The sequence below is a fragment of the Catellatospora sp. NPDC049609 genome (genome assembly GCF_040675365.1).
Lineage (GTDB): Bacteria > Actinomycetota > Actinomycetes > Mycobacteriales > Micromonosporaceae > Catellatospora.
This window is the reverse complement of the sequence record NZ_JBFAOU010000005.1, coordinates 55587-111648: the sequence shown is the minus strand read 5'-3', so window position 1 is coordinate 111648 and position 56062 is coordinate 55587. Positions and strand designations below refer to the sequence as shown.

General features: G+C 73.7%; 54 protein-coding genes and 1 pseudogene (2 of these 55 only partly in view). 36 read left to right on the top strand and 19 right to left on the bottom strand.

The window, feature by feature from the left end; genetic code table 11:
* Positions 1-85 carry the start of a hypothetical protein gene (locus AB0J67_RS02815; protein ID WP_363475547.1) on the bottom strand. Its footprint begins 137 nt before the window's first position, so the window shows 85 of its 222 coding nt (coding positions 1-85); its start codon is at positions 83-85; the stop codon falls past the left edge of the window.
* A 150-nt stretch (positions 86-235) separates the two neighbouring features.
* Here AB0J67_RS02815 and AB0J67_RS02810 point away from each other — a divergent pair, with 150 nt between their 5' ends.
* From AB0J67_RS02810 to AB0J67_RS02800, 3 genes are all read left to right on the top strand, one after another.
* The gene (locus AB0J67_RS02810) at positions 236-1018 is read left to right on the top strand and encodes a glycerophosphodiester phosphodiesterase (protein ID WP_363475545.1); all 783 of its coding nucleotides are present in this window, start codon (positions 236-238) and stop codon (positions 1016-1018) included.
* Positions 1015-2373, top strand: coding sequence for an MFS transporter (locus AB0J67_RS02805; protein WP_363475544.1), 1359 nt, complete (start codon positions 1015-1017; stop codon positions 2371-2373). Before AB0J67_RS02810 ends, AB0J67_RS02805 begins: the two co-directional genes overlap by 4 nt.
* A gap of 95 nt (positions 2374-2468) precedes the next feature.
* On the top strand, positions 2469-3122 hold the full coding sequence (locus AB0J67_RS02800) for a thymidine kinase (protein ID WP_363475550.1): 654 nt from the start codon (positions 2469-2471) through the stop codon (positions 3120-3122).
* A 46-nt stretch (positions 3123-3168) separates the two neighbouring features.
* Here AB0J67_RS02800 and AB0J67_RS02795 read toward each other — a convergent pair whose 3' ends face one another.
* Positions 3169-3990, bottom strand: a complete 822-nt coding sequence (locus AB0J67_RS02795) for a hypothetical protein (RefSeq protein ID WP_363475542.1) — start codon at positions 3988-3990, stop codon at positions 3169-3171.
* Positions 3991-4255: 265 nt separating this feature from the next.
* Between AB0J67_RS02795 and AB0J67_RS02790 the strand changes: the two genes are divergently transcribed.
* The 6 genes from AB0J67_RS02790 to AB0J67_RS02765 all read left to right on the top strand — a co-directional run bounded on the left by AB0J67_RS02790 (position 4256) and on the right by AB0J67_RS02765 (position 10378).
* Positions 4256-5128: a hemerythrin domain-containing protein gene (locus AB0J67_RS02790; protein ID WP_363475540.1), complete on the top strand. Its 873-nt coding sequence runs from the start codon at positions 4256-4258 to the stop codon at positions 5126-5128.
* 232 nt (positions 5129-5360) lie between these two features.
* Positions 5361-6875 carry a ricin-type beta-trefoil lectin domain protein gene (locus AB0J67_RS02785; protein ID WP_363475538.1) on the top strand — a complete coding sequence of 505 codons (1515 nt, stop codon included), beginning with the start codon at positions 5361-5363 and terminating at the stop codon, positions 6873-6875.
* A gap of 313 nt (positions 6876-7188) precedes the next feature.
* Positions 7189-7764 (top strand): DinB family protein, encoded by a 576-nt coding sequence (locus tag AB0J67_RS02780; protein WP_363475536.1) that lies wholly within the window; start codon positions 7189-7191, stop codon positions 7762-7764.
* A gap of 167 nt (positions 7765-7931) precedes the next feature.
* Positions 7932-8435 carry a sigma-70 family RNA polymerase sigma factor gene (locus AB0J67_RS02775; RefSeq protein WP_363475534.1) on the top strand — a complete coding sequence of 168 codons (504 nt, stop codon included), beginning with the start codon at positions 7932-7934 and terminating at the stop codon, positions 8433-8435.
* A complete protein-coding gene (locus AB0J67_RS02770) occupies positions 8432-9196 on the top strand; it encodes a hypothetical protein (protein WP_363475532.1) in 765 nt (254 codons plus the stop codon). Before AB0J67_RS02775 ends, AB0J67_RS02770 begins: the two co-directional genes overlap by 4 nt.
* A gap of 201 nt (positions 9197-9397) precedes the next feature.
* Entirely contained in the window at positions 9398-10378 is a 981-nt protein-coding gene (locus tag AB0J67_RS02765; RefSeq protein WP_363475530.1) for a pentapeptide repeat-containing protein, read from the top strand.
* Between the two features lie 41 nt (positions 10379-10419).
* Here the strand turns inward: AB0J67_RS02765 and AB0J67_RS02760 are convergent, their stop codons facing one another.
* Positions 10420-11454 carry a PHB depolymerase family esterase gene (locus AB0J67_RS02760; RefSeq protein ID WP_363475528.1) on the bottom strand — a complete coding sequence of 345 codons (1035 nt, stop codon included), beginning with the start codon at positions 11452-11454 and terminating at the stop codon, positions 10420-10422.
* A gap of 171 nt (positions 11455-11625) precedes the next feature.
* Here AB0J67_RS02760 and AB0J67_RS02755 point away from each other — a divergent pair, with 171 nt between their 5' ends.
* The gene (locus AB0J67_RS02755; RefSeq protein ID WP_363475526.1) at positions 11626-12300 is read left to right on the top strand and encodes an alpha/beta hydrolase; all 675 of its coding nucleotides are present in this window, start codon (positions 11626-11628) and stop codon (positions 12298-12300) included.
* On the opposite strand, the gene AB0J67_RS02750 is transcribed toward AB0J67_RS02755, so the two are convergent.
* Complete coding sequence (locus AB0J67_RS02750) at positions 12291-13937, bottom strand: hypothetical protein (protein ID WP_363475524.1); 1647 nt, start codon at positions 13935-13937, stop codon at positions 12291-12293. The two genes, AB0J67_RS02755 and AB0J67_RS02750, sit on opposite strands and share 10 nt — an antisense overlap.
* 110 nt (positions 13938-14047) lie before the next feature.
* On the opposite strand from AB0J67_RS02750, the gene AB0J67_RS02745 reads away from it, so the two are divergent.
* From AB0J67_RS02745 to AB0J67_RS02735, 3 genes are read left to right on the top strand one after another with little or no spacing between them, the layout of a single operon-like run.
* Complete coding sequence (locus tag AB0J67_RS02745) at positions 14048-15199, top strand: ATP-binding protein (RefSeq protein ID WP_363475522.1); 1152 nt, start codon at positions 14048-14050, stop codon at positions 15197-15199.
* On the top strand, positions 15196-15870 hold the full coding sequence (locus AB0J67_RS02740; RefSeq protein ID WP_363475520.1) for a response regulator transcription factor: 675 nt from the start codon (positions 15196-15198) through the stop codon (positions 15868-15870). The genes AB0J67_RS02745 and AB0J67_RS02740 overlap by 4 nt, the downstream gene beginning before the upstream one ends.
* A gap of 41 nt (positions 15871-15911) precedes the next feature.
* A complete protein-coding gene (locus AB0J67_RS02735) occupies positions 15912-16265 on the top strand; it encodes a hypothetical protein (RefSeq protein ID WP_363475519.1) in 354 nt (117 codons plus the stop codon).
* Between the two features lie 28 nt (positions 16266-16293).
* On the opposite strand, the gene thpR is transcribed toward AB0J67_RS02735, so the two are convergent.
* Positions 16294-16875, bottom strand: coding sequence for an RNA 2',3'-cyclic phosphodiesterase (gene thpR / locus AB0J67_RS02730; RefSeq protein ID WP_363475517.1), 582 nt, complete (start codon positions 16873-16875; stop codon positions 16294-16296).
* Between the two features lie 55 nt (positions 16876-16930).
* On the opposite strand from thpR, the gene AB0J67_RS02725 reads away from it, so the two are divergent.
* Entirely contained in the window at positions 16931-17425 is a 495-nt protein-coding gene (locus AB0J67_RS02725) for a hypothetical protein (RefSeq protein WP_363475515.1), read from the top strand.
* A gap of 4 nt (positions 17426-17429) precedes the next feature.
* Here AB0J67_RS02725 and AB0J67_RS02720 read toward each other — a convergent pair whose 3' ends face one another.
* Positions 17430-17948: a pyridoxamine 5'-phosphate oxidase family protein gene (locus AB0J67_RS02720; RefSeq protein WP_363475513.1), complete on the bottom strand. Its 519-nt coding sequence runs from the start codon at positions 17946-17948 to the stop codon at positions 17430-17432.
* A 107-nt stretch (positions 17949-18055) separates the two neighbouring features.
* Between AB0J67_RS02720 and AB0J67_RS02715 the strand changes: the two genes are divergently transcribed.
* Positions 18056-18514, top strand: a complete 459-nt coding sequence (locus AB0J67_RS02715) for a GNAT family N-acetyltransferase (protein ID WP_363475511.1) — start codon at positions 18056-18058, stop codon at positions 18512-18514.
* Positions 18515-18517: 3 nt separating this feature from the next.
* Here AB0J67_RS02715 and AB0J67_RS02710 read toward each other — a convergent pair whose 3' ends face one another.
* The 4 genes from AB0J67_RS02710 to AB0J67_RS02695 form a co-directional block, all read right to left on the bottom strand.
* Positions 18518-19303, bottom strand: coding sequence for a sterol desaturase family protein (locus tag AB0J67_RS02710; protein WP_363475509.1), 786 nt, complete (start codon positions 19301-19303; stop codon positions 18518-18520).
* A 75-nt stretch (positions 19304-19378) separates the two neighbouring features.
* The gene (locus AB0J67_RS02705; RefSeq protein ID WP_363475507.1) at positions 19379-19903 is read right to left on the bottom strand and encodes a hypothetical protein; all 525 of its coding nucleotides are present in this window, start codon (positions 19901-19903) and stop codon (positions 19379-19381) included.
* Positions 19904-20072: 169 nt separating this feature from the next.
* Positions 20073-20888, bottom strand: coding sequence for an SDR family NAD(P)-dependent oxidoreductase (locus AB0J67_RS02700; RefSeq protein ID WP_363475506.1), 816 nt, complete (start codon positions 20886-20888; stop codon positions 20073-20075).
* Between the two features lie 121 nt (positions 20889-21009).
* A complete protein-coding gene (locus AB0J67_RS02695) occupies positions 21010-22350 on the bottom strand; it encodes an NAD(P)-binding domain-containing protein (protein ID WP_363475504.1) in 1341 nt (446 codons plus the stop codon).
* Between the two features lie 117 nt (positions 22351-22467).
* On the opposite strand from AB0J67_RS02695, the gene AB0J67_RS02690 reads away from it, so the two are divergent.
* Positions 22468-23574, top strand: coding sequence for a crosslink repair DNA glycosylase YcaQ family protein (locus AB0J67_RS02690; RefSeq protein WP_363475502.1), 1107 nt, complete (start codon positions 22468-22470; stop codon positions 23572-23574).
* 26 nt (positions 23575-23600) lie between these two features.
* On the opposite strand, the gene AB0J67_RS02685 is transcribed toward AB0J67_RS02690, so the two are convergent.
* Entirely contained in the window at positions 23601-24242 is a 642-nt protein-coding gene (locus AB0J67_RS02685) for a TetR/AcrR family transcriptional regulator (RefSeq protein WP_363475500.1), read from the bottom strand.
* 66 nt (positions 24243-24308) lie between these two features.
* Between AB0J67_RS02685 and AB0J67_RS02680 the strand changes: the two genes are divergently transcribed.
* Positions 24309-25637: an MFS transporter gene (locus AB0J67_RS02680; protein WP_363475498.1), complete on the top strand. Its 1329-nt coding sequence runs from the start codon at positions 24309-24311 to the stop codon at positions 25635-25637.
* Positions 25638-25841: 204 nt separating this feature from the next.
* On the top strand, positions 25842-26927 hold the full coding sequence (locus tag AB0J67_RS02675; protein WP_363475496.1) for an epoxide hydrolase family protein: 1086 nt from the start codon (positions 25842-25844) through the stop codon (positions 26925-26927).
* A 71-nt stretch (positions 26928-26998) separates the two neighbouring features.
* On the opposite strand, the gene AB0J67_RS02670 is transcribed toward AB0J67_RS02675, so the two are convergent.
* Positions 26999-28123, bottom strand: coding sequence for a hypothetical protein (locus AB0J67_RS02670; protein WP_363475494.1), 1125 nt, complete (start codon positions 28121-28123; stop codon positions 26999-27001).
* A 7-nt stretch (positions 28124-28130) separates the two neighbouring features.
* On the opposite strand from AB0J67_RS02670, the gene AB0J67_RS02665 reads away from it, so the two are divergent.
* The 7 genes from AB0J67_RS02665 to AB0J67_RS02635 all read left to right on the top strand — a co-directional run bounded on the left by AB0J67_RS02665 (position 28131) and on the right by AB0J67_RS02635 (position 36556).
* Complete coding sequence (locus AB0J67_RS02665) at positions 28131-28778, top strand: hypothetical protein (RefSeq protein ID WP_363475492.1); 648 nt, start codon at positions 28131-28133, stop codon at positions 28776-28778.
* Between the two features lie 105 nt (positions 28779-28883).
* Positions 28884-29723, top strand: coding sequence for an oxidoreductase (locus AB0J67_RS02660; RefSeq protein WP_363475490.1), 840 nt, complete (start codon positions 28884-28886; stop codon positions 29721-29723).
* Between the two features lie 81 nt (positions 29724-29804).
* A complete protein-coding gene (locus tag AB0J67_RS02655; RefSeq protein ID WP_363475488.1) occupies positions 29805-30905 on the top strand; it encodes a glycosyltransferase in 1101 nt (366 codons plus the stop codon).
* A gap of 100 nt (positions 30906-31005) precedes the next feature.
* On the top strand, positions 31006-31968 hold the full coding sequence (locus AB0J67_RS02650; RefSeq protein WP_363475486.1) for an SDR family oxidoreductase: 963 nt from the start codon (positions 31006-31008) through the stop codon (positions 31966-31968).
* Between the two features lie 148 nt (positions 31969-32116).
* Entirely contained in the window at positions 32117-33718 is a 1602-nt protein-coding gene (locus AB0J67_RS02645; RefSeq protein WP_363475484.1) for an NAD(P)/FAD-dependent oxidoreductase, read from the top strand.
* A 107-nt stretch (positions 33719-33825) separates the two neighbouring features.
* Positions 33826-35007, top strand: coding sequence for a zinc-dependent alcohol dehydrogenase (locus AB0J67_RS02640; RefSeq protein ID WP_363475482.1), 1182 nt, complete (start codon positions 33826-33828; stop codon positions 35005-35007).
* 46 nt (positions 35008-35053) lie between these two features.
* On the top strand, positions 35054-36556 hold the full coding sequence (locus AB0J67_RS02635) for a serine/threonine-protein kinase (protein WP_363475480.1): 1503 nt from the start codon (positions 35054-35056) through the stop codon (positions 36554-36556).
* Between the two features lie 27 nt (positions 36557-36583).
* On the opposite strand, the gene AB0J67_RS02630 is transcribed toward AB0J67_RS02635, so the two are convergent.
* Both AB0J67_RS02630 and AB0J67_RS02625 read right to left on the bottom strand, forming a co-directional pair.
* Positions 36584-38338 (bottom strand): protein kinase, encoded by a 1755-nt coding sequence (locus AB0J67_RS02630; RefSeq protein WP_363475478.1) that lies wholly within the window; start codon positions 38336-38338, stop codon positions 36584-36586.
* A 149-nt stretch (positions 38339-38487) separates the two neighbouring features.
* Positions 38488-39471, bottom strand: a complete 984-nt coding sequence (locus AB0J67_RS02625) for a hypothetical protein (protein ID WP_363475476.1) — start codon at positions 39469-39471, stop codon at positions 38488-38490.
* A 232-nt stretch (positions 39472-39703) separates the two neighbouring features.
* On the opposite strand from AB0J67_RS02625, the gene AB0J67_RS02620 reads away from it, so the two are divergent.
* The 7 genes and pseudogenes from AB0J67_RS02620 to AB0J67_RS02590 all read left to right on the top strand — a co-directional run bounded on the left by AB0J67_RS02620 (position 39704) and on the right by AB0J67_RS02590 (position 45798).
* Complete coding sequence (locus AB0J67_RS02620; protein WP_363475474.1) at positions 39704-40702, top strand: LacI family DNA-binding transcriptional regulator; 999 nt, start codon at positions 39704-39706, stop codon at positions 40700-40702.
* A gap of 2 nt (positions 40703-40704) precedes the next feature.
* Positions 40705-42279: an FAD-dependent oxidoreductase gene (locus AB0J67_RS02615; RefSeq protein WP_363475472.1), complete on the top strand. Its 1575-nt coding sequence runs from the start codon at positions 40705-40707 to the stop codon at positions 42277-42279.
* A gap of 26 nt (positions 42280-42305) precedes the next feature.
* A complete protein-coding gene (locus tag AB0J67_RS02610) occupies positions 42306-43583 on the top strand; it encodes a sugar ABC transporter substrate-binding protein (protein WP_363475470.1) in 1278 nt (425 codons plus the stop codon).
* Positions 43580-44473 carry a sugar ABC transporter permease gene (locus AB0J67_RS02605; protein ID WP_363475468.1) on the top strand — a complete coding sequence of 298 codons (894 nt, stop codon included), beginning with the start codon at positions 43580-43582 and terminating at the stop codon, positions 44471-44473. The genes AB0J67_RS02610 and AB0J67_RS02605 overlap by 4 nt, the downstream gene beginning before the upstream one ends.
* On the top strand, positions 44463-45293 hold the full coding sequence (locus tag AB0J67_RS02600; RefSeq protein WP_363475466.1) for a carbohydrate ABC transporter permease: 831 nt from the start codon (positions 44463-44465) through the stop codon (positions 45291-45293). The genes AB0J67_RS02605 and AB0J67_RS02600 overlap by 11 nt, the downstream gene beginning before the upstream one ends.
* Positions 45179-45430 (top strand): annotated as a pseudogene (locus AB0J67_RS02595) (acetylxylan esterase); the annotation flags it as partial. The gene AB0J67_RS02600 and the pseudogene AB0J67_RS02595, both read left to right, overlap by 115 nt.
* A 122-nt stretch (positions 45431-45552) precedes the next feature.
* The gene (locus AB0J67_RS02590; RefSeq protein WP_363475464.1) at positions 45553-45798 is read left to right on the top strand and encodes a hypothetical protein; all 246 of its coding nucleotides are present in this window, start codon (positions 45553-45555) and stop codon (positions 45796-45798) included.
* Positions 45799-45844: 46 nt separating this feature from the next.
* Here AB0J67_RS02590 and AB0J67_RS02585 read toward each other — a convergent pair whose 3' ends face one another.
* From AB0J67_RS02585 to AB0J67_RS02570, 4 genes are all read right to left on the bottom strand, one after another.
* On the bottom strand, positions 45845-46510 hold the full coding sequence (locus tag AB0J67_RS02585) for a hypothetical protein (protein ID WP_363475462.1): 666 nt from the start codon (positions 46508-46510) through the stop codon (positions 45845-45847).
* 131 nt (positions 46511-46641) lie between these two features.
* Entirely contained in the window at positions 46642-47268 is a 627-nt protein-coding gene (locus AB0J67_RS02580; RefSeq protein ID WP_363475460.1) for an isochorismatase family cysteine hydrolase, read from the bottom strand.
* Positions 47269-47281: 13 nt separating this feature from the next.
* Positions 47282-48055: an SDR family oxidoreductase gene (locus tag AB0J67_RS02575; RefSeq protein ID WP_363475458.1), complete on the bottom strand. Its 774-nt coding sequence runs from the start codon at positions 48053-48055 to the stop codon at positions 47282-47284.
* Positions 48056-48093: 38 nt separating this feature from the next.
* Positions 48094-49620 carry a bifunctional diguanylate cyclase/phosphodiesterase gene (locus AB0J67_RS02570; protein ID WP_363475456.1) on the bottom strand — a complete coding sequence of 509 codons (1527 nt, stop codon included), beginning with the start codon at positions 49618-49620 and terminating at the stop codon, positions 48094-48096.
* A 303-nt stretch (positions 49621-49923) separates the two neighbouring features.
* Between AB0J67_RS02570 and AB0J67_RS02565 the strand changes: the two genes are divergently transcribed.
* From AB0J67_RS02565 to AB0J67_RS02555, 3 genes are all read left to right on the top strand, one after another.
* A complete protein-coding gene (locus tag AB0J67_RS02565; protein WP_363475454.1) occupies positions 49924-52713 on the top strand; it encodes an AAA family ATPase in 2790 nt (929 codons plus the stop codon).
* Positions 52714-52926: 213 nt separating this feature from the next.
* Positions 52927-53685 carry an SDR family oxidoreductase gene (locus AB0J67_RS02560; protein WP_363475452.1) on the top strand — a complete coding sequence of 253 codons (759 nt, stop codon included), beginning with the start codon at positions 52927-52929 and terminating at the stop codon, positions 53683-53685.
* An 80-nt stretch (positions 53686-53765) separates the two neighbouring features.
* Complete coding sequence (locus tag AB0J67_RS02555) at positions 53766-54533, top strand: SDR family oxidoreductase (protein ID WP_363475450.1); 768 nt, start codon at positions 53766-53768, stop codon at positions 54531-54533.
* 173 nt (positions 54534-54706) lie between these two features.
* Here AB0J67_RS02555 and AB0J67_RS02550 read toward each other — a convergent pair whose 3' ends face one another.
* Positions 54707-55546, bottom strand: a complete 840-nt coding sequence (locus tag AB0J67_RS02550) for a helix-turn-helix transcriptional regulator (protein ID WP_363475448.1) — start codon at positions 55544-55546, stop codon at positions 54707-54709.
* Positions 55547-55707: 161 nt separating this feature from the next.
* Between AB0J67_RS02550 and AB0J67_RS02545 the strand changes: the two genes are divergently transcribed.
* On the top strand, positions 55708-56062 hold the start of the coding sequence (locus tag AB0J67_RS02545) for an aldehyde dehydrogenase family protein (RefSeq protein ID WP_363475446.1). 1070 nt of this gene lie beyond the right edge of the window; only the first 355 of its 1425 coding nucleotides appear in the window; the start codon lies at positions 55708-55710; its stop codon lies beyond the right edge, outside the window.

Sequence of the window (56062 nt, the reverse complement as noted above, 5' to 3'; positions counted from 1 at the left end):
TCGCGCCGTCGGCCAGCCGGTCCAGCAGCGCACGCTGCACCGGAGACAGCCGGCGGAGCCAGTCCACAGGGTCGTCCTCGGCCACCTGAGCACCCCTTCACGAACATCATGTTTCGGGAAAGATCGATTCGTTTCGACGCGGTGGTGCGGACATTCTCACCGATGTCGCCCGTTGTTGGCGAGCGGTCAGTACGCGGGCCACGCGAGCGCACCCGCGGGTGGCAAGCTTTCGCAGATGGAGACGCCGCAGGGTCCTTCCCATCCGTATCTCGCCGCGCCGCCGCTCGCCTTCGCCCACAGGGGTGGCGCCGCGGCCGGGGACGAGAACACCGCCGACGCCTTCGACCGGGCGGTCAAGGCGGGCTACCGGTACGTCGAGACCGACGTGCACGCCACCCGCGACGGGGTCGCCGTGGTGCTGCACGACGCCACGCTGGGCCGGGTCGCCGGGGATCCGCAGGCGGTCGCCACGATGACCTGGGCGGACCTGCGCACGGTGCGCGTCGGCGGGGCGGCCGCCGTGCCGCGGCTGGACGAGGTGCTGGACGCCTGGCCGGAGGTCCGCTTCAACATCGACATCAAGTCCGACGCGGCCGTCGAGCCGACCGTGGCCGCCGTGCACGACCGGGCCACGCCCGCGCAGGTGCTGCTGGCCTCCTTCTCCGACGCCCGGCTGCACCGGGTGCGCGCGCTGGCGGGTCCGGCGTACGCGACGTCGCTGGCGCAGCGGGAGACGGCCCGGCTGTGGCTGGCCTCGCGCGTGCGCCGGCGGCTCGTGCTGCCCCCGTCGGTGGTGGCGGCGCAGGTCCCGATCAGGTTCGGCAGGCTGCGCGTGGTGGACCGGCGCTTCGTCGCCCACGCGCACGCGCTGGGGCTGCAGGTCCACGTGTGGACGGTCGACGATCCTGCCGTGATGGAGGGCTTACTTGATCTCGGTGTGGATGGCATCATGACCGATCGCATCGACGTGTTACGGGAAGTTTTCACGCACCGGGGCCTCTGGAAGGACCTTGCATGACCGCTGACATCAGCGCACCCCCCACCCCTGCCGAGGGTTACGGCGAGAGCACCAAACGCGAGCGTGTCGGCTGGTACTTCTACGACTGGGCCAACTCCGCCTTCTCCACCACGGTCGTCACGGCCTTCCTCGGGCCGTACCTGACCGCGATCGCCGAGAACGGGGCCGACGCCGCGGGCGACGTGCACCTGCTCGGGCTGTCCTTCAAGGCCGGCGCGCTGTTCGCGTACACCACCTCGCTGTCGGTGGCGCTGCAGGTGCTGCTGCTGCCGGTGGTCGGCGCGATCGCCGACCGGGCCCCGCGCAAGAAGTTCTGGCTCGCCCTGTTCGCCTACCTCGGCGCCGCCGCCACCTGCGGCCTGGTCTTCCTCACCGGCGACCGGTACGAGCTCGGGGCGGCGCTGTTCCTCGTGGCGAACCTGTCGTTCGGCGCGAGCGTCGTGGTCTACAACTCGTTCCTGCCGCAGATAGCCAACGAGAACGAGCGCGACGGGGTGTCCAGCCGCGGCTGGGCCTTCGGCTACCTCGGCGGCGGTCTGCTGCTGCTGTTCAACGTGATCGTGGTGCTGATCGGCGGCGAGGAGAACCAGGGCGACATCGCCCGCTGGTCGCTGGTGTCGGCGGGCGTGTGGTGGGCGCTGTTCACCACGTTCCCGCTGCTGTGGCTGCGCGACCGGCCGCCTATCGAGGGGCCCGCGCGCGGCTCGGTGCTGCTCGACGGGTTCCGTCAGCTCAAGCACACGCTCAAGGGGCTGAAGGCGTACCCGCTGACCCTGTCGTTCCTGATCGCGTTCCTGATCTACAACGACGGCATCCAGACCGTCATCGCGATGGCCGGTACGTACGGCTCGGAGCAGCTCGGCTTCGACAACACCGTGCTGATGCCGACCATCCTGATGGTGCAGTTCCTGGCGTTCGCGGGCGCGATGCTGCTGGGCCGGCTCGCCAAGAGGTTCGGCGCCTGGCGCACCGTGCTCGGCACCCTGGTCGGCTGGACGTTCATCCTGGTCGCGGCCTACTTCCTGCCGTACGGCAACGCGGTGCCGTTCGTGGTCCTCGGCGGCGCGATCGGCATCGTGCTCGGCGGCAGCCAGGCGCTGAGCCGGTCGATGTTCAGCCAGCTCATCCCGAAGGGCAAGGAGGGCGAGTACTTCGGCCTCTACGAGATCTCCGACAAGGGCACCAGCTGGTTCGGCCCGCTGCTGTTCGGCCTGGCCTACGACCTGACCGGCAGCTACCGGGTGGCGATCATCTCGCTGATCGTGTTCTTCGGGCTCGGGTTCGTGCTGCTGCTGCGGGTGCCCATGCGACGGGCGATCACCGAGGCGGGCAACACGCCGCCGGAGCGCCTCTGACACGCCGTACCAACGGCAATCGCGGTCATGGATTCCCGCTGACGGAGGGGTAGCCAGTAGGCTGCCCCTCCGTGACGGCTGCTGAGGAACCCACGATCGCCCCCGCGCACTGCGTCTCGGCCGGGGACGGCAGGCTGCGCCACGGCGCCGCGCTCAAGTTCTTCTGGGGCCCGATGGACTGCGGCAAGTCCACCCTCGCCCTGCAGATGGATCACAACCACGGCCGCCAGGGCCGCCGCGGGCTGGTGCTGACCCGCAACGACCGGTCGATGGGCCCGCAGGTCACCACCCGGATCGGCCTCGCGCACACCGCCGTCGAGGTGACCGACGACCTCGACCTGATCGCGCTGGTGCGCAAGGAGTGGTCCGAGGGCGCCCGGATCGACTACCTGATCTGCGACGAGGCCTGCTTCTACACCGTCGAGCAGATCGAGCAGCTCGCCGACCTGGTCGACGGGTACGACGTCGACGTGTACGCGTTCGGGCTGGCCTCCGACTTCCGCTCGCGGCTGTTCCCGGCGGCGCAGCGGCTGTTCGAGCTCGCCGACGAGGTGCACCGGCTGCAGGTCGAGGTGCTCTGCTGGTGCGGCCGGGAGGGCCTGCTCAACGCGCGGATCGTGGGCGGGACCGTGGCCCGCGAGGGCGAGCAGGTCGTCATCGGCGACACCGCCGCCGACGACCCGGCCGAGGTCCGCTACCAGGTCCTGTGCCGCCGCCACTACCGCACCGGCGACCTGGGCCGCGAGTAGTCCTTTCTCATGGTCGAAGCCGCGCTGCCCCGGCGGGCGGCACGCGTCACGTGAGGGGTGCGGTCGAGGCTTCGGCCGGGCCGGTCGGCCGGACGCGGCGCACCGCCAGCGCCGCGGTGGCGGCGGCGACCAGCGCCACGGCCGGCAGCAGCGTCATGTAGGGCTGCCAGCCGAGGCCGTAGCCGAGTTCCCAGGCGGCGTTCCAGCCGGTGACGGCGAGCGGGCCGACGGTGGCCATGGCGCCCGCGGTGATCGCCGCGTCGCGGCGCAGCAGGCCGGTCGCGGCGACGGCGGCACCCCACGGCAGGCCGAACAGCAGCCCGTACGTGCCGAGCAGGGTGATCGGTGTCAGGCCGCCGAGCAGCAGGATGGGCAGCCCGACGCTGAGCAGCGCCCCGATCGCGACCGGGGCCAATCGGCGCGGGCCGCTCGCCGCGGGGTCCCATGCCCCGGCGGCGCGTAGCGCCAGCACGCACGCCGCGGCCGCGGTGGCACCGGCGACGGCGAGCCCGACCGCGAGCGGGCGCAGGATGCCGAGGATGCTCTCGCCCGCGCCGCCCATGCCGGTGAACGGCTCCCAGTGCCGGACCGCCCAGACGCCGGTGGCGGCCAGCTGCCCGGCGGCCAGGGCGCCCGCGGTGGCGGCGACGCCCGCGACGGCGGGCCGGGCGATCCGCAGGGCGAGGCCGCTGCCGGCCAGGACGGCGCACAGCGCCCAGTGGCCGGGGCCGTACAGCGACGCCCAATGATCGTGGAAGACGGCCACGTGACCGGGCACCACCAGCACGATCAAGCTGAACGAGGCGGCGCACAGCGCGATCGTTCCGGCCTGGCGGGTGGGCAGGCGTCGCGGTGGTGATGTGTCCATGGTGGCCCCCGTCGATGTGGTGTGCGCTCATGCTGTCCGAATGCGACGGTGGGAGCAAGGTCCGGGCGGCGGAGGGTGGACCGCCCGCTTCGCCACGCCGTCGGGCAGACGGCTGCGGCTGGTGCGCGACCCGGCCGGTTCTCGCCGGTGAGGCAGTGGACGAGGTCTGGTGATCTCGCGGGTGGTTGTGCCCGGTTTCGGCCCGGCCAGGGTGGCGTTTCCGTCAGGATGGTGACGAAACGGACTTATGTGAGGTGAGCGCGGGATGGCGCAGCGCGATGCGGCCGACGACAAGCCCGAACCCGGCACGGCCCGGCCGGGCAGCGCGGCGGCGCAGGGGCGCAGCGAGGCCGACGTGTACCGGCTGAAGGTCAAGGAGCTGCGGGCGCTGCTGCGCGAGGCCGGGGTGACCGGCACCTCGGCCATGCGCAAGGACGAGCTGGTCCGGGAGCTGTTCAAGACGATGCACTCCGACCAGCGGGCCCGCTCGATGGCGAAGGTGGCGACCGGCAAGAAGAGCGTGGTGCCCCCGGACGACCACGCACCCTCGTCGCGGACGCCGCAGCCGGCGCGCCCCGCCAAGCGGGTGCCGTCGGCGGCGGGCGTACCGCTGCCGGACCTGGACCGCGAGGAGGACGTGATCGACCTGCTGCTGGCGCAGCACGAGCAGATCGCCGACCTGTTCGTCGAGCTGGGGCGCTCGCGCGGAGCGCAGCGTCGTGGACTGTTCGCCCGGCTGGTGGGCCTGCTCGCGGTGCACGAGAGCATCGAGCAGGTGCTGGTGCATCCGCTGGCGCGGGCGCGGCTGGCCGACGGCGACGCCGTGGTCGACGCGCGCGCCGAGGAGGAGGAGCAGGCCGAGCAGGATCTGGCGGAGCTGCACGCGCTGGGCCTGGAGCACGACGACTTCGTGACGAAGCTGGCGAACCTGCGGGACGCGGTCGTCGAGCACGCCGAGCTGGAAGAGGAAGAGGAGTTCGACTACCTGCGCGACAACGTGCCCGCCGCGGAGCTGCGCAGGCTCGCCGACGTCGCGGTGAGCGCGACCCTGACCGCCCTGGCCGGTGACGAGGACGGGCCGGACGAGGCGCCCCCGGCCGTCTTCGCCCGCGCCCGCGAGGCCCTCCACGGGGCCTGACTCCTGCCGAGCCCTGCCCACTGGCTGGATTGACGGTCCGATCACCCGTCCTTTGCCGCGGCGGGACGCGTGCTACCGCCCTCCCCGGTGACCGTGCTGACGACGCATACCGCGCCGGATGCGCACGGAGAGTAATTGACTGACATCTATTGACTTCGCGGAGGGTGACAGTAAAGTCTCTTTCTTGAGAGCGCTCTCACGCCCTGATCCGTCCCACCCCCGGAGGACCGACGTGAGACCCTTTGCGCTGACCGGCGCGGCGGTGCTCGCCGTGGCGCTGGCCGCCCCCATCCCCGCATCCGCCGCCCCCACCCCCGACACCGGTTCCGCCGCCGCCGTCTCCATGCAGCAGGCACTGCAACGCGACCTCGGCCTCAGCGCCGACCAGGCCCGCATCCGCCAGGCGCACGAGGCCGGCGCACCCGTGGTCGAACGCGCCGTCCGCGCGCGCCTCGGCGACAGGTTCGGTGGGGCATGGTTCTCGCCCGGCGACGGCAGGCTCAAGGTCGGCGTGCTCGACGAGGCCGGCGCCGCCCAGGCCCGTGCCGCGGGCGCCGTGCCGACCCTCGTCGGCCGCAGCCTCAAGCAGCTCGACGGCGTCAAGTCCAAGCTGGACCGGCGCGCCGCGGCGGCCGGCAACCAGATCCACGGCTGGTACGTCGACGTCGCCGCGAACACCGTCACCGTGGCCGCCACCGACGCCGCCGCGGCCCGCCGCTTCGCGAAGGCGAGCGGAGTCGACGCCGCCGCGCTGCGGATCACCACCGGCGAGGCGCCCCGGCCGCTGTACGACATCCGCGGCGGCGACCAGTACGTCATCAACGGCAACACGCTGTGCTCGGTCGGCTTCGCGGTCAACAACGGCGGCTTCGTCACCGCCGGGCACTGCGGCGGCGTCAACAGCCCCACCCTCGGCTACAACAACGTGGCCCAGGGCACCTTCGCCGGATCGTCGTTCCCGAACAACGACTACGCGTGGGTGCGTACCAACGCGAACTGGACGCCCCGGCCGTGGGTGAACAACTACGCGGGCGGCAACGCGGCCGTCGCCGGCTCGCAGGAGGCCGCGATCGGTGCGTCGATCTGCCGGTCCGGGCGCACCACCGGCTGGCGCTGCGGCGTGATCCAGGCCAAGAACGTCACCGTCAACTACTCCGGCGGCCGCACCGTGTACGGCCTCACCCAGACCACCGCGTGCGCCGAGGGCGGCGACTCCGGCGGGGCGTGGCTGAGCGGCAACCAGGCGCAGGGCGTGACCTCCGGCGGCTCGGGCAACTGCTCGACCGGCGGCACCACGTTCTACCAGCCGGTCAACGAGATCCTCGGCGCGTACGGCCTCACCCTCACCACCACCGGTGGCGGGGGCGGCGCCAGCCGCATCATCGGCTGGCAGAACAAGTGCATCGACGTGCCGAACTCGAACTTCGTCGAAGGCCAGCGGCTGCAGCTGTGGGACTGCAACGGGACCAACGCGCAGAACTGGACGTTCCCCGGCGACGGCACGATCCGCACCGTCAACGGCCTGTGCATGGACGTGGCCTGGGGCTCCACCGCCCCCGGCGCGGCGATCCAGATCGTGGGGTGCAGTGGCAACCCGGCCCAGCAGTTCGTGCTGACCGGCGCGGGTGACCTGGTCAACCCGCAGGCCAACAAGTGTGTGGACGTCACCGCCTGGGGTGGCACCGGCACGCCGTTGCAGACCTGGGACTGCACCGGCGGCGCCAACCAGAAGTGGTGGCGCGGCTGAGCCGGTGATCGTGGGGGACGCCGGCCGCGACCGGCGTCCCCCACGTGTGCCTGCCTGTTTCGGCGGTGGCCGAATGTCTCGACGGCGGCGGCGCGGTTTAGCAGGATCTTCCGAGGGGGTCGGCGTACGCCGTCCCCCTCGTTGCGCGCGGCGCGACCGGCGCGGGTTGGCCGCCACGGGGGAGGCCAATCCCGCGCGCCGGCCGCACCAGATCTGCCCCGGCCTGGCCGTTGATGAGCATCCGGACTGTTTCGCGCGTCGACTGTGGATCTAGGGGCAGCGGGGGGCACCGCCCGGCTGCCATAGTGGCGCGATGAAGGCGGATCTGCACGGTTATCTGAAGGACGGCCGCGAGACGCTGCTGTGGAAACTCGACGGGCTAGGGGAGTACGACATCCGGCGCCCGCTGACCCGGACCGCGACCAACCTGCTGGGGCTGGTCAAACACGCGGCCGTCGGGGAGATCCTCTACTTCGGCGTCGTGTTCGGGCGGCCGTTCGAACACGAGCTGCCGTATGTCGGCGAGGGGGCCGAGCCCAATGCCGACATGTGGGCGACCGCGGACGAGACCCGCGAGGAGATCGTCGACCGGTACCGTCGCGCGATCGCCCACGCCGACGCCACCATCGACGCCCTCGGGCTGGACGCCGTCGGCCGCGTGCCGTGGTGGCGCGAGCAGGAGGTCACCCTGCACCACGTCCTGGTCCACGTGACCGCGGAGACGCAACGGCACGTCGGCCACGCCGACATCGTGCGGGAGCTCATCGACGGCGGGGTCGGGCTGCTGCCCGGACACGGCAACCTGCCGCCCGTCGACGAGGCGTGGTGGCGCGACCACCACCGGCGGGTGGAGCAGGCCGCCCTCGACGCCGCCGCGCGCGGCGAGTAGGCGCGACCAGGCCGGACGCTACGCCGGCGGATCGCCCGCGGCCGGAGCCCGGCCGCTCGGCGCGCTCGGAGAGCGCCGCGGGCCGGACGTGGCACCCGGCCGGTAAAGGCGCGGCGGGCGCCGGGCGTATTACCTACGACAGCAGGTTCCCGTCTCAGGTGGTGTCGATGGACGACTTCGGCGAGTTCTACGCGGCGCGCAAGGATGCCGTCTACCGGGCGGTGCTGGTGGCCACCCGCGGGCAACCGGGCGCCGAGGACGCCGTCGCGGAGGCGTTCACCCGGGCGTACGCCCGCTGGGAGGCGGTCCGGGCGCACCCCGATCCGACCGCGTGGGTGCTGCGCACCGCGCTGAACGAGCAGCGCTCGTGGTGGCGGCGGCTGCGTCGCGAGCGGCTCGCCGACCCGCCCGACGTGGGCCGGGGCGACCCCGATCCGGGCGGGCTGGACGCGCGGCTGCGCGCGCTGGTGATGGCCCTGCCCCGGCGGCAGCGCGAGGTGGTCGCGCTGCGGCTGCTGGCCGACCTGTCGGCCGAGGAGACCGGCCGGTCGCTGCGCATCGGCGCGGCGACCGTGCACGTGCACCTGCACCGCGCGCTGGCGACGCTGCGCGCCCAGCTCGCGGTCGCCGTCGGCGACGGCACCCGCCTGGCCTGGGAGGAGCGGCGATGACCGAGTACGACGACGCGCGCCTGGCCGAACTGGTCCGCCGGGCGCACCGCGACACCCATCTGGCCGTGCCACTGTCGCGCATCACCGCCGCGCGCCCGCGCCCGCGCGTCGGCCTGAGCCTGGCGGTGGTCGCCGTGACCGCCGCGCTGGTCTGCTTCGCGCTGCTCGGCACGGCGTGGCTCCTGCTGGGCGGCCGACCGCTCGGCCTGGACCCGGAACCGGCGGTGCCGTCGGCGTCCGCGCCGCCCGGCAAGCCGCCGCGGCCGTCCAGCAGCGCCACCACCACGCAGGGCCGGTGCGCCGACCTCGCCCGGCCGGAGCTGGTCGCGGCAGGGATGGCCGGGCTGCCTCCGCTGCGCTTCGAGCGGGGGCTGGTCCCGGGCAGGCTGCGCCTGCTGGTGTACGCCGACGACGACCGCAACGTGGCGTGCTGGCTCGGCGACGAGCAGCACGCGGTGGACGTGGACCAGTCGAACCTGACCACAGACATGGATCCGGCGCACCCGCCGGGCCGGTTGAGCAACGTGTCCGCGGCGTGGGGGCAGGACCCGCCGGCGGCGTACGCCTTCGGCCGGGTCCCCGACGGCACGACCAGGGTCGAGGTGCACTTCCCGGGCGGCGTGGTCCGCGAGGCGGAGCTCGGCGACGGGTGGTACCTGCTCGCCGACACCGGTGAGGCGTCGCACGCCTACTCGGAGATCACGAAGATCGTCGCGGTCACGCCGGCGGGCAGGCAGGAGCTGCCGGTGCGGCACGGCTGAGCCGGGCCGGGCGTCGCGCCGTACGCCGGCGGGACGCCCGGCCTGGTCAAGGTTCGGTAACGCATCCCGACAACTCCGGCATGCCGGACAGCGACCTGTTGAGTTGCCGGGCGGGTCCCCCTACTTTTGATCGCCAACAGGCCGTTGAGCTGCGGCACCACGTGGCTCACCCTGCGGTCGCGTCGATGCGAGGGGTTCGCGATGCTGAACGATGAAGCGCTCGTCGAGCGCTGGCTCGTGGCCGGCGGCCCGGAGCTGCAGACCGAGGTGCTCCGGCGGCTGCGCTCGGGTGAGCGCCTCGACGGGCTGCCGCTGGACCGGATCGACGGCCGCTGGGACCTGCGCGGCCTGGGCGCCCCCGAGCCGCGGGCGGTCGAGCCGGACGCCGCGACCCGCCAGGCGGGCGGGATGACGTTCACGTTCGAGTTCGCCTCCGTCGCGGCGACGCTGGAGTTCCAGCGGGCCCGGCTGTGCGACCTCGACCTGCGCGGCGCGCACCTGCCCCGGCTGCGCCTGTTCGGGTGCGTCGTCGACAACAGCCTGTTCGACGGGGCGTACTGCGTGGGCCTGCGGATGTGGGCGACCGACGTGTCGGACAGCTCGTTCCTCGCGGCCGAGCTGGGCCGCTCGTCGGTCGGCGGCTGGTACGCCAACCGCGCCAACCGGCTGCGCAACGTCGACTTCCGGCACGCCGACCTGTCCCGGCTGGGCTGCGGCGTGGCGAGCTTCACCGACGTCGACTTCTCCCACGCCCAGCTGGAGTGCACCAACTTCTGGCAGGCCAGCCTGATCCGCTGCCGGTTCGCCGGGGTGCTGCGCGAGGTCGTGTTCGACGGCCGGGTGCTGGAGCCCGAGCGGGAGGTCGGCCCCAACCCGATGCTCGACGTGGACATGGCGGGGGTGACCGCGTTCGACGACGTGGACTTCCGCGGCGTCAACTTCGACCGGGTCACCCTGCCGGACCACCCGGCCCTGGTGGTCGTGCGCGGCGTGCACCGGGTCGAGGCCGGCCTGGCCCGGCTCGACGGCCGCGACGACCACGCGGCGCAGGAGGCGCGCGGCCGGATGCAGCACCTGCGCAAGTTCATGGGCGTCTCGGGCGGCGCCGACCAGGCGCTGGTCGACCTGCGTACGCTCATCGACCCGGAAGCGGCGATGCTGCTGCGCATGCTGCTGGTGTGAGCGGGGTGCCCTGCCCGCGGGCGGACAGGGCCCGATGAGCGTCAGCCGTCGAGGCGGCGCACCATGTTCATGATGGTTTCGAGCTGCAGGCCGCCCTTGATCGGGTAGTTGGTGTAGCCGAGGTAGCCCCACCAGTCCCAGCAGCCGTACGGGTTCACGCCGCTGGCCGTGGCCTGCGGGTAGAGCACGACCGTGCGGTTGGTGTCGGCGTACTGGTTGAGGTTGGCGCGGTCGACGAACGCCGTGCCGACCGCGTCGTAGCCCTGCGCGCAGCCGTGCAGCGCGACCAGCAGCCGGCAGCTCTGCCCCGACGCGCAGCCGCTCGGCACGTACGCGAACCCGCTGCCGCCCATGCTCAGCCCGGCGGCGAAACCGTTGACGGCGAACGTGTTCTGGTCGAACCTGACCAGCGTGCCGGTCAGCGGGCCGGTGTTGCGCGGGCTCACCGAGCCGTAGAGCTTGGCGAACATCGCCTGCTGCGGGTCGGTGCCGCAGTCGTTGACGAACGGCGACCCGGTGGCGGTGCAGGCGCCGGTGCCGTACGGGCTGACCCAGGCGTGCCCGGCCGACGAGCCCGCGTGGTACTGCACGCTCGCGCCGAAGTGCTGGTAGTACCGGACCAGGTCGTCGGTGACCGACTTCTTCACGGTGGTGTCGTTGCTGCCGTGGAAGACGTAGACGGGGTCGCCGGACAGCTGCGACGGCGGGTCGATCCAGCCGTAGCCGGACCACAGCGAGGTGTACGACTGCAGGCTGGACAGCTGCGTCGACCAGAGGTTGTCGCCGCACGCCGACAGCGCCCGGCTCGCGTTGTACTGCGCGCAGTAGTAGGGGCCGGCCGCGAACACCGCCGCGCCCTTGATCCGGCCCGAGTAGGCCACGTGCAGCTGGGTGGCCATGTAGCCGCCGGAGGAGACGCCGGCGACGTACACGGCGGAGATGTTGTAGGTCTTCAGGGTGCCGGGCGTCGGCGGCACCGTGTACGGCGTCGCCGCGGCGGCGGGGGCGGCGGGCACGAGGACGGCGAGCAGCGTGGCGAGGACCGCGAGGCCGGTGCGGACACGTGATGGTGACATGACCGACTCCTTCCGGTGACAGGGGTGGCGCCACCGTAGGCCCGCGCGACGCGCGCTCCCATCCGTTCCAGCCACATCTTTCGATGCCTCGCCATGGCGCGTGCCGCCACCCGGGGCGGGGTAGGGAGGGAGGGTGCCCGTGCCGGCCCGGCACGGCGGAAGGAGCGGACAGTGGCCACGTTCGTGTTGATCCACGGTGCCGGGGACGTCGGCTGGTACTGGCATCTGGTCGAGGCCGAGCTGCGCGGCCGGGGCCACCACACCCTGGCCCCGGACCTGCCGTGCGACGACGACTCCGCCGGTCTGGCCGAGTACGCGCAGACCGTGCTCGACGCCGTCGGGGACCGGACCGACCTGGTCGTGGTGGGCCAGTCGCTGGGCGGGTTCACCGCACCGCTGGTCTGCGCGCGGGTGCCGGCGAAGCTGCTCGTGCTCGTCGCGCCGATGATCCCCGCGCCGGGCGAGGCGCCCGCCGACTTCTGCGCGCACACCGGCTACGACCAGGAGGAGCGCGAGTCGTACGACGATCCGGTCGACCTGTTCTACCAGGACGTCCCGCCGGAGCTGGCCGCCGAGGCGCTGCGGCGCGGGCGGGAGCAGTCCGAGGCGCGCCTGGGGGAGCCCTCGCCGCTCGCCGCCTGGCCGGATGTCCCCACCCGCGTGCTCATCTGCCGCGACGACCGGATCTTCCCCGCCCCCTACCTGCGCCGGGTCGCCCGACAGCGGCTGGGGGTCGCGCCGGACGAGATCGACGGCGGCCACACCCCTGCCCTGAGCCGTCCGCGCGAGCTGGCGGATCGTCTTCACGCGTACGCCGCAGAGCAGGGGCCGGCCGGCTACCGGTAGTCGGCCTCCGCGGGTGCGGTGCCGCCGGCGCGGCGCGACCGGACGGCGAGCAGGAGCGCCAGCGCGACGTACCCGCCCAGGACCGCCAGGCCCGCCCACCCCGGCAGCGGGTAGTACCCGGCGTACGGCACGTAGTGGGCGATCACCTGCGGATACTCCTGGGCGGTCTGCAGCATCGCGTACCCGGCGGCAGGGGTGAGGCTCAGCTGCCAGCGGACCACCGCGTCCGGCAGCAGCGGGACGGCCCCCAGCAGGTACGGCAGGACGGCCAGCACCAGCCCGGCGGTGACCGCGGCCCAGGTCCGCCGCAGCAGCGCGCCGAGCGCCACGGCCAGCATCGCGGCCCCGGCGAGCAGCGCGGCGGCCCCGGCCGCGACCCGCAGCCCGGTGAGCGGCGCGAACGGCACTACCGCCTGGCCGCCGTGCCGCAGCAGCATCGTCCCGGCGGTCAGGGTGACCGCGGCGGTCACCAGCCCGCCGGCGAACACCACGCCACCGAGGACCAGGGCCTTCGCGACCAGCGACCGCCCAGCGCCCGCGACGTCCGGAGCGTCCGTGGCGTCCGCGGCCGTGCCGTTCCCCGCGCCCCTGGTGTCCGCCGCGCCCCTGGTGTCCGCCACGCCCGCGGCGTCCGCTGCGCCCCTGGTGTCCGCCGCGGCGCCGGGGCGGACGGCGAAGCGCGCGCCCACCACGATGACCACGATCAGGGCCACGACCAGGCCGAGCAGCACGGTCTCGGGGTTGGTGCCGCCCTCGGTGCTGATCGGGCCGATGTCGCCGGAGCCGGTGACGGCGAGGGTGCCGTCCCGCTCGACCAGCCCGGCCGGCCGGTGGTACTTCTCCCAGTCGGTGTGCCCCAGCTCGCCGATGGTGTCGGCCTGCCACGGACCGGCGGCGGCGCCCTCGACGGTGACGTGGTCGAAGTAGCCGACGGCCTGGGTGAAACGCGCCTGGCCGATACGGCCGCCGAGGCCGACCTCGACCAGGGTCAGGTCGCTGGGCGAGGTGGCGAACAGGCCGACCTGCGCGGTGGCGGGCAGGCCGGGCAGCCGGGCGGTGCCGACCCGCGTCCAGGTCGTGCCGTCGGCGGACTCCTCCCCGGTGACCGTGTCTCCGTCGCGGGTCAGCCGCAGCCAGCGCGGCTCCTGCGGGGACACCCGGCCCGGCCGGCCGGCCACGTCGTGGCGGAAGCCGTGCTGCATGCGTACGCCATGGTCGCCGGTCATCAGAAGGGCGGCGTAGTCGGCGCCCTGCCGCGTGCCGTCCTTGATCATGATCCCGGCCTTGGCCCACGGCACCAGGCCCGGCACGATCTCGTCGTGGTCCGGCGGCGGGTAGGTGATGGTCCCGGTCATGTCGGTCATCCGCACGGTGATCACCCCGCGCTCGCCGAGCGGTCGGTGCGCGAAGAAGGCGACGTCGCTCACGGGCGCGCCGTCAGGCCCGGCCGGGGCGGTGGGGCAGGGCACCTCGACGGTGCCCGCGCTGCAGGAGCTGCGGTTGGTCACGGCGGGCAGCAGGCCGAGCAGCAGCACCGCGAGCGCGGCGGCGGCCAGGGCGATGATCCGGCCGCGTCCGGCGCGCAGCGCGGCCCACTGCGCCCGCAGGGCGGTGGGGAGTTCTCCGGGGGTAGGCATGGCGTCGGTTCTACGCCAGACGCACCTAACGCCGGCCGAACCGCCGCTGTCATGCCGCTGTTAGGTCCGGCGCGGCATGCTGGACGTTCGCGCACGAGGGGGAGGGTCCGATGGGCAGGACGGTGGGGTGGCGGTTCACGCTGCTGTATGCCGCGCTGTTCCTGGTGTCCGGCTTCGGGCTGCTCGCCCTGACCAACCTGCTGGCCTTCCAGGACACCACCGTCGCCGCCCCGGGCCAGGCGCCGCAGGCCGACCTCGCGCAGGCGCGGGCGCACATCCACCTGCTGCAGGAACGGCTGAACGAGGTGGAGGCCCTGCAGTCGCGGCGGCTGCTGCTCGGCTCGCTGGTCGCGCTGCTGGTGATGGCGATCGTGTCGGTGGTGCTCGGCCGGGTGGTCTCCCGGCGGGTGCTGCGCCCGCTGCGCACGGTCACCGCCGCGACCCGCCGCATCACCGCCGACAACCTGCACGAGCGGCTCGCCGTCGCCGGACCAGCCGACGAGGTCAAGGCCCTCGCCGACACCATCGACGATCTGCTCGAACGACTGGAGGCGTCGTTCGCCGCGCAGCGCCGGTTCGTCGCCGACGCCTCGCACGAGCTGCGTACGCCGCTGGCGACGATGCGCGCGTCGGTGGACGTGGCCATGGCCAAGCCGGAGCCGGTGCCCGCGCAGACGGTCGCGCTGGCGGGCCGGGTCCGCACCGAGCTCGACCGGGTCGACCGGCTGCTCGACGGCTTCCTCATGCTGGCCCGCGCCCAGCACGGCGCGCTGGCCGACCGCGCGGCGGTGTCGCTGCGGGCGCTGGCCGAGCAGGCGCTGGCCGAACGCGGCCGCGACATCGGCGCGCGCCGCCTGGCCGTGCACGCCGACGGGCGGGCCGACCCGGCGTGGACCACCGGCAGCGCGACGCTGCTGGCCCGGCTCGTGCAGAACCTCGTCGACAACGCGGTGCTGCACAACCGCGACGGAGGCCGGGTACGCGTGGCGACGGCGGAGCGGGACGGCATCGCCGAGCTGCTCGTCGAGAACGGCGGGCCCGTGCTCGATCCCGCCCGGGTGGCCTTGCTGACCGAGCCGTTCCAGCGGCTCGGCGCCGACCGGACCGGCTCCGACGACGGCTCCGGCCTGGGGCTGGCCATCGTCGCGGCGGTGACCGCCGCCCACGGCGGCGAGGTGGACCTGCACGCGCCGGCGGAGGGCGGGCTGCGGGTGACCGTGCGGCTGCCGTCGACCGCCGGGATGCGGGAGGACGCCCGATGAGGGTACTCGTGGTCGAGGACGCGCGGGCGCTGGCCGAGGTCGTCGCCGAGGGCCTGCGCGATCAGGGCATGGCCGTCGACGTCGCGCACGACGGCCTGGCCGCCGCGGTGAAGCTCGACGTCAACGCGTACGAGGTGGTCGTGCTGGACCGGGACCTGCCCGGCATCCACGGCGACACGCTCTGCCAGATGGTCACCGAGCGGGACGTCCGGCCGATGGTGCTGATGCTGACCGCGGCCGGCGCGCCGGGCGACCGGGTCAGCGGGCTCACCCTCGGCGCCGACGACTACCTCGCCAAACCGTTCCACTTCCCGGAGCTGGTGCTGCGCATCCGCGCGCTGGCCCGGCGGCGGCCGGCCGCCCGCGCCCGCACGCTGCGCGCCGCCGGTCTCGAACTCGACCCGGTGCGCCGCACCGCCACCCGCGACGGCCGGCCCCTGGACCTGTCGGTGAAGGAGTTCGCGCTGCTGGAAGCGCTGCTGCGGGCCGCACCGGGGTATCTGTCCACGGAGGACCTGCTGGAGCAGGTGTGGGACGAGCACGCCGACCCGTTCACCAACACGGTCACCGTGACGGTGGGGCGGCTGCGCCGCAAGCTCGGCGACCCGGCGGTCATCACCACCACGCCCGGCGTCGGCTACCGCGTCGCCGGGGGCGCTGACGGCGGCTAAATGGGTGGTCGCGCCGGGCGCGGGCGGGCATCCTGACGGCCATGGGAGCGCTTGACGCCGTCGCGGCGCGCGTCGCCGCCGGGGCCACGGTGCGGTTCCGGCCGACCGGCAACTCGATGGTGCCGCTGATCCGCAGCCGCGAGCAGGTGACCGTCGCACCCGTCGACCCGGCCGCGGTGCAGGTCGGCGACATCGTGCTGGCCCGCGTCGCGGGCACCGTCTACCTGCACCTCGTCTCCGCGGTCGACGCGGCGAACGGGCGCGTGCAGATCAGCAACAACCGGGGCCGGGTCAACGGCTGGACCGGCCACGCCCGGGTGTACGGCATCTGCGTCGACGTCGAGGGCGCGCCGCGGCCGCGTACCGACGGGAAGGTCAGGGCCTGCGGGCCGTGACCGGGTGGGCGCTGTCGCCTTCGGAAGGTCAGCCGCGGGGGAGCGGCGCGGCGAAGATCTCGGTGTAGTGGTTGCTCACCGGGTGGTCGCTGCGCATGAGCGACAGGGCGGCGGCGGGCCAGGCCGGTCCGGCGTACGCGTCGAGCCGGTCCAGGACCTCGCGCCACTCCTGCTCGTCGAGCCGGTCACCGGGGCGGGCCAGCGTCAGGTGCGGCTGGTACGGGCGCGCGTCGAACGGAACACCAGCCCCGGTGAGCGCGGTGCGCACCCTGGTGGCGAGGTCGTGCAGGCCGTCCAGGTCGCCGTCGAGGCCGGTCCAGGCGGCGGCGGCCCGGCCGTTGTCGAAGCGCCCGCCGCCGGTCAGCCGCAGCCGCGGGGCACGCGCGGTGCCGGCGGCGGCCGTGGTCATCGCCGCCTGCGCGGCGGCGGTCTGCGCGTCGTCGAGGGTGCCGAGGAACGCCACGGTGACGTGCCACTGCTCCGGTGGCACCGGGCGCAGCGACAGGCCGTCGGCGTGCGGGCGGCTGAACGGCAGCTGCGAGGCGACAGCGGCCAGGTCGACGATCGCCGCGGCGGGCGGGTAGATCGCGATGAACAGGCGCTGGGTCACGGCCGATCACCTTAGCGCGGTCGGCCGGTGGCGCGGACGGCCTACCCTGCCGCGTGTGATGGACGTGGTGGGTCCCGCCGTCTGTGCGGCTCTCGCGCTCGGGTTGCCGCCGTATCTGGTCTGGCTGTGGCGCGCCCTGCCGCCGGTCTGGCGCGGTGAGCGCCGCCGCCCGCCGCTCGAGGGCTTCCGCATCTTCGCGATCTCCGCGCGCAGTTACCTGAGCGGGCTGCTGGCGGTCACCGCCTGGTGCGGCGGCTTCGCGGCCACCGGTGCGGCGGTGCTCGCGTACGAGATGCTCGGCGTCGACGAGGGGACTCCCCTCGACGTCGCGCTGACGGTGGTGCTGTCGGTCACCGGCCTGCTCGCGGCGGTGCTGCTGGCGGCCGCCGTGCCGCTGACGGTGCTGCAGTGGGTGGTGAACGCGTACAACCGGCCGCACCGGCTCGTGCCGCCGCGGTATCGCGGCCGTCCCGGTTCCGTCGGTGAGCGCGCCCGGCGCTACGAGCGCGGGCGGTCGCCGGTGCCGCAGCCCGAGCGGCACTCGCCGTAGGCGGTCACCCGGCGGTGAGCTTGGCGACGTCGGGGGCGTAGACGGTCATCCAGTGCGGGTGCAGCCGGTAGTAGACCACGTCGTTGTCCCAGTCGAAGGCGTCGTCGCCGTAGAAGTCCTTGAAGTACGCCAGCAGGTCCGGCCAGTCCGGGGCCGGCTCGCCCGGCGCGGGGTTGAGGATCTCCACCGTGCCGTGCGTGAACACGCCCAGGTCCTCGCCGCGCATGTGCGCGACGCTGGCGGCGGGGCGGGCGGCGAGGTGGCGGGCCTTGGCGGCGCCGCGCGCGGTGCCGAAGTGCCACCTGCCGTGCAGGAAGTGCCCGTCCGCGCCGCTGATCCGCGGCTCGCCCTTCGCCGTCACGGTGGACAGGGCGAGCGTGCACATGCCGGTCAGGATCCGGGTGAGCTGCTCGGCGGTCACGGTGCGCTCGGTGACGATCGAGCGCAGGTGCGGCGTGGAGCGGGCGAGCGAGGCATCGAGCAGGGCCTGGAGCTCGCCGAGCTCTTCGGGCGTTTCGCGCATCCGGCCACTCTAGCCAGGGCGGGACGGTCCGCGGCGCAGGAGCGACGGCGGTTCCGGACCGATGAGATCGGCAACCGCGCCCGCGGCTCCCGCACTAGGGTGGCCGGATGGAACTGGCGGACGTCGCCGCGGCGGCGACCTACCGGCTGCGGTCGGAGGTGCTCGGCTGGACCGTCCCGGCGACGCGCATAGACGGCGGCGGTGCCCGCCATCTCGCTCTCGTCGACGGCGACGAGGTCGTCGCGGCGGTGTCACACGTGCGGTGGCCGTGTCCCGACGAGCCCGAGGTCGCCGCCCGGTACTTCTGGGCGATGGCCGTCGGCGCCGCGTACCAGCGCCGCGGCTGCGGGCGGCGGCTGCTCGCCGCCGTCGCCGACCTGGCACGCACCTGCGGCGAGCAGGTGATGTGGGCCGACGCCCGGGAGTCGGCGGTGGACTTCTACGTCAGGTGCGGTGCGCGCGTGGCCGGTGAGCCCTATGTCGACGACGGCACCGGGCTGACCGTCCGCCATGTCGTGTTCATGCTCGGCCGCCCCGGGCTCGACGACGTGCTCGTCGGCGGCTGACGCCTACGACGGTCCCGGCGACACCGCCGGGGCGATGATCGGCGGCGCCGCGCGGCCGGTGCGCCGGCGGTCGTAGTCGTCGTCCAGCGTCCGGAACAGCCGGTCCCAGATCGTCGTGTAGAACCCCAGGTTGCGAGCCGGATTCAGGTGGTGCATCGTGTGCATCGTCGGGGTGGCGACGACCGCGAAGATCCGTGCCCGGCGCCAGCCTTCGGGCAGCGGCTCCACGCCGAGGTGACCGAAGACGCCGAAGACCAGGTTCACCACGGTGTATCCCAGCAGCGCCCAGACGCTGAACGGCACCACCGCCAGCACCAGCAGCCACAGCACTCCGAAGGCGACCACCTCGCCCGGATGCAGCGCGAAGAGCGTGATCGGCCGCGCGTCGACGAACCGGTGGTGCAGCCGGTGCCCCAGCGGGTAGAGCCGCGGCAGGTGGGCGAGGGCGTGGCCGGCGTACGACGCGAGGTCCATGACGAGCACCAGCACGAGCAGGTCCAGCGCGATCCGCCAGCTCGCGTCGAGGTCGAGCCGGATCACGCCGAGGGTCCACAGCTTCCAGCCGGCCAGCGTGACAGCGGTGTTGAGCAGCACGGTGCAGGCGGCGAGCCACCGCTGCAGGCTGCTCGCACGTCCGGGGTCGGGCAGCAGCCGCACCACGCCCGGCAGGCGCAGCACGGCGTTGCCGAGCGCGACGCCGCCCGCCAGGATCAGCGTGTTCTCGACCAGGAAGAGCAGCGCCGCGCCCCACAGCGGCAGGCCTGCGACGTACGCGGCGAGCTCATGCATGGGTGGAGGATACGAGCCGCCGGGCGTGCGCCGCCGCCCCGACGACCGGCCCGGCCGGTGTGCGGCGCGCGGTGGTCAGTCTCCACTGTGGCCGAAGAAGTGGACGGCGGCCGGGACGTCGCCGTCGTACGCCACCACGTACGCGCCGTGCCAGCGGCCGAAGTCGTCGAGGGTGTACTCGGCGACGGCCTGGGCGACCAGGGCGTCGCTCGGCCGGCGGGTGCCGAACACCTCGTCGAGGATCTCGGGCGGCACGGGCGCCACCATGCCGGGTGCCGGCTCGTCGGCGACACCGGTCATGTCGATCACCGAGTGCGTGCCGGAGAACGGCTGCGACTCCAGCAAGGTGTCCGGATCGCACACCATGATCTGCGCGCAGCGCCAGCTGTCCCGGGCCATCGTGTCGTCCGGCTCCCACGCGTCCTCGCCGAACGCCTCGACGATGCTCGCGCGCTGCTCGGCGACCATCCAGGCGACGTACTCCTGCTCGCTCATCGACTGAGCGCGGGTGTCGGGCTCGCCGCGGTAGAACGCGCCCCGGTCGTACGCGTCCCAGCGGGCGCGCTGGAGGGCGGCTTCGAGATCATCCTGATAGGGCACTCGCGAACTCCAGCTCGAAGCTCCCATGACGCCCCTCCGATGACCGCGCCGGCCTGTCCGGCGCCGGAGCGCGGTCCCACGGCGGTACGACGGTTTCGAGCCGTCCAGTTCGACGACTGACAGGCGGCGTGCGACGGCTGATCGCGGCAGTCGCGCCCGCGGCGGCGGGTCAGCGGCCGGCGCGGCGGAGCATGCCGGCGGCCAGGGGGGCCTGGTCGAGGTCGCCGGCGGCGATGCGGGTGCGGATGGTGCGGCGCACGATCGCGCCCGCGAGCGACGGCAGGTGGCGGGCCAGGAACAGCTCGACGCGGCCGCGGCCGGTGGTGGCGACGTCGCGTGGAGCTTTGCGGGCGGTCGCGGCGCGCAGGATCGCGGCGACCACTCCCTCGACCGGCTCGTACCGGGAGACGCCCTGCAGGGACAGGCCGGCCTGGGCGGTGGCGTCGTGGATCGGTGACGCGACCATGCTCGGGTAGACGACGCTGACGCCGATGTGCGAGCCGACCTCCAGGCGCAGCGCGTCGGCGTACGCGACCAGGGCGCGCTTGCTGACACCGTATGCGGCGGCCAGGGGCAGCGGCAGCAGGGCCATCCGGCTGGACACGAACACGACGCGGCCGCGGCTGCGTTCCAGCGCGGGCACGGCGGCGGCGGTGGTGTGCCAGGCGGCCATCAGGTTGACTTCCAGCTGCGTGCGGGCCGCGTCGCCCGGGGGCAGCTCGGCGGGGGCGGGGCCGCCCACCCCGGCGTTGTTGATCAGCAGGTCGAGGCCGCCGAGGGTCTGCACGGCCGCTGCGACGCCCGCGGGCACGGCGTCGCCGTCGGTGAGGTCGCAGGCGAGCACCGGCGTCGTGCCGACGGTGCCGGCATGCAGGTCGAGGCCGACGACGCGGGCGCCGGCGAGTTCGAGCCGGGCGCACAGGATGCGGCCGAAGGTGCCGTGGGCGCCGGTGACGATGACGCGCCTGCCGTCGAGTGTGCTCATCGGACGTTCTCCTCATGCTGCCGAGCCGGACTGCTCATCGGACGTTCTCCTGGTGCTGCCGGGCCGGACTGCTCATCGGACGTTCTCCGCATGCTGCGGGGCCGGGGGAACGGTGGGGTCCTCATCGGGCGGGCGCCCCGGCGCGCCAGGTGACGCCCTGGCCGCGGCGGGCGCGGGCGGCGCCGTCGGCGAGCTCCTTCGCGGCGAGGGCGAGGTAGGCGTCGAAGTCGATGCGCATGGCGGGGCGGCGCTCGCCCCAGCGCTCGCGGGCGGCGCGGTGCTCGGCGGCGATGTCGGCGGCCTGCGCGGCGGGCGTGGGCAGCGCGTACGCGCCGGACAGGTGGCCGGCGACCAGGCGGGCCTGCGCCTCGACGACGGGCAGCCCGGAGCCGGTGGACTGCATGAGCCCGACGAACATCAGGCCGGGGGCCTGCTGGTGGAAGACGTGCCGGAACAGCGGCAGCTTGTCGGCGCCGTCGCCGAGCAGGGCCGGGTCGAGGAACGGCAGGTCGATGTCGTAGCCGGTGCACCACACGACGAGGTCGATCTCGTCGGCGGTGCCGTCGGTGAAGTGGACGCGGTCGCCGTCGAAGCGGTCGATGCCGGGCCGCACGGCGATCTCGCCGTGGCTGATGCGCGACAGCAGCGAGTCCGACAGCGTCGGGTGATCCTGCAGGAAGCCGTGCTCCGGCTCGGGCAGGCCGTATGCCGAGATGCGGCCCACGGCGAAACGGAGCATGGTCTGGCTGATGCGCTGGCGTACGCGCCACGGCAGCCGCTTGGCGAGCGCGCCGTTGAGGGTGTCCGACGGCTTGCCGAGCAGGTGCTTGGGCACGATCCAGACGCCGCGGCGCAGCGACAGCAGGGTGCGGGGCGCGACGTGGGAGGCGTCCACGGCGATGTCCATGGCGGAGTTGCCGCCGCCGACGACGAGCACGCGCCGCCCGGCGAGCTGCTCGGGGCCGCGGTAGTCGTGGCTGTGCAGCTGCTCGGCGGCGATCTCGCCCGGGTAGGCGGGGGAGGGCAGCCGGGGGCGGGTGTTGTGGCCGTTGGCGACGACGACCGCCTCGACGTGCACGGTGGTGACGCCGTCGGGCCCGGCGGCGGTGACCCGCCAGCCGTCGCCGTCGCGGGCGACGCCGGTGACCGTGTGCCGCAGCCGCACGGATGCCGGCAGGCCGAAGCGCTGGGCGTAGTCGTGCAGGTAGCCGGCGATGCGGGTGTGGTCGGGGTAGTCGGGCCAGTCGGCGGGCATGGGCAGGTCCGCGAACTCGGTGCGGGTCCGCGACGTGTTGAGGTGCAGCGTGCGGTACGCCGAGGAGTGCGGCGCGCCGTACACCCACAGGCCGCCGACCTGCGCTGCGGCGTCGAAGGCGACGGCGGGCACGCCGCGGTCGGCCAGTGCCTTGAGCGTGGCCAGGCCGGCCGGACCGGCGCCGATCACGGCGACGCGTGGCGTCATCGCGTACCCTCCCCAATATCCAACGTCGGTTGGATATTGGACCGTGCCGGCCCCGCTCGTCAAGCCCGGCGGTCCTCCGGGCCGGTCGATGTCGGCGCGCGGCCGTAGGCTCGGGGCGTGTCGGTCCACGAGCTGTCGCGTGCCGAGGCGCGCCGGATCGCCGTGCGCGCCCAGCTGCTCGACCGGCCGCGGCCGACGTCGCTGCCGGAGGTGGTGCGGCGGCTGACCCTGCTGCAGTTCGACCAGACGGCTGCCGTGGCACCGAACGCCGACCTGGTGCTGTGGAGCCGGCTGGGCTCGGCATACCGTCCGGCGCACCTGCAGCAGGCGCTGGGTGACCAGGCGCTGGTCGAGGTGCAGGGCATGATCAGGCCGGCGGCGGACCTCGCCCTCCACCGCGCGGACATGGCCGACTGGCCGGGCCGCGGCGAGCTGACGGAGTGGCAGGAGTTCCGGCGGGACTGGGTCGCGGCCAACCGCGGCTGCCGGCTCGACATCCTGGCCCGGTTGCGGTCCGACGGGCCGCTGCCGGCCCGGGAGCTGCCGGACACCTGCGACGTCCCGTGGCAGTCCAGCGGCTGGACCAACGACCGCAACGTGCTGAAGCTGCTGGACCTCATGGAGGCGCGCGGCGAGGTGGCCGTCGCGGGCCGCGACCACCGCGGGCGCCTGTGGGACCTGGCCGAGCGGATCTACCCGGACGACCGGGTGGTCCCCGCCGAGCAGGCGGCACGGGTCCGCGGCGGGCGGTGGCTGGCGTCGATGGGCATCGCCCGGAGCAGCGGAGCGGCCCATCCGGTCGCGCCGGCCGACGTGGCGCAGGCGGGCGAGGCGGCCGTCATCGAGGGCGTGCGCGGGCGGTGGCGGGTCGACCCGGCACAGCTCGGCCGGCCCTTCGCCGGCCGGACCGTGCTTTTGTCGCCGCTGGACCGGCTGGTCTTCGACCGCAAGCGGATGACCGAGCTGTTCGAGTTCGAGTACCAGCTGGAGATGTACAAGCCCGCCGCCAAGCGCCGCTGGGGCTACTGGGCGATGCCGATCCTGCACGGCGACCGGCTGGTCGGCAAGCTCGACGCGACGGCCGACCGGCGGGCCGGGGTGCTGCGCGTGGACGCGATCCACGAGGACGTGCCGTTCACCAAGGCGATGACGGAAGCGGTCGGGCACGAGATCGGCGAGCTGGCCGCGTGGCTCGGCCTGCACCTGGACCTGCCGCGTGACTGAGCCGCCTGCCCGCGCCGGGCAGCGGGCTAGCGCGGGGCGTACATGCGGTCGAGCCAGCGGTGGGTGTAGGTGCGGAACTCGCGGCGCTGGCGGGCGCCGTTCGCACCGGACAGCAGGCCCACGACGTGGGCGTGCACCGACCAGACCAGGCTGCGGACGGCCAGGTGGGGCTGGGGTTCGTCGAGCAGCCCGGCGGCGTCGGCGTCGGCCAGCAGCTGCTCGACGGCCTGGTAGAGCGGCTGGGAGTAGCGCTGGTCCAGCTCGGCGTGGCGGTCGGGCTCGAGCCAGCGCCGCAGCCACAGGCCGGTGGTCTCGGGCCGGTCCTCCAGGAAGTCGATGAAGACGTCGACCAGCTCGTGCAGGGCGGCCAGGGCCGGTTCGGGCCCGCCCGCCAGCCCCGCGCGGGCCGCGTCGACGGCACGCAGCAGCGCCTCGCTCTCGTCGGCGAAGACGCAGGCGAAGCAGGCGTCGTAGAGGGCGGCCTTGGTGCCGACGTGGTGGTGCACCGTGGCGACGTCGACGCCCGCGGCGGCGGCTACCTCGCGCATGCCGACGGCGTCGAAGCCGCGGCGCGCGAACATCCCGGCCGCCGCCTGGACGATCGCATCGGGGGTGACGCGCTGGTCGGTGCGCTTGGGCCGGCCCGGCCCCCGGCGGGGTGTGGTCATGCGCTCCATCGTGCCCTACTATCCAGCGAACGTTGGATTACACCCGGGACCGGGCGAGGAGAAGTCATGGACGAGGCGGCGCGTCTTCCCCGTGGCGGCATGCTGGCCTTCGCCGGCGGGTCACTGGGCATGGGCACCTGGGTCACCGTACCGGGTCTGCTGCTGCTCTACTTCCTCACCGACGTGCTGGCCGTGGCGCCGCTGATCGCCGGGTTCGTGCTGCTGCTGCCGAAGATCGCCGACGTGCTGCTGCACCCGTGGGTCGGGCACCTGTCCGACACCGACCTGGCCCGGCGCGGGCACCGCCGCCTGCTCATGGTGCTCGGCTGCGGGCTGCCGCTCGCCTTCGCGCTGCTGTTCCTGGTGCCCGGCGGGCTGACCGGCAACCCGGCCGCCGCCTGGGTCGCCGTCGCGTTCATCGCGGGCAACCTGCTGTTCGCGGCGTACCAGGTGCCCTACCTGTCCACCCCCGCCGACCTGGCCATCGGCTATCACGAGCGCACCCGGCTGATGGGCTTCCGGATGGTCGTGCTCACCGTCGGCATCCTGCTCAGCGGCGTGCTCGCACCGATGATCGCGGGCAAGGAGGACCCGACCCGCGACGGCTACGCCCTGATGGGCCTCGTGCTCGGCGCCTCGATGCTGGCCACCATGCTGATCGGCATCGGCGGCGTCCGCCGGCTCACCGCCGCCGCCCCCAGCCCGATCGCGCCGGGGCACGGCAAGGCGGGCCTGCGCACCCTGCTGTCGGCGCTGCGCGACCCGCAGTTCCGCTGGCTCGTCGGGTCTTACCTGGCCATGTCCACCACCACCCACCTGGTGCTGGCCGCCGTGCCCTACTTCGCCGAGTACGAGCTCGGCCGCCCCGGCCTGACCACCGTGCTGGTCGCCGCGTTCGTCGCCCCGGCGCTGATCGCCACTCCGGTCTGGGTCGTGGTGGCCCGCCGCATCGGCAAGCAGCCCGGCCTGCTCATCGCCCAGGGTGCGTTCGTGCTCGGCTCGCTGGTGCTCGCCCTCGGCAGCGCCGCCGGGCTGCCGGTGCTGGTCGGCGCGGTCGCGGTGCTCGGCGTCGCGTTCGCCGCGATGCAGCTGCTGCCGTTCTCGATGGTGCCGGACGTGATCCGGGCGAGCGGCGCGGACGGCACCACCCGCGCGGGCACCTACACCGGCGTGTGGACGGCCGCCGAGGCCACCGGCGGGGCGCTCGGCCCGTACGTGTACGCCGCGTGCCTGGCCATCGGCGGGTTCGCGGCCAGCAGCGCGGGCACGACGGTCGTGCAGTCGGCGTCGGCGCACACGATGATCCGCCTCGGGTTCGGCGTCGTCCCGGCCGTGCTGATGGTGGTCGCGATCCTGCTTCAGCGCAGGTACACGTTGGACCGCACGCTGCGCTGACCACGCGCCGGTTCCGGGAGCGGCCGCCGGCACCGCGTGGCGCTTGCCGCGTCACGGCTGCGCCGCGGCCCCGTCCAGGGGGACGCTCGCGATGTGACGAGCCTGACTGATCGTTGCCAGCACGAACGACTCTGCTATCGTTAGGCCATCAAACGTTAGGCGTTCTAACGTTGGGGCGCCGAATGAGCACTGTGGAGTCGAATCATGATCGAGCCGTTTCGCATCGACATCCCCCAGGCCGACCTCGACGACCTCGCCGACCGGCTCTCCCGCACCCGCTGGCCCAACGAGGTCGCCGACGCCGGATCGGACTACGGCTTCCCGCTGGCACGGCTCAGGGAGCTGGCCGAACACTGGCGCACCGGCTACGACTGGCGCGCGCACGAGGCCCGGCTCAACGAGCTGCCGCACTTCACGACCGAGCTCGAGGGCCAGCGCATCCACTTCGTGCACGTCCGGTCCGCCAGGCCGGACGCGCTCGCGCTGATCCTCACCCACGGCTGGCCCGGTTCGTTCCTGGAGTTCCTGGACGTGATCGAACCGCTGTCGCGCGACTTCCACCTGGTGATCCCGTCCATCCCGGGTTACGGCTTCTCCGGGCCGACCCACGAGCGGGGCTGGGACATCGTCCGGGTCGCGCGGGCCTGGGCCGAGCTGATGCGCCGCCTGGGGTACGCGCGCTACGGCGCGCAGGGCGGCGACTTCGGCGCGGGCATCTCCCTGGCGCTGGGCGCGGTGGCGCCCGCGCAGGTCGTCGGCGTGCACGTCAACTACCTGCCGACCCGGCCGGATCCGGACGCGGGCATCGCACTGTCCGCGACGGACGAGGCGCGGCTGGACAGGATCAGGCACCTGATGGCCAACCGCCCGCCGTACCAGGCGCTGCTGGCGGCCACCCCGCAGACCATCGGCTACGCGCTGACCGACTCGCCGGTCGGCCAGCTGGCCTGGATCGCCGAGCGGTTCGCGCAGTGGACGGACCCGCGCTCGCCGATCAGCGACGACCGGATGCTCACCGACATCGCGCTGTACTGGCTGACCGCCACCGCCGCCTCCTCCGCGCGGCTGCACCACGACGCGCCTCGAGGGCTGCCCCTGCCGTGCCGGGTGCCGGTAGGCGTGGCGGTGCTGCCGTACGACATCACCCAGTCGGTGCGGCCGCTGGCCGAGCGGCTGTACGACATCAGGCACTGGTCGGAGTTCGAGCGCGGCGGCCACTTCGCCGCGATGGAGGTCCCGGACCTGCTCGCCGAGGACGTCCGGGACTTCTTCCTGACCCTGCTCAAGTGACGGCCGTCGGGTTGCGGTGAACGGACAGCGCCGGTGAGCCCGGCTCCGGCCGAGTGGGGCCGGAGCCGGGCTCACGGGGACGGCGCGTCCGACGGCGGGGGCGGCGGGTCGAACACGGCCAGCCGCGGATCGGCGGCCAGGGCCGCGACCTGCTCGCTCAGCGGCGCCCACTGGATGCTCGCGGGCAGCGCCGCGCGCACGTCCGGCGTGTTCGTGATCGTGATCAGCACCATGCTGTGCCCGGTGTAGGCGACCACGGACCACCATTCGGCGTCGCGGCCCAGCCGGTGCCCGGCGCGGGCGGTCTCCGGCGACTCGTGCAGGCCGTACTGTTCGACCAGCCCGCCGCCGTCCGGGGTGCTGGTCAACCGGCAATAGTCGAGCCGGGCGCAGTGCTGCGGGGAGGGGATCAGCGTGGTCGGGGCGACCGAGATGGTCACCGTGCCCAGGCCGCTGGCGGTGTACACGCGGACGCTGACCGTCAGCGCGGCCGGGGCGATCTCCGGGTCGAGCAGCGCCGCCATCGGCCGCGCCTCCCCGCGGTCGGCCAGGCCCAGCTCGACGCGCTCCAGCCCGTCCGGGCCGACCTTCTCCCGGAAGTACGCGGCGACCTCGCAGCTCAGCTGCTCGCGGCGGGCCTGCTCGGGCATCACCGTCGCGCCCGGCAGCGGCAGCACCCCGGCGAGCGCGGCCAGCCGGTCGAGCCCGCCGTCGCCGGTGACGGGGCTCGGCGAGGGGCTCGCCGTGGCGCTGGCGACGCCCGCGGCCGAGGGCAGGCCGGCCATGCAGTCGTCGAGCACGAACGGCGTCCCGCCCGGCGCCGGGCGCAGCAGGTAGAGGCCGATCCCGGCGGCGGCCAGGCCGACCGCGGTCACCGCCGCCGTCAGCGCCCGCCGCCGCCTGCGCCGCGACGTGGCGGTCGCGATCAGATCCCGCGCGGTGTACGCGAGCGCGGGCGCGGGCCCGTCCGCCGGGAACCCGCCGTCGTGGCGGCGCAGCAGCCGGAGCAGGGTCCGCTCGGCGTACGCCTCGGGCGGCTCGTCGGAGGAGTGCCAGCGCCGGTGGACGCCGAGCAGGACCTGCCGGGTGAGCCGGTCGGCCGTGGCCCAGTCGCCGCAGCGGCCGAAGGCGAGCCGTCGCAGCCGTCCGCTGTAGACGGCGACGAACTCGGCGTACTCGGTCTCCCCATCCCGCACGCCACCAGTGAACACGATCGATCGCGGCCCGTCATCGGCCGATCGCGGAGCGCTCGGCGGCGCGGTCCGCCCGTCCCGGCCGACGATCAGTAGGATCGCGCCGGTGAAGAGGCGCGGCGGGTACCTGGCTTTCGGAGTGGCGGCATTTCTCGTGATCACGGCTGTGGTGATCGTGGCCGTGTTGCGGGTTGGGGATCGGGTCCAGGACGAGGTGGCGGCCGGAATGGACTGTTCGGGCAAGCTGGCGGAAGCCGCCGCCGAGGTGCGTACCGACCGGCGGTGGACCGCGGCGGACCTCCCGGGGATCGGTGACTACCTGGAGATCCACTGGCAGCTGCGGGCGGCCGGCGACCCCTGCTCGCGCGCCCCCGGGCCGACCGACTGGCGGTATCAGGGTTTCCTCCGGCTCCGCCCCGACGACGCGAGGGCGCTGCGGACCGGCTATGCGTGGGTGCCGCTGTCGGCGTCGCCCGGTGCCGGTGACGGGGACACGCCGTCCGACGTGTGGCCGGCGCTGTCGGCGCACGCTCCGGCGGCTGCCCGCTGGCTGCACAGCTCGCAGTACGCGGCGTTCTTCGAGCAGGGCCCCCGCTGGGGTGATCTCTATCTGGCCGACGGCGACGACGTGGCGTTCTTCGTGCTGTACGACCACTGACCGGGGCCCGGATTTCTCCGACATTTGTTGGCGAAGTGCCATTGACCTGCGTACGCTGGCCTAAGGTGCCGCCTCGGCGGCACGGTGAGCACACAGGGGGACTTCATGGCACGGACATGGTTGATCACGGGCACGTCCAGCGGGATCGGCAACGAGCTCGCTCAGGCGGTGCTGGAGCACGGCGACAACCTCGTCGCCACCTCGCGGCGACCGGAGTCGGTCGACGGCCTCGTCGCCGCGTACGGCGACCGGGTGCGCGCGGTGGCGCTCGACGTCACCGATCCGGCCGCCTGCCGCGACGTGGTGCGGGCGGCGGTGGACGCGTTCGGCTCGCTGGACGTCGTCGTCAACAACGCCGGGTACGCCGTCTCCGGCTCCCTGGAGGAGACGCCCGACGACGTGTTCCGCGAGCAGGTCGAGACCAACCTGTTCGGCGTGGTGAACGTGACCCGGGCGGCGCTGCCTGTGCTGCGCGCGCAGCGGCACGGGCTGGTCATGCAGATCTCGTCCATCGGCGGGCGGGTCGGCGGCACACCCGGGCTGGGGGCGTACCAGACCGCGAAGTTCGGGGTCGAGGGCTTCTCGGAGGTGCTCGCCAACGAGGTCCGGCCGTTCGGGGTGAAGGTCGTCATCGTCGAGCCGGGCGGGTTCCGCACCAGGTGGTCGGCGGGCGCGGGGAGCCTCGCCGCCGAGGTCGGCCCGGACTACCAGGCGTCGGTCGGCGAGTTCATGAAGTTCCGCGAGCAGTACGCCGGCAAGGAGCCCGGCGATCCGGCCCGCGCGGCGCGGGTGCTGGTCGACGTGGCCGGGATGGACGACCCGCCGCTGCGACTGCTGCTCGGCTCCGACGCGCTGCAGCGGGCGCGCGAGTCGTCGGACAAGCGCGCGGCGGAGGCGGAGAAGTGGGCCGAGCTGACCGCCTCCACGGACTACGCGGCCGGCTGAGCGGACGGCGCCGAGCCGTCGGAGGAGGACGCTAGGATCCCATGTCGACGGTGCGCCCCGCGCCGCGTGCCGGAGAGTCGGATGCCCACGTTTCTGTTCACCACCTGGGACGGTGGCGGCAACGTGCCGCCCGTGCTCGGCATCGCCGCCCGCCTGCGCCGGCGTGGTCACCTGGTCCGCGTGCTGGGCCACCCGCAGCAGCGCTCGGCGGTCGAGTCGGCCGGGCTGGCGTTCGAGCCGTACCGGCACGTGGGCCCCTGGTCGGCGACGGTGCCGGCCGGAGCGCCGCGGTGGGCCTGGAAGTACGTCCGGCTCTTCACGTCGAAGGCGACCGCGGTCGACGTGGCCGAGGCGCACCGCCGCGACCCGGTCGACGTCATGGTGCTCGACTGCATGCTGCTGGGCCCGTTCCTGGCGGCGCGGGAGCTGGGCGTGCCGCACGTCGCGCTCATGCACACCGTGTACGGCTACCTCGGCGGCGCGTTCAGCACCGGCGCGGTCGGCCTGGTGGGCCGGGTCAGGGGGCTGTCGCCCGCGCGGCTGTGGGGCGGGTCCGACCTGAGCGTGCTGGCGGGCCTCGCGGCGCTGGACGAGGCGGCGAGCCCGCCGCCCCGGCTGCGCTACACGGGGCCGGTGTGGCCGGTGGGCGCACCCCCGCCGGTGCCGCACGCGGCTCCGGAGCCCAAAATCCTGGTCAGCCTCAGCTCGATCTTCTATGGCGGGCAGACCGGCGTCCTGCAGTCGATCATGGACGCGGTCGCGGACCTGCCGGTGCGGGTCGTGCTCACCACGGGCAACGCGACCGCCCCGCGGGACGTGCGGGCGCCCGCCAACGTCGAGGTGCACGGTTTCGTGCCGCATGCCGACATCCTGCCGACGGTCTCGCTGGTGGTCGGGCACGCCGGGCACAGCACCACGATGCTGGCCCTGGCGCACGACCTGCCGCTGGTGCTCATCCCCATGACACCGATGGGCGACCAGCCCGACGTGGCCCGGGCGGTGGCCGCGCAGGGCGCCGCCGAGGTGCTGAAGAAGTCCGCCTCGGTCGCGCAGATCCGGGCGGCGATCGTCCGCATGCTCGCCGACGGGCCGCACCGGGTGGCGGCGGCCGGGCTGGGCGCCCGGATCCGGGCCGCCGACGGCGCGGACACCGCGGCCGACCTCATCGAGCAGCTCGCCTGAGCGCACCGTCACCGTCGCCGCGGATGGCGATGTGCGGCGCAGGCGGCAGTCGGCGAGCCGTTCCGGAGTAAGTGCTGGTCAGGCAGGGTACTGACAGCGGATGCCGTTGACGAGATCGCTCACCGAATCGACCGTTGTGATCACCGGCGCGTCCAGCGGGATCGGGGCCGCCACCGCGCTGACGCTGGCGCGGCGCGGCACCCGGCTCGTGCTCGCCGCCCGCAGTGAGCGGGGGCTGGCCGAGATCGGCGGGCAGTGCCGGGAGCTGGGCGCGCCAGTGCTGGAGGTGGCGACGGACACCGCCGACGAGCAGGCCGTCGACCGGCTGGCCGCCGCGGCGCAGGCCGAGTTCGGCCGCATCGACGCCTGGGTCAACAACGCGGGCGTGGCGGTCTACGGCAGGTTGCTGGACCTGCCGATGGAGCAGGTGCGCCGCACCATGGAGGTGGACGTCTTCGGATACCTGTACGGCGCCAGGGCGGCGGTGCCCCGGCTGCGGGCGGGCGGCGGCGGGGTGCTGATCATGGTCGCCTCGGTGCTGTCGGAGACGTCGATTCCGTACCTGGGCGCGTACACCATGGCCAAGCACGCGGTGCTGGGCCTGGCCGACGGGCTGCGCCAGGAGCTGCAGGCCGACGGGATCGGCGAGGTGTCGGTCTGCACGGTCCTGCCGGCCTCGGTGGACACGCCGCTGTTCGCGTGGGCGGCGAACTACATGGGGCGGGAGGTGATCCCGCCGCGGCCGATGAGCTCGCCGCAGCGGGTCGCCGACCGGATCGTCCGGTTGCTGGAGCATCCGCGGCGGCAGAGCCTGGTGGGCACGGCCGCGGCGACCGTGGTGTGGCAGTGGCGGTTGGCCCCGGCGCTCGCCGAGCGGCTGATGGTCCTGTACGGCCAGGTCGCCCAGTTCGGCCGGGTGGTGCCCTCGTCGGAGGGCAACCTGTTCACGCCCGTGGAGCAGCCACGCCGGGTCGACGGTGGACGGCGACTGCCGGTGGCCGCGCTGGCGGGCATCCCGGCCGCGGCGGTCGCGCAGGTGCGCCGCCGGCTGCACAGCGCTTGACCTGCCGCGGCACGCAGCCAGGCGGCCGCCGCCCGCGATTAGAGCCTGGTGGCGGGGGGTACGAACCAGCGGTGTCGCTGACCCTGCTGCACAGGGGACTGCGGACCTGGCGGAAGGGGCTGTCCATGTCGCTGACCGAACACCGCCCGTGAGCACGCCGGTGGCCGACGCGGTGGTCGTCGGCGCGGGTCCGAACGGACTGGTGGCCGCGAACATGCTCGCCGACGCCGGCTGGGATGTCGTGCTGCTGGAGGCCGCGGCGACCCCGGGCGGCGCCGTACGCAGCGCCGAGATCGCCGCGCCGGGCTTCCGCGCCGATCTGTGCAGCGCGTTCTATCCGTTCGCGGCGTGCTCGCCCGTGATCTCCGGCCTGCGGCTGACCGACCACGGCCTGCGCTGGCGGCACGCCGAGGCCGTGCTGGCCCACGTGCTGCCCGACGGGCGGGCGGCGCTGCTGTGGGGCGACCCGGAGCGCACCGCCGAGTCGCTCGCGTCGTTCCACGACGGCGACGGCGCACGCTGGCTGGCCGCGTACCGCGGCTGGCGGGCGCTCGAACCGGCCCTGGTGCGGGCCATGTTCACCCCGTTCCCGCCTGTGCGGGCCGCCACCAGGCTGCTCATGCGCGGTGGGGTGGGCGGCAGCCTGCGGGCGTCGCGGCAGCTGGCGTCGTCGATCAGGGAGCTGGCCGAGGAGTCCTTCGGCGGTGAGGGTGCGCGGCTGCTGCTGTACGGCTGCGCCCTGCACGCCGACGTGGGGCCGGAGAGCGCGGGGTCCGGGGCGTACGGCTGGCTGCTGGCGATGCTCGGCCAGCACCACGGCTTCCCCGCCCCCGAGGGCGGCGCGCAGTCGCTGACCGATGCCATGGTGCGGCGGCTGACCGCGCGGGGCGGGATGCTCCACTGCCGGGCCAACGTCGACCGGATCATCGTCGGCGGCGGGCGCGCCCTCGGCGTCGTCTGCGCCGACGGCCGCGCCTGGCGGGCCCGGCGTGCCGTGCTCGCCGACGTGGACGCCCCCTACCTCTACCGGCACCTGGTCGGCCCGGACCACCTGCCCGGTCAGCTGCTGGCTGATCTGCGCCGGTTCCGCTACGACCGGCCCACCCTGAAGGTGGACTGGGCGCTGCGGGAGCCGGTGCCCTGGACCAACCCGCAGGTGCGCGCCGCGGGCACCGTGCACCTGGGCGGCGACACCGCCCAACTGTCGCTCACCGCGGCGTCGCTGGCCGCCGGCGACGACCCTCCGATGCCGTTCGTGCTGATGGGACAGATGAGCCGGGCCGACCCGACGAGGTCACCGGCCGGGACCGAGACCGCGTGGGCCTACACCCATCTGCCCTACCGCTACGCCGGGCGCGGCCGCGACGACACCGGCATCCGCGCGTACGTGGACCGCATCGAGGACATGATCGCCGAGCTGGCACCAGGATTCCGGGATTTGGTCGTGGGCAGGCACGTGCAGAGCCCGAGCGAGCTGGTCAACGAGAACGCCAACATGATCGGCGGCGCGCTCGGCGGCGGCACCGCCGCCCTCACCCAGCAGGTGTTCCTGCGGCCGACCCCTGGTCTCGGCCGCTCCGACACGGTGATCGACCGGCTGTTCCTGGCCAGCGCCTCGGCCCACCCCGGCCCCGGTGTCCACGGCGGCCCCGGCGCCAACGCTGCTCGCGCCGCGCTGCACCGCGACCGGGCGCTGACCGGGCCGGTCTACCGCGCCGCCGTGTCCACCGCGCACCGGCTCGTCTACTGAGTGCGTGACCTGCAGGTTTGCCGGTCGCTCAGCAGGGAACGGACAGGTACGGCAAACCGCTGCCCGCGGGGTGGCGCACACCGACGAGCAGGAAGGGCGGCCCACCGATGAAGGCAGTGGTGTGGCACGGCAAGCGTGACGTCCGGGTGGACACGGTCGACGATCCGGTGATCCAGGAACCCACCGACGCGGTCATCAAGGTGACCTCGACCGGCATCTGCGGCTCCGACCTGCACCTGTACGAGGTGCTCGCGCCGTTCATGACCGAGGGCGACATCATCGGCCACGAGCCGATGGGCATCGTGGAGGAGGTCGGATCGCAGGTGACCCGGCTCAAGCCCGGCGACCGGGTGGTGGTCCCGTTCCAGATCGCCTGCGGCGCCTGCTTCATGTGCACGCAGAACCTGCAGACCCAGTGCGAGACGACCCAGGTGCGCGAGGAGGGCATGGGCGCGGCCCTGTTCGGCTACACCCGCCTGTACGGCCGTGTGCCCGGCGGGCAGGCCGAGTACCTGCGGGTGCCGCAGGCACAGTACGGGCCGATCACGGTGCCGATCGGCCCGCCCGACGACCGGTTCGTCTACCTGTCCGACGTGCTGCCCACCTCGTGGCAGGCCGTCGAGTACGCCGCCGTGCCGCAGGGCGGCACGCTGCTGGTGCTGGGGCTGGGCCCGATCGGTGACATGTCCTGCCGCATCGCCCTGCACCGCGGCGTCGGCCGGGTCATCGGCGTCGACCCGGTGCCCGAGCGGCGGGACCGGGCCATGGCCCGCGGCGTCGAGGTCCTCGACCTGGAGGACCAGGACACGATGGTCGACCGCATCCGTGACCTGACCGGCGGCCGCGGCCCGGATTCCGTGATCGACGCGGTCGGCATGGAGGCGCACGGCTCGCCCGTGGCCAGGGCGATGCAGCAGATGACCGGAGTGCTGCCGGACGCCTGGGCCGCCAAGCTCATGGAGAACGCCGGCATCGACCGGCTGGCGGCCCTGGAGCTGGCCATCCAGGCGGTACGCCGCGGCGGCACCGTCTCGATCATCGGCGTGTACGGCGGCATGACCGACCCGATGCCGATGATGACGCTGTTCGACAAGCAGATCCAGCTGCGCATGGGCCAGGCCAACGTACGCCGCTGGGTGGACGACATCCTGCCGCTGCTCACCGACGCCGACCCGCTGGGCGTGTCCGGCTTCGCCAGCCACCGGCTGCCGCTCACCGAGGCACCAGCCGCGTACCAGCAGTTCCAGGAGAAGAAGGACGGCATGATCAAGGTGCTGCTGCAGCCCTGAGACCTTGTGCACGTTTTCGGGGCAGGTGGTCGGGTAGGCCACAGATGTGACAGAGCAACCTGTGGTCCTCGGGCGGCGCTACCGACTGGTCGAGCCGATCGGCACCGGCGGGATGGCGGTCGTGTGGCGAGCCTACGACCAGGTCCTGCACCGCACCGTGGCCGTCAAGATGCTCGCCCCGCAGCCGGCCCATCAACAGGACGGCCTGCGCCTGCTCCGTGCCGAGGCCCTCGCCGTGGCGAGCCTCGCCCACCCGCACATCACCAGCGTCCACGACTACGGGCAGCAGCGGATCGACGGCCGCGAGCAGCCATACCTCGTCATGGAACTGGTGGAGGGGGTCACCCTGCGGCAGCTGCTGCACGACGCACCCGGCGGCCTGGACGGGACGACCGCTGCCTCGATTGTCGCCCAGACCGCCGCCGCGCTGGCCGCCGCCCACGCGCGCGGCATCGTCCACCGCGACGTCACGCCGTCGAACATCATGCTCACCGCGGACGGGGTCAAGGTGCTGGACTTCGGCATCTGCGTGCTGGCCGGCTTCGACGACGGCCAGGACGACGAGCTGGTGGGGACCGTCGACTACATCGCACCCGAGCGCATCACCGGACGCAGCCCCGTCACCGCCGCGTGCGACGTGTACGCCCTGGGCGTGATCCTGTACCGGTGCCTGTCGGGACGGCTGCCGTGGCACGCCGGCCCGCCCGCGCAGCGACTGCGCGAGCACGTGTTCACCGCACCGGACCCGCTGCCGCCCGTGGCGGGCCTGCCGCCGGCGGTGCTGGACCTGTGCCTGCGCTGCCTGGCCAAGGACCCCGCCGACCGGCCCTCCGCCGCCGAGATCGCCGTGCGGCTGGGGCGCTCGCATCTCGCACCGGGCATGGCGCCGGCGGCCGACGACGGGGAACGCACCCGGCTGCTGGCGATGCCCACCGAGATCACGCGGCCGGCCGCCGAGCGCCACGGCGGTGTCTCCAGCCGGCTGGCCACCTCGATCCGGACGATGCCACCGCGCCGGCGCGCCGGCCTGTCCGCCGGCGCGGTCACGATCGCGGGACTGCTGGGCGTGGTGCTGCTCAACACCGGTGCCGATCACGCGGGGGCCACCGAGGTGCCGGCCGAGGCATGCAGCGTCACGTACGAGATCCGCGCGGCCGGCGCCGCACAGGACGCGGCGCTCAGCGTCCGGACCTCACACGACCGTCCCGCGCCGTGGCGGCTGGCGTTCACCTCCGGCGATCAGCCCCTGCTGACCGGCGATCCGGTGTCGCTGCACCAGGCCGACGGGCAGGTCGTCATCACCGGGGCCGCCGGGCTGCGTGCGGGGGAGCCCTTCACCGTGCGGCTCACCGGCCCGGCGGACGCGTCAGGTGCACCCGCGCGGTTCCAGCTCGACGACACCGTGTGCCAGAGCAGCGTGAGCGTGTTCAGCGCGGTGCCCTCGCCCGTGGTCGTCGTCGAGCCCGCTCCGGCGGCCCGGACGGATCACGCGGGCAAACCCGCGCCTCCCCCCAAGGGCAAGAACAAGGGCAAGGGCAAGCACAAATAGCTCGACCTCGCCTGCCGGCCGCGACCGCTAGGTGGTCGGCGTGGTGACGCAGGCCCACTCGCTCTGCGCGGCCGGGTGGTAGGCCGAGACTCCGGCGGCGTTGTACGCGCGGACCTTGAAGCACATGTAGGTGCCGGGGGCCAGGCCGTCCCACCGGTACGACGTGGTGCCGGCGCCGACGTTCCTGGTGGTGGCGCCGTTGGTGATGGTGAAACCGTCCTCGTCGGGCGAGGTGTCGGTCCAGGCCAGCCGGATCGTGTCGGAGCCGGCCGCCGTCGCCGTCAGGCCGGTGGGCGCTGCCGGTCCCGAGCCGGACAGGCTGGTGGCGCAGACCCAGTCGCCCTGCGCGGCCGGGTGGTAGGCCGATACCCCGGCGGCGTTGTACGCCCGGACCTTGAAGCACGAGTGCGTCGCGGCCGGCAGGCCGGTCCAGTCGTAGGTGGTCGTGTTGGCGGCGACGTTCCGCGAGCTCACGCCGTCGATGACGGTGAAGCCGCCCTCGCCGGCCGACCTGTCCTTCCAGCGCAGGCGGATCGTGTCGTGGCTGATCGGCGTCGCGGTGAGGTTGCTCGGCGCCGTGAGGGCCGTGCTGCGGGCGCTCGCCTTCGGGCTCGTGGCGGTGGCGGTGGCACTGGGCGAGGAGCCGGTGGTGCCCGGACTGGGCGGCGCGGTCGTGGCGTCCGCCGTGGTGACGCCGCCGTCGGCGGCGGGACTCGGGGTGCCGGCCACCGGGCTCGTCGCCAGGCTCTGGGGCGACGGATCGGTGGGGCGGCTCAGGACGATCCCGACCGTGGCGAGGACGGCGACGGCCACGCAGGCACCTGCCGCGACGAGCCGGCGCCTGCCGCGGCGCACGCCGGCCGCAGCACGGTTGTGGGTCGGCACCGGCACCATGGCCTGCGGCCGCGTCGTGACCGACGGATCCGGGGAGGGAGCCGTCGCCGTCGGGGGCACGGGCCGGGGCGGCTCCTGCGCCGGCACGCGCCGCGCCTGCCGGGCGAGTTCGGCGGCGGAGGGCCGCATCGCCGGATCCTTGGCCATGGCCCGCTCGACGATCGCCCGGACATCGGCCGGCACGTCCGGCGGCAGCGGAGCGGGCTCGTCGTGGACGTGGCGCAGCGCGATCTCCACCACGTTGTCCCCGGCGAACGGCAGGCGGCCGCTCAGGCATCGGTAGGCCACGATGCCGAGCGCGTAGACGTCCGAGGCGGGGGTGGCGGGCCGGCCCAGCGCCCGTTCCGGCGCGATGTATCCGGCGGTGCCGGTGAGCGATCCCGTCGCGGTGTACCCCGTCGCGCCGGCCGAGCGGGCGATGCCGAAGTCGGTGACCAGCGCGCTGCCGTCCGGACGCAGCAGCAGGTTGCCGGGCTTGACGTCGCGGTGCGTCACGCCCTTCTCGTGGGCGGCGTGCAGCGCCTCGGCGGCGTCGGCGACCAGCCGCATGGTCGCCTCGGGGCTCAGCCGGCCGACCCGGGCCAGGGTCTGTGCCAGCGACTCGCCGTCGATGTACTTCATGACCAGGTAGACGCCGGCCGCCGGGTCGTCGCCGAAGTCGTGCACCTCCACCACGCCCGGGTGGCTGATGGTGGCCATGATGCGGGCCTCGGCCCGGAACTGCGCGACGAAGCTCGGCTCGTCCGGCCGACCGTCCAGCAGGCACTTCACCGCGACGGTGCGGCCCAGCACCTGGTCGACGGCCCGCCACACCTCACCCATGCCGCCGCTGCCGACGCGCTGCTCGAGCAGATACCGCCCGGCCAGCACCGTTCCCGCACGGACCAACGCGACCACCTTCGCAGGCCGATCCCAGTGATGCATTCGCAACCCGGAGTAGGGTACGTCGCCGGGACGGGGACTCCGGCGCGGGTGCCTCTGACCCGGTCGGCGCCCATCCCCGCGAGCCGGGGACGGGCGCCGGGGCGCGGGTGGCCTCAGACGGCCCGGGCCACCGCGATGGTGCCGTCGAGGCGGGGGCCTGCCTCGTAGAACATGTAATTCACGCCGCCGTCGGTGCCGAAGCTCGCGGCGGCGCTGCGGCCGCGGTCGGGCCAGGCGTCCATGGCGCGGTGGAAGACGCCGAGGTGGACCTCGCGGTCGAAGGAGTTGCCGACCTCGGTGAGGTACATGTCGCCGCCGTTGCCGTGGTAGACGACGTAGGTCGTGTTGTTGCGCTTGAGCAGGTGCGGGGCGGCGATGTCGGTCTGCCCGTCGGGGCCGGGGGTGACCAGTGGGGTCGGGTCGAAGGAGAAGGTCTTGCCGTCGTTCGACCAGCCCCAGAAGATCTTGCGGGTGCCGCCGGTGACGCCCATGAACACCATGACGTACTTGTTGCCCAGGCCCGGCACGGTGTGCTCGAAGACGCGGGCGTACGACGTCTCGGTGGCGCCGGGGATGACGCCGGTGTGCAGCACCCGCCCGAAGTACGTGAAGTGCACGCCGTCGGTGGACCAGGCCATCCGGGTGGTGTTGTTCTCGCCGTGGAAGTACAGGTAGAACTTGCTGTTCGCGGCGTTCCAGATGACGTGCGGGCTGGACACGTGGCTGACCGAGTAGTGCGGCGACCAGACGTTGGACACGATCGGGTTGTTCGGGTACTCGGTGAACTGCCCGCTGAGCGAGTCGCCGTAGGCCAGGCAGATGCCGCCGGGCGCGTCGTGCGGGGCGTAGTACAGGTAGTACCTGCCCAGCGGTGAACTGATCTTGTCGTACACGCCCCGGATGCACGGGAAGATCAGCTCGTTGGTGGGGTTGTAGCGCAGGTTGGCCTTGGTGAACGGGGTCCCGAGGTACTGGTACGTCGGGAAGCCCGCGGGGCCGGCGTGGGCGGGGCTGCCGAGGGCGGCGGCGCCCAGCCCACCGGCCGCGGCGGCGGCGCCTGCGGCCAGCAGTTGCCGGCGGCTGAGGAGCGGGTTCATCGGTGGTGCCTCCCATCGATGGGATTGACCGAAAGTAACGGTGAGTGTCGAGCGGCGGCGACTCGGACGTCAAGGGGCTAATACGAATTAGTTCAGGAACTTCGCGTCGGGCGATTTTCGTTCGAGGGCTTGACGAAGTGCCGGATGGTCCGCAGGATGTCATCTCACCGCAACAACTAATGCGCATTAGCCCGAGGATTGGACACGCACCGTGACCGGAGCCCGCAGGCGGGTGACCCAGCAGGACATCGCTCGCATGACCGGCGTCAGCCAGGCGACCGTCTCGCTCGTCCTCAACGGACGGTCCGACGCCGACGTCAAGCTGTCGGCGGAGACCCGTGAGAAGGTGCTGCGGGCGATCGCGGAGACCGGCTACGTCGCCGACCCGATCGCCCGGCGGCTGGCCGCGCGGCACAACCGGATCCTGGGCGTGTTCACCTACGAGCCGGTGTTCCCCAGCGCCAACAGCGACTTCTACCACCCGTTCCTGGTCGGCATCGAGCAGCAGGCCGAGGTGCTCGGCTGCGACCTGCTCCTGCTGACCAGCACGCCGGTGGTGGACGGGCGGCGGCGCATCTTCCACGGCGACAACCGGCTGCGCCTGGCCGACGGCAGCATCCTGCTCGGCCGCAGCCTCGACCGTTCCGACCTGGCGCGGCTGCTCGCCGAGGAGATCCCGTTCGTGTCCATCGGCCGCCGCGACGACGCGGGCGGGCCGGTGCCCTACGTCGGCGCCGACTACGCCGCGGCGACCGCCGAGGTGGTGCGCCGGGCCGTGGCGCTGGGCCACGACCGGCTGGCCTACCTGGGCCAGGGCGCCGGCCCGGAGTCGTGGGCCGACCGCGGTCGCGGCTTCCGGGAGGCCGTCGCGGCTTCCGGGGTGTACGGCGGCCACTACGAGCAGGCTCGGGACACCGCCGCGGTGCTGGACGCGGCCGTCGCGGCCGGGATCACGGCGGTGGTGGCCGAGGAGCACGCCGACGGCGTCGCGCTCTTCGAGCTGGCCCGGTCGCGGGGAGTGGCGCTGTCCGTGGCGACGCTGGGCGAGCCCACCCGGGCCGCGCTGCCGACCGCGGTGGAGTTCACCAGCCTGCGCATTCCGCGCCAGGCGATGGGCGCGCAGGCCGTCGAGGTCCTGACCGCCCTGATCGAGGGCACGCCCGGCGAGCGGCAGCGCCTGCTGCCGTGCGAGGTCGTGCCCGGCGAGACGCTCAGCGAAAGAGGTAAGTGAACATGCAGGCCGAGATTCTGGTGGTCGGGGGCGGCCTCGGCGGGGTGGCCGCGGCGCTGGGCGCGCTGCGGGCGGGCCGCCGGGTGGTGCTCACCGAGGAGTACGACTGGCTCGGCGGTCAGCTGACCAGCCAGGCCGTGCCCCCGGACGAGCACAGCTGGGTGGAGCAGTTCGGCGTCACCCGCAGCTACCGGGCGCTGCGCGACGGCATCCGCGACTACTACCGGGCGCACTACCCGCTGACCCCGGCGGCGCGGGCCTGGCGCGAGCTGAACCCGGGCGGCGGGCACGTCAGCCGGCTGTGCCACGAGCCGCGCGTCGCGGTCGCGGTGATCGAGTCGATGCTCGCGCCGTACCGGTCGTCGGGACGGCTGACGGTGCTGCAGCCGTACCGGCCGGTGGCCGCCGACACCGACGGCGACCGGGTCACCGCGGTCACCGTCGCGCACCGCGACTCGGGGGAGCGCCGCACCATCGAGGCGGCGTACGTGCTGGACGCGACCGAGACCGGCGAGCTGCTGCCGTTGACCGGGACCGAGTACGTCACCGGCTTCGAGTCGCAGCACGAGACGGGCGAGCCCAGCGCGCCCGACACGGCGCAGCCGATGAACATGCAGGCGGTGTCGGTGTGCTTCGCGGTCGACCACGTGGACGGCGACCACACGATCGAGCGGCCGGCGCAGTACGACTTCTGGCGCGCGTACCAGCCGGACTTCTGGGGCGACCGGCTGCTGTCGTTCCGCTCGCCGAGCCCGCGCACGCTGGCGATCAGCGAGCGGAGCTTCACCCCGAACCCCGACGACGACCCGCTGGCGGTCGTCGCCGACCAGCGGGTCAACCCGGGCGACGGCAACCTGTGGACGTTCCGGCGCATCGCGGCCCGCAAGCTGTTCGCGCCGGGCACCTACGACAGCGACATCTGCCTGGTCAACTGGCCGATGATCGACTACTTCGAGGGCCCGGTCATCGACGTTCCGGACGCCGAGACGCACCTGGCCAACGCCCGGCAGCTGTCGCTGTCGGTCCTCTACTGGCTGCAGACCGAGGCGGGCTTTCCCGGCCTGCGGCTGCGCGGCGACGTCACCGGCGGCGCCGACGGCCTGGCCATGGCCCCCTACATCCGGGAGTCACGGCGTATCAAGGCCGAGTACACGGTGGTCGAGCAGGACCTGTCGCTGGCCGTACGCGGCGACAAGGGCGCGGTGGAGTACCCCGACGCGGTCGGGGTCGGCATGTACCGCATCGACCTGCACCCCTCGACCGGCGGCGACAACTACATCGACGTCGGCTCGTGTCCCTTCGAGATCCCGCTCGGCGCGCTCATCCCGCGCCGGATGGACAACCTGCTGCCCGCGGGCAAGAACATCGGCACCACGCACATCACCAACGGCTCGTACCGGCTGCACCCGGTCGAGTGGAACGTGGGCGAGGTGGCGGGGGCGCTGGCGGCGTACTGCCTGAACGAGGGCCAGACGCCGCGCGGCGTGCGCAACACCCCGGAGCACCTGTCCGGGTTCCAGGCACAGCTCATCCGGGACGGCGTGGAACTGCGCTGGCCTGACGTCTCCGGCTACTGACCGGCCACCTTGAGTTGGAGTTCACGATGAAGATACGCGGACTGATCGCCACCGCCGCCGCGGGCGTGCTCGCCCTGGGCCTTGCGGCCTGCGGCGGCGAGGAGGAGCAGAGCACCGGCCCGGTGTCGCTGCGGATGACGGTGTGGTCCTCCAACGAGGCGCACCTGAAGCTGTTCAACGAGATCGCCGACGCGTACAAGGCGAAGAACCCGCGCGTCACCGAGATCAAGTTCGACCCGATCCCGTTCGAGGGCTACACCACCACGCTGACCACACAGATCGCCGGCGGCAACGCCCCGGACCTGGCGTGGGTGCTGGAGAACTCGGCCCCCGACTTCGTCAGCTCCGGCGCGCTGCTGCCGCTGGACGACACCCTCGCCAAGGCCGACGGCTACAACGCGGCCGACCTGAGCCCGTCGGCGACGTCGCTGTGGAAGACCGACGGCAAGCTGTACGCCTACCCGTTCTCGACCTCGCCCTTCGGCATGTTCGTCAACACCGACATGGTCAAGGCGGCCGGGCAGCAGACGCCCGCCGAGCTGATCGCCGCGAACCAGTGGACCTGGGAGAAGGCCGTCGCGGTCGCCGCGGCGGCGTCGGCCGAGAGCGGCAAGGCCGGTCTGGTGGTGCGCGACTTCGACTACAAGGGCTGGGACAACCTGTCCACCGTGTGGACCGGCTGGGGTGCGCAGGCGTGGAGCGCCGACGGGAAGACCTGCGGGTTCGACCAGCAGCCGATGGTCGACGCGATGACCTTCCTGCACAAGGCGATCTTCACCGACAAGGCGCTGCCCGGCCCCGGCACCACCGCCGACTTCTTCGCCGGCGAGTCCGCCATGACCATCACCCAGATCTCGCGGGCGTCGCTGCTCAAGGACGCCAAGTTCGGCTGGGACCTGGTCCCGCTGCCGTCGGGCCCGAAGGGCGAGTACGCCGTGATCGGGCAGGCCGGGCTCGGCGCGCTGAAGAAGGGCAAGAACGCCGACGTCGCCGCCGACTTCCTGGCCTTCTTCACCAACCCGGAGAACTCGGCCAAGCTCGCCGCGTACTTCCCGCCGCCGCGCACCTCGCAGCTGACCGCCGAGACGCTCGCCAAGACGAACCCGCTGCTCAAGCCCGCACAGTTGCAGGAGGTCGTCATCGACGGCATCGCCGGCGGCGTGGTCAAGCCCAGCCACCGCGGCCAGGCCGAGATCGCGCAGGCGGTGCGGGCCGCGCTCGACCCGCTGTGGCAGCCCGGCGCCGACGTGAAGTCGGTCCTGGGCGGCGTGTGCACGGCCATCAACCCCCTACTGGCCAAGTGAGCACTCGCTTCTGGACGGGTAGCCGGCGCGACAACCTCGCCGGCTACCTGTTCATCGCCCCTCAGCTCATCGGCTCAATGCTGTTCGTGTTCGTGCCGCTGGGCCTGGTGTTCTGGTACAGCCTGCACGAGTGGAACGTGCTGGCCGACACGTTCACGTTCGTCGGCGGCGAGAACTACCAGGCGCTGCTCGACGACCCGAAGCTCGCCGACGCGCTGGTCGCGACCGGGTTCTTCTCGGCCGGGCTGGTGGTGCTGAACCTGAGCCTGGCGCTGCTGCTGGCGGTGCTGCTCAACCAGCGGCTGCGCGGCACGGTGTTCTTCCGGACGGTGTTCTTCTCGCCGGTGGTGGTGAGCCTGGTCGCCTGGACCATCGTGTGGGGCTTCCTGCTGCAGGACAACGGCGGCGTCAACGGCCTGCTCGACACCGTCGGCGTGGACGGCCCGAACTGGCTGCGCGGCGAGACCACCGCCATGATCTCGGTGATCGTGGTGCAGGTGGTCAAGAACGTGGGCCTGAACATGGTGCTGTTCCTGGCCGCGCTGCAAGGGGTGCCGGGCAACCTGTACGAGGCCGCCACCGTCGACGGCGCGACCCGCGCCCGGCAGTTCCGCAGCATCACCGTGCCGATGATCAGCCCGACCATCCTGCTCACGTCGATCATCACGGTGGTCGGCTCGCTGCAGGTGTTCGCGCAGATCGCGGTGCTCACCCAGGGCGGGCCGGGGACGTCGACCACGGTGCTCGTCTACTACCTCTACCAGCAGGCCTTCCAGTTCCACCACTTCGGATACGGGGCCACCCTGTCCGTGCTGCTGTTCGCGATCGTGCTGCTGCTGACCCTGGTGCAGTGGCGGATGCGCCGGAAGTGGGTGTTCCATGAGTCGTAGGGCCAAGACCGCCGTCTACGGTGTGCTGTGCCTGCTGGCGCTGCCGTTCCTGTTCCCGACCTGGTGGATGATCACGTCCTCGGTGAAGCCGGTGCACGACATCTTCGCGTTCCCGCCGACGCTGTGGCCCTCCGACGTCAGCTTCGACGCGTACCGCAAGGCGTTCGAGCTGCAGCCGTTCGCGCAGCAGTACTTCAACAGCGCGTACATCGCGGTCCTGGTCACCGTGGGCACGCTCGCGGTGTCGTCGCTGGCGGGCTACGCGTTCGCGCGGATCAGGTTCAAGGGCGCGAACTTCTGGTTCGTGGTGGTGCTGGTCGGGCTGCTCATCCCGAGCGAGGTCACCATCGTGCCGCTGTTCAAGATGTTCGACGCCTGGGGCATGGTCGACACGCACTGGCCGCTGATCCTGGTGCCGATCCTGGGCGCACCCAGCGTGCTGGCCACCTTCATCATGCGGCAGTTCTTCCTGGCCCTGCCGGGGGAGTTGGAGGAGGCGGCCCGGGTGGACGGGCTCGGCCGGTTCGCGATCTTCCGGCTGATCGCGCTGCCGCTGGCCCGGCCGGCGCTGGGCGCGGTCGCGATCTTCACGTTCCTGCACAGCTGGAACCTGTACCTGGAACCGATCGTGTTCCTGTCCAGCTCGGACATGTTCACGCTGCCGCAGGCGCTGACCCAGTTCGTCGACGCGTACGGCGGCCCGATGTGGGACATCCAGCTGTCCGCGGCGTCGCTGACGGCGCTGCCGGTGCTGGTCGTGTTCGTCATCGCGCAGCGGCAGTTCATCGAGGGCCTCGCGCACACCGGGCTCAAGGGATAACCGTGCCGATCACCGAACCGCGTCCGGCGGAGTACCGCAGCTCGCAGCAGGCCCCGGCGGACTTCGACGCCTTCTGGGCGCGGACGCTGGCGCAGACCCGCGCGCACCCGCTGGACGCGCGGTTCGCGCCGGCCTGGGCACGCGCGATCGAGGTGCACGACGTCACCTTCGCCGGGTTGGGCGGGCACCCGGTCAAGCCCGGCGCGGCGCCGAGCCGGCCACCGCCGGGCCGTACCGGGAGGTCGCCGCCTACCTGGCCGTGCACCGCGACCACGAGGAGCGGGTCTTCCGGACGCTGTCCTACGGCGACGGCGTGCTGTTCGCCGCGCTGTTCAGCGTCGCCCACATGGACGCGAGCTGCCCGCCTCGACGGTGTACGCCGCCTACCACCGCTACGCCGGTCCGAAACGGATCGAAGTCTACCCGTTCAACGGTCACGAGGGCGGCTGAGGCTGTCCAGGACGCCGCCCGCCTGCGCTTCCTCGACGAGGCCTTCGCCCGCTGACGGTTGCCGGCCCGCCGCCGTCGTCCTCCCACGATCGGGGTGGGCGTCAGTGGCCGGTCCCCTCGGGGAGGGTGTCGCCGGACATCAGGCCGCCGATCCCCTTGACGTCCAGGTAGACGTGCTGGTGGCCGTTGCCCGCGTCGACGTTGATCTGGTCGAGCTGGGTCGCCGCCACCGACCAGGCGGCGACGGCCAGCTCGCGCTGGCGGGTCACCGCCGCCAGCACCGGCTGCCGCGCCGGCGCGGGCAGCGCCTGCGCCGCCGCGCAGGTGTCCAGGGCGGCGGCGAGCTGCTCGACCGCGTTGCGCAGGGCGCCGCGGGCCACGTTGGTCGCGGTCATGCCGGACACGGTGGTGGCGTACCAGGCGAGCTCGGGGCTCAGCGCCTGCTTCCACTGCGCGAGCTGCTCCGCGCTGACCTTGCCGGTGTCGCCGAGCCCCTCGACGATCGGCGCGATCACGCCGGCTGTGGCGCGGGCGCGGGTGGTCAGCTCGCTGATCTGGGTCTTGTCGCGCTCGGCCTCCTGCCGGCGCAGCTGTGCCACCGCGTCGTCGGTGGCGCCGGGTCCCGCGGTCTGCATCCCGATGAGCACCCCGACCAGCACGGCCACCACGAGCCCGGCCACGATCCGCAGCACCTGTGCGGTGGACCGGCTGCCCGCGGGCGTGACGGCGGGGCGGGTGGACGACGGCTTGCCGGTCTTTCGCGACATCGTGCGCTCCTTGGCGAAGGGCAGGGCTGATCACCGATCGCCGCCGCACGATCTTCCGCCACGAAGGTACGGCCTTGATCGGCTGCCGTCCATACCCGGTCGCCTATGTGGAACGGTGTCGCGGTGCGCTGCTACCGGGACGCGGCGACCGCCGCGAGGTACTCGTCGACGGTGTGCGTGGCGTGGGAGAACAGTTCATAGCGCGCCACCATGGCGTCGTACCCGGCGGCGCCGCCGGTCGCGGCCGTGGCGTCGGTCAGCGTGGTCACGTGGTAGCCGCGCTCCATCGCGGTGCGGGCGGTCGACTCCACGCACATCGTGCCGATCATGCCGGCGACGGCGAGGTGGTCGACGCCGTGGTGGCGCAGCTGGGCGTCGAGGTCGGTGCTGGCGAAGACGTCGATGTTCTTGTGCGCGGCGAGGCTGACCTCACCGGGCGCCGGGGCCAGCTCGGGGTGGTACTCCACCGCCCAGGTGCCGGCCTGGAACAGCCGGTTGTCGAACATCTGCCGGTGGATGCCGGTCAGCCGGCCCCAGGAGGCGTACTCGTGCTCGGTGTAGGACATGCCGGAGAACAGCACGCTGACGCCGTGTTCGCGGGCGCCGGCCAGCAGCCGGGTGAGGTTGGCGAAGGTGCCGATCCGGGTGAACTCCTCGGCGAACAGCGGGTAGCCCTTGCCGGCCGGGTCGAACACCTCGTTCACGGTGTCGATCAGCAGCAAGCCGGTCCGGCCGGGCGGGTACGACGTCGATGCCATGGGTGTCGCCTTCCTAACGAGTTCGCGCGGCGCACGCGGCCACGGCCTGTGCGCTCAGCCAGTCGGAGAAGCGGGTGCCGCCGAGGCGCCAGGGCCGGGCGGGCACCAGCGTGGTGTCGTCGGCGGCCGCGCCGAAGTAGTAGACGGCCGGGTCGGTCAGCACGGTGCGGGTGTCGTGCCGGGCGGCGAGCAGCCTGCGGACGACCTCGTCCTGGCGCAGCCGCTCGGGTCCGGCGATGTCGACCCGGCCGTCGCAGGCGTCGGCCTCGGCGACGTCCGCGAGGATCGTGGCGACGTCCGCGGCGGCGATCGGCTGCATGAGCACCGGTGACAGGCGGATGGCGCGGCCGTCGCGGCCGGCGTGGCCGATGGTGTCCAGGCACTCGAAGGACTGGGTGGAGCGCACGACGGTGTACGGCACCAGCCCGTGCCCGACCAGCTGCTCCTGGGCGGCCTTGGCCCGCATGTAGGCGCTGCCGGGCAGCCGGTCGGCGCCGACGACCGACAGCGCCACATGGTGGCGTACCTGCGCCGCGAGCTCGGCGGCGAGCAGGTTGCGGCCGGAGGTCTGGAAGAAGTCCATGACCGCGGCGTCGGCGAACGAAGGCGCGTCGGTGACGTCGACGACGACGTCCGCCCTGGCCACCGCTGTGCTGAGGCCGTCTCCGGTGACGGTGTCGACGCCCGTGCCGGGCGAGGCCGCCACGACGTGGTGGCCGCGGGCCAGCAGCAGCCGGGTCAGGTGTGCGCCGATGCGGCCGTTGGCGCCGGTGATCGTGATCCTCATGGGTTATCCCCCCTTTTACGGATATCCCGTATCCGAGTTTACGGATGCGGTACGGAGCCCGCGGCGGTTTCGGCGAATCGGGCCTGACGGCCCGGTCCGGCGCCGGGTGAGCGCGCCCGGCGGCGGGTGTTCAGGTGGGCGTCGATGGCCTCCGGTGACTGCGGCCTGCCGTACACGTATCCCTGGATGACGTCGCAGCCGAGCTCGCGCAGGACGTCGGCCTGCGCCCACGTCTCCACCCCCTCGGCGATCACGCCCAGGCCGAGGCCGCGGGCGAGCCGGACCACCGTCTCGATCAGCACCCGGTCCACCTGCTCGCCGTGCCCGCCGGCGGTGACCAGCTGCCGCGGCAGCTTCAGCTGGTGCACCGGCAGCGTCCGCAGGTTCGTCAGGTTGGCGTAGCCGGTGCCGAAGTCGTCGATCGCGATGCGCACGCCGAGCCGCGACAGCGCGCGCAGCGTCTCCACGGCCCGCCCGGCGGTCGGCATCAGGCTGCTTTCGGTGATCTCCAGCTGCAGGGTGGCCGGGTCGAGGCCGTGCTGGGCCAGCAGGCCCGCCACGTGGACGGCGAGCGCCGGGTCGGCGGCCTGCGCGGGCGCGAGGTTGACGCTCATGACGAGCCGGTGGCCCGGATGGCGGGCGTGCCACACCCCGGCCTGCGCGCACGCGGTGCGCAGCACGAACCGCCCGACCTTGTCGATCATCCCGCTGTCCTCGGCCACGGGGATGAACTGGGCCGGCCCGAGCAGGCCCCGCTCCGGATGCCGCCACCGGGCCAGCGCCTCGACGCCGTACAGCTCGCCGTCGCCGGCCCGCACCATCGGCTGGTACTCGACGAACATCTCGCCGCGCTCCAGTGCCCGCGGCAGCGCCCGGGCGATCTCGTGCCGGGCGAGCCGGCGGGCGTGCAGGTCGGGGTCGAACAGGCGGACGCGGTCGCGGCCTTCGGCCTTCGCCTGCGCCAGCGCGGACTCCGCCGCGCTCATCAGGCAGCCTGCGGAGCCGCCCGGCCCGGCGCTGGTGGCGATGCCGACGCCGGCGGTCACGTGCAGCCGCCCGCCACTGGTCGTGAAGGGTTGCCGGATGGCGTCGAGGATCGCCTCGGCGGTGTTCGTGATGTCCGCGACGCGGCCGGACCCGGTCACCAGGATGGAGAACTCGTCGCCGCCGGTGCGGGCGAGCAGGCAGCCGTCGCCGAGCCGTGCCGACAGCCGCCGCGCGATCTCCCGGAGCAGCTGGTCGCCGACGCCGTACCCGAGGGCGTGGTTGACGTCGGCGAACCCGTCGACGCCCACGTGGAGCAGCGCCACCGGGCCCTGTTCGGCGCCCGGGGACAGGGCGGCGCGCAGCGCGTGCCTGAGCAGGACCCGGTTCGGCAGCCCGGTCAGCGGGTCGTGCAGGGTGTGCCGGCGAGGCGCCTGCGCGTCCGGGTGGTGCCACTGCGCCGGCGGTGTGCGCAGGTCGTCGGCACGCCCGGCGGTGGGACGACGGAACACGGCATCCACATCCCCGTGGATCCCGGCGTCGTGCGACCCGCAGGCGATCTTGATCTCTGGAACGCTCACCGTCTCGTGCCCTCCGGTAACGCAGGCTGGTCTGGTCCGCCGGCGCGGTACTCCCGCCGACCCGTCCACGGTCGCGGAGACGGGCGCTGCTCGCCCCGGGGAACTCCCGGGGGTTGCGTACCGGCCTCGGCCCCGGGGATCACGGCGACCGCCGCTGGAAACGGACATTCCGGGATTCGGGGCTGCTGATGTGGCAAAGCTGCATGTCGGGCGCGTGGCGAGCGCGCCCTGCGGGCGCGACGATGCTGGGTAGGATGACCGTTATCACCGGTTTGCACACTGACGGTACGAAAGAGACCGCGCATGAGCGCGTCCCCGACAGATACGCAGGTGGAGCTGACGGGCCGACGCAGGGAGTCGGCCCGGCTGGAACGCGCGCTGGCCGAGGCGCGCGCGGGCACCAGCGCCGTCCTGGTCCTGCGGGGCGAGGCGGGCATCGGCAAGACCGCGCTGCTGGACCACGCCGCCGCCCGCGCTTCGGGGTTCCGGGTCGCCGCGGTGTCCGGCGTCGAGTCCGAGATGGAGCTGCCCTACGCCAGCCTGCACCAGCAGTGCGTGCCGCTGCTCGACCGGCTGCCGCAACTGCCCGAGCCGCAGCGCGACGCGCTGTCCGTCGCGTTCGGCCTGCGGTCCGGCCCGGCGCCGGAGCGGTTCCTGGTCGGGCTCGCCGTGCTCAGCCTGCTCGCCGCCAACGCGGAGGAGCAGCCGCTGGCCTGCCTCGTCGACGACGCGCAATGGATCGACCACGCCTCCGGGCAGGTGCTGGCGTTCGTCGCCCGGCGGCTGCAGGCCGAGCGGGTCGCGCTCATCGTCGCCGTACGCGAGCCGGCCCGCCCGCCCGTGCTGCCCGGCCTGCCCGAACTCGTCCTGGGCGGCCTCGGCGACGCCGACGCGCGGACCCTGCTCGCCTCGGTGCTCCGCACCCCGCTCGACCCGCAGGTGCGCGACCGGATCGTCGCCGAGGCGCGCGGCAACCCGCTCGCCCTGCTGCAGCTGCCGCGCATGCTCGCCCCGGCCGAACCGGCGGGCGGCTTCTGGCTCCCGGCGGGCCATGCCGCGGCCGGTCAGCTCGAAAGCACCTTCCAGCAGCAGGTGCGGTCGCTGCCGCCGGACACCCGGCTGCTGATGCTCACCGCCGCCGCCGAGCCCACCGGCGACCCGGGCCTGCTCTGGCGCGCCGCCCGCGCCCTGCGCATCCCGGACGATGCCGCGGCCCCCGCCGAGGCCGCCGGGCTGATCGAGCTCGGCGGCCGGGTGCGGTTCGGCCACCCGCTGATGCGCTCGGCGGCGTACGAGGTCGCGCCGTCCACGGACCGGCGGGCCGCGCACCGGGCCCTCGCCGAGGCCACCGACCCCGAGCGCGACCCGGACCGCCGTGCCTGGCACCGCGCCCGCGCCGCCACGCAGCCGGACGAGCAGATCGCCGCCGACCTCGAAGACTCCGCCGCCCGCGCGCGCAGCAGGGCGGGAGCCGCCGCGGCCGCCGCCTTCCTGCGCTGGGCGACCGAGCTGACGCCCGATCCCGCCCGCCGGGTCGCCCGCGCGCTGGCCGCCGCCCAGGCCGAGCTGGACGTCGGCGCCGTGGAGCACACCCACAACCTGCTCGCGGTCGCCGAGGCGGGGCCGCTGGACGACCTGCAGCGGGCCCGGCTGGAGCGGCTGCGCGCCTGGCTGGTGTGGTCGCAGGTGCGCAACGGCGACACGGCCCGGCGGCTGCTCGACGTCGCGGCCCGGCTGGCGCCGCTGGACGCCGGGCTGGCCCGCGACACCCTGCTGGAGGCCAGCGGTGCGGCGATCTTCGCCGGGCGGCTGGCACCGGCGCAGCACGAGGTCGCGCACGCCGTCCGCGCCGGGCCCGCCGCCCCCGACCCGCCCCGGGTGGTCGACGTCCTGCTGGACGGCGTCACCGCCCGGATCATCGACGGCTACGCCGCCAGCGCCGGGCGGCTGCGCGACGCGCTGGGCACCGTACGCCGCAGGCAGCGGGCCGGCGGGGCGGACGAGGCCGCGGCCTGGCTGTGGCTGGAGTGCCCGGTGACGCCCGAGCCGCTGGCGCCGGAGCTGTGGGACGACGAAGCCTGGCACGAGCTGGCGACCAGCGCCGTCAGCATCGCCCGCCGGACGGGGCGGCTGTCGGTCCTGCCGAGGGCGCTGAGCTACCAGGCGTGCTTCAGCGTGCACGCGGGAGACTTCGGCACCGCGGCGGTGCTGATCGACGAGGCGACCGCCATCTGGGAGGCGACCAGCCGGGCGCCGCTGATGTACACCGCGCTGCTGCTGCGCGCCTGGCGGGCGCAGGAGGCCGAGGCGCTGGACATGATCGCGACCAGCCTGCGGGACGCGATCGAGCAGGGTGAGGGACGTGCGTTCGCGCTGACCGAGTACGCGACCGCGCTGCTGTACAACGGGCTGGGCCGCTACGAGACCGCGCTGACCGCGGCCGAGCGCGCCTGCGCGTACGAGGACATGGGCCTGTTCGGCCTGGCGCTGGCCGAGCTGGTCGAGGCCGCCGCCCGCCTCGGCGACCGGGCGGCCGGGCAGGGCGCGCTGGACCGGCTCGTGGTGCGCACCCGGGCCAGCGAAACCGCGTGGGGTGCGGGAGTCGAGGCCCGCTGCCGGGCGCTGCTGGCCGCCGGCCCGGCCGCCGACGACCTCTACCAGGAGGCCATCCAGCACCTCGAACGCTGCCGGATCACCGTCGACCTGGCCCGCGCGCGCCTGGTCTACGGCGAGTGGCTGCGCCGGCAGAACCGCCGCCAGGAGAGCCGGGTGCAGCTGCGCGCGGCGTACGAGGCGTTCACCCGCGCCGGAGCCGACGGCTTCGCCGAGCGTGCCCGGCGGGAGCTGACGGCGACGGGGGAGACCGTCCGCAAGCGCGACGTGGGCGCCCTGACCAAGCTGACCAGCCAGGAGGCCCAGATCGCCAGGCTGGCCAGGGACGGGCACACCAATCCGGAGATCGCCGCCCAGCTGTTCATCAGCCCGCGTACGGTCGAGTGGCACCTGGGCAACGTGTTCACCAAGCTCGGCGTCAGCTCCCGCCGCCACCTGCACTCGGTGCTGCCGGCCCCGGAGTCCGCGGCGCCGGTGTGACCCGCGTGCGGCCGGTCCACGACGTCCTACCCGATCGGCCCGCGCCGCTGCCGCCGATCCCGATCCCGACCGCGGTCCCGGCGCCGGTGCAGGTGCACCGGGCGGGCGCGCCGAGTGGCGAGCGCCACCCGAGCAGGCCGGAAACTTGACCCGGATATAAAACATCCGAGTAGTATCTCGGATATTGCTAGTCCGAGTTTGAGGGGATCGACCATGAAGATCGTCATCATCGGAGGCACCGGCCTGATCGGGACGAAGCTGGGCGCCCTGCTGCAGGCCGCCGGCCACGACGTCCTGGCGGCCGCGCCGAGCACCGGCGTCGACACCATCACCGGCGCCGGCCTCGCCGAAGCGCTCGAAGGCGCCGACATCGTCGTCGATGTGGCCAACTCGCCGTCCTTCGAGACCGAGGCCGTGCTGAAGTTCTTCGAGACCTCCGGCCGCAACCTGCTCGCCGCCGAGGCCGCCGCGGGTGTACGCCACCACATCGTGCTGAGCATCGTCGGCTGCGACCGCATCCCCGACGGCGGCTACATGCGCGCCAAGGTGGCCCAGGAGAAGCTGGTCAAGGCGGGTCCCATCCCGTACACCATCGTGCGTGCCACCCAGTTCCTGGAGTTCGCCGGCGCCATCGCCGACGCGGCCACCGAGGGCGGCGCGGTGCACGTGCCGCCCGCGCTGATGCAGCCGATCGCGGCCGACGACGTCGCCGCGGCGCTCGCCCGGGTCGTCGCCGAGCAGCCGGCCAACGCCACCATCGACATCGCCGGCCCCGAGCGGTTCGGCCAGGACGAGCTGGTGCGGCGGTTCCTCACCGCCGAGAACGACAGCCGCACGGTCGTCACCGATCCGCAGGCGCCCTACTTCGGCGCGATCATGCAGGAGACGTCGCTCGTCCCGCTGGGCGAGGCGCGCCTGGGCACGGTGAGCCTGGCCGACTACCTCGCCGCCCGGAAGACCGCCACCGCCTGAACCGTGCCCTTGCCCGTACGCGGCCGGCTCTCGCGCAGGCCGCGTACGGGCAGGTCGCCTGTCCGCAGGAAGGGGAAGCCGTGACAGTCACCTCCACGGACCCGTCGTTCAGTGAGTGTGCCGTCGTCGTCACCGGAGCCGGCTCGGGCATCGGCCGCGCCACCGCGCTGGCGTTCGCCCGGCACGGAGCCCACGTCCTGGCCGTGGGGCGGCGGCTGGACGCGCTCGAAGAGACCGCGCGGCGGCACGGCGGCATCGTCCCGCTCGCCCTCGACGTACGCGCCCCGCACGCGCCCGACGCCGTCGCCGCCGCGGCGGAGCAGCACTGGGGCCGCCTCGACGTGCTGGTCAACAACGCGGGTGCGGCGGCGCTGATCCCGCTGGCGCAGGTCACCGCCGGGCAGATCACCGAGCTGTTCGACCTCAACGTCACCGCGCCCAGCCTGCTGGCCCGCGCCTGCCTGCCGCTGCTGCGCGCCACCGGCGGCTCGATCGTCAACATCTCCAGCACGTACGGCCGCCGCCCGCTGCCGGGCGCCGCCCACTACGCCGCGTCGAAGGCCGCCGTCGAGCAGCTCACCCGCAGCTGGGCGCTGGAGCTGGCCGGCGAGGGCGTCCGCGTCAACGCCGTCGCACCCGGACCCACCGAAAGCGAGGCGCTGGTCTCGGCGGGCCTGTCGGGCGAGCAGCTCGCCCGGGTCAAGGAGCAGGAGGCGGCGAGCATCCCGCTGGGCCGCCGCGGGCATCCCGACGAGATCGCCACCTGGGTGCTGCGCCTGGCCGACCCCGGCGCCACCTGGCTCACCGGCCAGATCCTCGCCGTGGACGGCGGCCTGGAACTGGTCTGACGCCATCCGCCCGGCCCGGCCGGGCCCGCCATCCGCCCGGCCCGGTTGGGCCCGCCATCCGGCTGGCCGCGGCCGCGTCGCGTGCAGGGCCGGGTGTGCTCGCTGGAGTCCATCGGCGACTTCGCGCCGCACTTCCGCGCGCCGCGCGATGCCGTCGGTCGCCTGCGCCGGTGTCAGGCCCCGGCGCCGACGAGCTCGGCGAGCCGGCGTAGCCCGCTGCTGCCGGGGGAGCCCGGGGCGGCGGTGTAGACCTGGAGCGCCTGGGACCGGTCCGGGTCGATCAGCACCTGGCAGTGCAGTTCGAGCAGGCCGACCACCGGATGCTGGATGCGCTTGGGCGCGCAGTAGGTCGCCGCCACCGGATGGGCGTGCCACAGCTGGGCGAACTCGGGGCTGCCCGCCAGCAGCGCGTCCACGATCACGTGGGAGCGCGAGCCGGGACCGTCCTCGGTGTACACCCGGTGCAGGTCGGCGACGAGGAGCCGGCTGTGCGCGGGGTGGTCGGCGGCGGGATGGCGCCGCCGCACGTCGGGTGAGGTGAACCAGCGGTGGTGCAGGCTGCGGTCCAGGCCGGTGTACGCGGTCTCGTCGCCCAGCAGCGCGACCGCGAGCGGCGTCTGCCGCAGGGTCTCGCCGAGCCGGTTCACCACCTGGGCGGCGGCGTCGCCGAGTCCGTCGAAGACACGCATCATCCCGGCGTTGACCTCGTCGGCGGCGTCGGTCTCCCGGCGCGGCAGCGGATGACCGCCCAGGCGCAGCAGGTGGTCTTGCTCGTCCGGGGTCAGCCGCAGGCCGCGGGCGATCGCGTGGAGCAGCTGCGCGGACGGCTGCGGGCCGCGCTGCTGCTCGATCCGGCTGTAGTAGTCGGTCGACATGCCGCTCAGCGCGGCGACCTCCTCGCGGCGCAGGCCCGCGGTCCGCCGGCGCCGTGCGCCGCGGGGCAGGCCGACGTCCTCGGGTTGCCGCGCCTGGCGGCGGGTGCGCAGGAACGCGGCGAGCCGAGCGCGGTCCATGTCGCGCCTCCCTTCCGCCAGGCCATGGTCACCACCGGCATTCAGCCCAACCGCACCACGATCGGCCGTGTTCCCGCTGCCGCCGGGGTCACTCACCCCGGCCCTAACCAGGGATCGACTGTCCCTGGTCAGGGCCATCGGGCCGCTCGACACTCGAAGACATGATCGAACAGAACCACACCCCCGGCCACTGGATCGGGGGAGCGACCGTCCCCTCCACCTCGACCGCCACCATCCCCGTCGTCAACCCCGCGAACGGGCAGACCGTCGGCGAGGTGCCCGCCGGCACCGCGGCCGACGTCGACCAGGCGGTGGCCGCTGCGCGGGCGGCGCTGCCCGGCTGGTCGGCCATCGCACCGGCCGACCGCGCCGCCGTCGTGCGGCGGATCGCGGCCGGGCTGCAGGCCCGCGGCGAGGAGATCGCCGCGGTGATCACCGCCGAGATGGGCGCGCCGATCACCCTGTCGCGGACCGCGCAGATCGGCTTCCCGGTGGCGGTGGCACTGTCGTTCGCCG

Coding starts and splice junctions, on each gene's coding strand:
- AB0J67_RS02750 (WP_363475524.1), bottom strand. CDS start 13,937: ATGCCTACCCCCGGAGAACTCCCCACCGCCCTGCGGGCGCAGTGGGCC.
- AB0J67_RS02600 (WP_363475466.1), top strand. CDS start 44,463: ATGAGTCGTAGGGCCAAGACCGCCGTCTACGGTGTGCTGTGCCTGCTG.
- AB0J67_RS02560 (WP_363475452.1), top strand. CDS start 52,927: ATGAAGATCGTCATCATCGGAGGCACCGGCCTGATCGGGACGAAGCTG.
- AB0J67_RS02695 (WP_363475504.1), bottom strand. CDS start 22,350: ATGACGCCACGCGTCGCCGTGATCGGCGCCGGTCCGGCCGGCCTGGCC.
- AB0J67_RS02700 (WP_363475506.1), bottom strand. CDS start 20,888: ATGAGCACACTCGACGGCAGGCGCGTCATCGTCACCGGCGCCCACGGC.
- AB0J67_RS02770 (WP_363475532.1), top strand. CDS start 8,432: ATGACCGAGTACGACGACGCGCGCCTGGCCGAACTGGTCCGCCGGGCG.
- AB0J67_RS02660 (WP_363475490.1), top strand. CDS start 28,884: ATGGCACGGACATGGTTGATCACGGGCACGTCCAGCGGGATCGGCAAC.
- AB0J67_RS02685 (WP_363475500.1), bottom strand. CDS start 24,242: ATGACCACACCCCGCCGGGGGCCGGGCCGGCCCAAGCGCACCGACCAG.
- AB0J67_RS02780 (WP_363475536.1), top strand. CDS start 7,189: ATGAAGGCGGATCTGCACGGTTATCTGAAGGACGGCCGCGAGACGCTG.
- AB0J67_RS02760 (WP_363475528.1), bottom strand. CDS start 11,454: ATGTCACCATCACGTGTCCGCACCGGCCTCGCGGTCCTCGCCACGCTG.
- AB0J67_RS02550 (WP_363475448.1), bottom strand. CDS start 55,546: ATGGACCGCGCTCGGCTCGCCGCGTTCCTGCGCACCCGCCGCCAGGCG.
- AB0J67_RS02610 (WP_363475470.1), top strand. CDS start 42,306: ATGAAGATACGCGGACTGATCGCCACCGCCGCCGCGGGCGTGCTCGCC.
- AB0J67_RS02615 (WP_363475472.1), top strand. CDS start 40,705: ATGCAGGCCGAGATTCTGGTGGTCGGGGGCGGCCTCGGCGGGGTGGCC.
- AB0J67_RS02675 (WP_363475496.1), top strand. CDS start 25,842: ATGATCGAGCCGTTTCGCATCGACATCCCCCAGGCCGACCTCGACGAC.
- AB0J67_RS02735 (WP_363475519.1), top strand. CDS start 15,912: ATGGGAGCGCTTGACGCCGTCGCGGCGCGCGTCGCCGCCGGGGCCACG.
- AB0J67_RS02805 (WP_363475544.1), top strand. CDS start 1,015: ATGACCGCTGACATCAGCGCACCCCCCACCCCTGCCGAGGGTTACGGC.
- AB0J67_RS02655 (WP_363475488.1), top strand. CDS start 29,805: ATGCCCACGTTTCTGTTCACCACCTGGGACGGTGGCGGCAACGTGCCG.
- AB0J67_RS02625 (WP_363475476.1), bottom strand. CDS start 39,471: ATGAACCCGCTCCTCAGCCGCCGGCAACTGCTGGCCGCAGGCGCCGCC.
- AB0J67_RS02575 (WP_363475458.1), bottom strand. CDS start 48,055: ATGAGGATCACGATCACCGGCGCCAACGGCCGCATCGGCGCACACCTG.
- AB0J67_RS02720 (WP_363475513.1), bottom strand. CDS start 17,948: ATGCGCGAAACGCCCGAAGAGCTCGGCGAGCTCCAGGCCCTGCTCGAT.
- AB0J67_RS02580 (WP_363475460.1), bottom strand. CDS start 47,268: ATGGCATCGACGTCGTACCCGCCCGGCCGGACCGGCTTGCTGCTGATC.
- AB0J67_RS02810 (WP_363475545.1), top strand. CDS start 236: ATGGAGACGCCGCAGGGTCCTTCCCATCCGTATCTCGCCGCGCCGCCG.
- AB0J67_RS02765 (WP_363475530.1), top strand. CDS start 9,398: ATGCTGAACGATGAAGCGCTCGTCGAGCGCTGGCTCGTGGCCGGCGGC.
- AB0J67_RS02565 (WP_363475454.1), top strand. CDS start 49,924: ATGAGCGCGTCCCCGACAGATACGCAGGTGGAGCTGACGGGCCGACGC.
- AB0J67_RS02795 (WP_363475542.1), bottom strand. CDS start 3,990: ATGGACACATCACCACCGCGACGCCTGCCCACCCGCCAGGCCGGAACG.
- AB0J67_RS02650 (WP_363475486.1), top strand. CDS start 31,006: ATGCCGTTGACGAGATCGCTCACCGAATCGACCGTTGTGATCACCGGC.
- AB0J67_RS02790 (WP_363475540.1), top strand. CDS start 4,256: ATGGCGCAGCGCGATGCGGCCGACGACAAGCCCGAACCCGGCACGGCC.
- AB0J67_RS02775 (WP_363475534.1), top strand. CDS start 7,932: ATGGACGACTTCGGCGAGTTCTACGCGGCGCGCAAGGATGCCGTCTAC.
- AB0J67_RS02680 (WP_363475498.1), top strand. CDS start 24,309: ATGGACGAGGCGGCGCGTCTTCCCCGTGGCGGCATGCTGGCCTTCGCC.
- AB0J67_RS02710 (WP_363475509.1), bottom strand. CDS start 19,303: ATGCATGAGCTCGCCGCGTACGTCGCAGGCCTGCCGCTGTGGGGCGCG.
- AB0J67_RS02715 (WP_363475511.1), top strand. CDS start 18,056: ATGGAACTGGCGGACGTCGCCGCGGCGGCGACCTACCGGCTGCGGTCG.
- AB0J67_RS02740 (WP_363475520.1), top strand. CDS start 15,196: ATGAGGGTACTCGTGGTCGAGGACGCGCGGGCGCTGGCCGAGGTCGTC.
- AB0J67_RS02585 (WP_363475462.1), bottom strand. CDS start 46,510: ATGTCGCGAAAGACCGGCAAGCCGTCGTCCACCCGCCCCGCCGTCACG.
- AB0J67_RS02640 (WP_363475482.1), top strand. CDS start 33,826: ATGAAGGCAGTGGTGTGGCACGGCAAGCGTGACGTCCGGGTGGACACG.
- AB0J67_RS02745 (WP_363475522.1), top strand. CDS start 14,048: ATGGGCAGGACGGTGGGGTGGCGGTTCACGCTGCTGTATGCCGCGCTG.